This is a genomic window from Bacillus sp. SH7-1 (genome assembly GCF_008042405.1).
GTDB lineage: Bacteria > Bacillota > Bacilli > Bacillales > Bacillaceae_G > Bacillus_A > Bacillus_A thuringiensis_N.
The window spans coordinates 1-57671 of the sequence record NZ_QNUD01000019.1 but is presented as its reverse complement, the minus strand read 5'-3'; the positions used below and the strand labels follow the sequence as shown (position 1 = coordinate 57671).

Here is a 57671-nt window from a genome sequence, read left to right as displayed (position 1 = left end):
TGGGCGAGTATAGTAGCAGCAGCCTTGGTACTTCCATAGATATCCACAGGTGTTAGTAGCATATTTTCATGAATAGGCTCCATTTTATTACCGTATTCAGAACTACTGCCCATATGAATAACTTTTTTACAATTTACTAATTTTGCTGCCTGAATTATGTTACATGTTCCTATAATATTTGTTTCTATAGCATGTATATAGTCTGTATGGGCAGAATTTACACCATAGGCGGCCAGGTGAAAGATATAATCCGGATTCACTTTCTTTATTGCATCTTGTACTTGTTTTTTATCTCGTATATCTATTTCATAGGTTTCAATATTTTTTAGAATATCGTTCAGTCTCCAAGAATTGGATGATGTTCTTATCAAAAGAACAATTTTTGCTTGTAAATTTAAAAGTCTTCGTACCAAGTGAGAACCAATAAAACCGTATCCACCAGTAATAAGAAAAGTTTTATTTTTAAATGAAGTAATCATAGTGATAATCTATCCTTTATTAAGATGTATTTTTAGTTAATGGAATAAATTCACTTATATTAACATAAGGAGAATATCAGTCTTAGCTGTGATGAGGGGAGGAGTATTTAAAATAATTTTTTATTGTAGTTGTATCAATTTGGTCAGCAAATAAAGGGGATGGGGATATTTGTAAAGTGTTTTGAAGGATATGGTATGTCTTGTTCAAGTGTTCAATATAAGGGATGTATATATGATCTAAAATTGCTGGAGGTAAATCTAAAGTTTCATGTTTCCATAAGTCGAACTCATTTGGATTAATAATCTGCATACTTCCAAAATGAAAAGCTATTAATTCATCTTGATCAATAAGAACTTTGTTATCTGTTTTTGATATAGAACTGCTATTTAGAATAACATTCCAAGGTGCTGCATCAATACCTTTGTGAGTCATGATTTTTATATTAGCAAAAATGTTAGGAATGTAATTTAAATATTTTTGGTCACCCCATCTATTCATTTCAACATCATAATGATTTTTGCAATATTCTAGGCATTTATCTTTCCACCATGTTAAAATTTCTTTACTATTTTGATCGTTTTTAAATCCTACTAAACCAGCTTGGTATATACCGTGTATGTTTTCAATTTCAGTCGAACTTCTTTGAGGACAAAGGAATACAGAGTATTTCCACCATTCATCAAGAATGATATTAGGTGTTGTAAAGAAATACATATCAGCATCACAATATATGATGTGATCAACTTCGGGATAAAGACTAAGGACATGTAGACAAAGAGGTGCTTTTAATGTCCAACAATATTCTTGTAAATTCCTCTCATTTTTTATATTGAGTAGTTCATGATTTTCAATATCTTTTACCGGAATGAGTATGGCGTGCTTTAATTTTAATTTTTTCAATATTTGATAAGTCAAATCATCCATACAACAGATCCATACAGTAAATTTAGCGTTGAGATTTTCTAAGGAATAATAAGAGGTCAATCCTTGAATTAATCGTTCTTTACTTATAATCATAGAAAAGTTCATAAAATGATTCGATTGATTCATTTTTCTTCTTAATTGTGAATCTTTATATAAGGTTTGGGCTTCATTTATATCTTTTTTACTTAAAAATTGTTTCGTATTTTTATTGAGTTTTTCTTTTAATTGCTTTAAAACAAATTGAATTCTCTCTAAATAAGGAGTGTAAATATGGTTTAATATATTGTTTGGTATTGAAATTTCTCCCAAAGACCAAAGGTCAAAATCATTTTCAGTAAAGATAGTAATACATGCAAAATGGTAAACAACTAGTTTATCGTTTTCAATAAATATATCGTTTTTAGTCTTGTCAATTTTGTAATCGTTATTATATATACAGTTCCAAGGCGCAGTATTTATACCTAAGTTATTTGAAATTTTTACTTTTGGAAAATAGATAGGGATATAATCTAAATACTTTTGGTCGCCAAACTTTCCCTCCTCAGGCTCGGCACTGCACCAATCTATACATTTATTTTTCCACCATCTTACACTTTTTAGTCCATAGAGATCATTCTTAAATCCAATTAGACCAGCCTGATACTTTCCGTACATTTTTTCTACCCAATCACGATCTCTTTGGGGAGTAAGGAAAATAGAATGTTCACCCCACTCTTCAAAAATAATATTAGGATCAGAGAAAAAGCATAAATCACCATCACAATATAGAATAGATGATAAATCATAATTTACCAATAAATATTCTATCAAGACAGATTTTAAAGTCCAACAATATTCATTTACTTTTCTTTTTCTCTTAATTGCTTTTAGTTCACTATCTTCTAATTCTTCAACTTGTAAAAGGTTTACGTTAATTAGATTCATTTCTTTTAATAATGAATATGCAAAAGGATCTATACAACAAATCCACAATGTGAAGTTTTCCGAGTACTGCATTAATGATTGCTGTAAGGCAATGATTTTCAAGACATATTCACTACCTACAATGACACAGAAATGATTATTTAAATTATGTTGTTGATTATAGAATTGAGGGTTAATTTTTTTTTGAGTATTTTTGGGGGAGAGATTTGAAGTTTTAATTCTTTTGGAAAGCGGGTTAACTATTTTCTCATTAGAGGGGATATACAATCGAGGTAAACTTATTTTTTTATCATTAAAGCTCAATGTTTATTCAGTCCTCTCCACTAAATTTTATTAGGATTCCAACTTTCATCTACAGTCTTTATATCTTTAGGAGTATCGACACTAGCCCAAAAATCATTGTGTTCATAGACTGCGAGCTCATTATCTTTTATTAAATTTCGGAGAGGAGCTTCTTCTAAAACACAATCATCACTGTTACTTAAATAATCGAATATTTCTTTGTTAAATACAAAAAAACCACCGTTAATTACTTCATCAAGTAATGGTTTTTCTTTAAAATCAATAGCAATGCCATTTTCGACTGCTAATAGGCCATATTGACTATTCTTTTTAATTCCAGTTAATGTAGCAATTTTTCCTTTTTCTTTATGGAATGCTATTAGTTTATCAATATCTATATTGGCTAATCCATCGCCATAAGTTAATAAAAAGGTTTCACCCTGTACAAAGGGTTCAAGTTTTTTTAGTCTTGCCCCGGTCATTGTATCAATTCCTGTATCAATAAAGTGTATATTCCAATTTTCTAATTCCTGAAGTAGCGTATATTGACTGGTTTTAAAATTCAAACTAAAGTCATTTTCTTTCCAGCTAAAGTCCATAAAATATTCTTTAATTTTCTCCCCTTTATATCCTAAGGGCAAAATGAAATCAGAATGTCCATATTTTCTATACCAATTCATTATATGCAAGAGGAGAGGCTTTCCTTGAACTCGAACTAATGGTTTGGGAATGTCCTCTAAAATTCCTTGCATCCGAAGCCCTTTTCCGCCACACAAAATTATGACTTTCATAGATCTATTTCCTTCCTCTCTATATATTTTACTAATTTAAGCTATGTAGTTTGTTTGATAAATGTATACACGGTTGTACCATAATGACAATCAACTAAAAAATATATGTTAGATTTATAATTCAAATGCTGATTAAATGTGGAGAATACGCACTGTAGTTTATCATCAATTGTATGTAAATTAGGTTATATTAAAAGTTCATGCTTTAGTTTTATTTAATACTAATGAAAGAAATTGTTTGTTCGTAAGATAAAAGAATGGGAGGGGAATCAGGGGAATTGAAGAAGCTTATAAAGAAAAATCTAAGAAGACAAAATTATACTGAAAATAAGATAAAGCATGGAAGTAGGCAGTCGTGAACATACTACGTAAGCAGAATATACCGATTGTATAAATGCTTTCAAAGAAATTTACAGGGGAATAACGAAGGGAATTAGCTATTTAAAGGAAAAGGGAACAAATATTACATTTTACATTCTAAAAATTTAAAAAAGAGCACCGTATAAAGGTGCTCTAGTGATGGAATTAATTTTGTAAAGAACTATTGATCCTATAAAGAAGGACTTACAAATTATTATATGAACAGTTTATGAATTAAGTGTGTATCAATTAGATGGGAATTTTATTTCGCTACATCTATTTTAATTTACAGACAAAATCATGTTAAAAGTAAAAATAAAATTAATAAGTTAATGTTATTTTATTTAAAATATAATCCCAATCGGAATCATCACCTTCCCATCTATCCTGATAACGTGGGAGTTCAATTGAACAAACCCCCGGTATGCCCCAATTTTGTTCAACAATACTAGATATACCTTCCTTAAAATTAACAATAAGAATATTAAAATCTTTATTTGTAATTTCCGATAATACGTTTTGTAATTCAACTGCTTCATCTCGATTTCCCCAAATTCTAATGAATAAAATTGATTCGCTATTAGTTATTTTCTTAAGGAATCGATTAATTTTAGTGTCTAGTTTAGCTTTAAAAGAAGGATAGGTAACTTTCCAATTCTCATCTGAGTTAATAGGAAAGTCATGCATTGAAAAACAATTATAATAAGTGTCCTTTATACAGTAGGTAATTCGTTCTGCCCATTTAGTTTGATTATCAAATTCTGATTCAATAAGGCCGTAACTTTCTGAACCTTCTATGACCATATTTTCCAAGTTCATAAATTTTTCAAATCGATTTTGAAGTAATCTGTTTACATCTGAAAGTGATGGATAATAAAACCAATCTAAAGGTCCAGAAAATGTTCTTAAATGGTGTCTTTTGATTTGGTTGGTAACTTGACACAATCCTCCTAAACTTACAATTAGACCATAGGATTTTTGTATATCTTCTAGGTTCATCCGCATCATCCTTTTTATAAAAATAATTTAAATTATCTGTTCATTATATGATGCAATAATATACTGATGTGGGCCTATATATCGAAGTACATAAAACTAAGACATTCGTACAAACTTAAAAAATCAAAATTTCTAAGTTAAGGAATTTTATCTTTGATGTTATATCATGAAGTTGCTATTGAAATAAACTCTGATAGGGATATTGCACTAGGTTATATATTTTCCAGTAACCTAAATTAGAAACCTGTCCTTGATTACGGTAGTAAATTGTTGTTCTTTTAAAAGAAACCTTAGATAAAAAAGAAAAATCTATTGATTCTAGCATTTAACCAGTAGATTTTTCTTTGAGTTAGCATCTTTTACAGAATAATTATTGACGAGGGGAAATTCTACTAAGAAATGCCATTAAATGCTGTACTAATTTCTAATGGTCCCAGTATCTTTTATTTTGACGTGTGTCTTTACATTTATTTTAGCCTCTGCTATCGCTTGCGACCAATTTCCTTTTACTTTTTTCCATTCTTTATATTGAAAAGCTCTAGCATATAGGGATAATCCGATTGGATCAATTTTATTCTGCTGTATTTCATTTAATATATTTTGTAAATTATTATTAATTTCTTTTTGAATAGCACTTTTTAAATTATATATATTTTTTTTATTATCATAGTACCCCTTAATTAAATTCGAATTGGTTTTTTCTACTAAAGCTACATTGGCATTAATATCGAGATTAAATACAAACTTTCCATTTTGAAAAGTAACATCTACCTTCCTTGTCGCATTCTGTACGAAAATAGAAGTGTTTGTTTTTTTGTTGGATTTTTTAGAAGGAAGCGCAAGGTGTAGTATCATTCGGCCGTTACTCTTTGGCTTATTTATAAGATTGAAAAATTTAACATCTTTTTTAGGGAGATGAGTTAAATATTTCCCTCGGCGATTTAAAAATGCAATTCCTACTGTGTCGATTTCATTATTTGTTTTTTTGATAATTGGAACAGTTTGCGTCATTCCTTCTTCATTTTGTTCTCTCATTAATTGTTGAATTGTAGAAGAGACGGATTGGTTATTTTGAATGGAGGATTCGATTACACCATTTATATAAGATGATAGTGATGGTTTACTAAGCTTATGAATTTTAAAAATTTCTTCTGCATGTCCATCTACAAGTACTACTTTAGCATTAATGGTAGCGTAAGGATCACGATAAGAAGAATCAAGTTCCTGCAACCAATTTGTTTCTCGCGCTAATTTTTTTCCAATTAAAATGATTTCAGCTTTGGAAGCTGTCAAATAGCCCGTTAACTTCGTATCTATCTTACTGAATCCAGTATATACAGTTGATGCTTGTGTCCAATGTTCTATAGTACTTTTTTGCTGTTTATGATGAAAGAGTGGTATGCTTGTTCCAACTTTTATGTCTCCATTAGGGGTTCTATCCAAGCCAATTAACAGGATTAAAGAAACCTTCTCAAGAGGAATTCTCTGACTACAACCAATTATATATACACAACATAGTACAATCCATATCCATTTTCGAATCAAAGTTGTTTCCTCCTAGTAACCCAAGTAAAAAGAATACTGTAAGCGAAAAATAAGATTGGGAATAGAATAAAGAAAAGGACATTTAAGATATCCATAAGAGAATATATAAACAAATATTGATCCACATCGGGATTTACGAAAATAAATAGGCTAACTATAAATAAAATAAAAGCAAGCAGCGCCCAATTTCGGGCGTTTTTTTGAAGTGATATGGTCATAGATTCAAAACTGAAAAATAAATACGGATATAAAGTAGTGGAGAATACAATTAAATAGTAAGCGATATAAATAATTTCTAATCGTTCCATGAAAGAAAAACGAACCCCTTGTAACAAATGAAATACGGGCCAAATTACATCTTTTATCCCCTCGGGGCTAAAGTATATATAAGAAAGAATAGTCACATATAGATAGAAAATCATGGTTCCAGTATTAGCTATTAGTAGTCCTTTTATGGCCTTTTGTTTTTTTTGTAAGAACGGATATATATAATATGCAATTTCTAAGCCAGCATAAGGAGTAATAGTTTCTTTTGTTGCCTTTAAAATAGGATATAATCCCTCTTTAAAAATAGGTAGTAGGTGTAAAGGGTTGTAGTTACTCTTTAGTGAAAAAAGAAGAAATAGTGGCATCCAAGTAGTGAAGAAGAAAACAAGCATAGAATAACTAGTAAGAGCCCTTAACCCACTCAGAGCTAAAATAATAAAAGGTAATAGTAATAATATGGTGATTTGATAAGCAGGAGTGGAAGGGAATATCCACACTTTTACAATATCAGTTGCCTTTAATAAAGTATTAAAGCCAGCAAAAAATAAATAAAAGGCATATAAAAGAAAAAGAATTGTCCCTATCCATTTACCAAAGTAAGTTTTTAAGATTTGTGAAAAATTTTTGTTAGGATTTTTTTGTAACATTAATATAATAAATACGCCGATTATAGAAGTAGCTATCCATCCAAGAATGATCGAAATCCAGCCATCTGTACCAGCCGTAGTAGCAAGTGGGCTTGGCATAATTAACATACCAGATGCAAGTTGTAGTGAATGAATGAAAATAATAAATTCGAACAAAGTTAAGTTTTGGAACTTAAGATTCCCCATGTGAACCACCTTCTTTTTTCCTTCTTTGTTTCGGCTGACCTGTACTCGAGCGGCTGGTAAGCATAGAAATAGGAAATCTTATAAAAGAATCTTTTAATTCATGAAGCCGAAATGGTGCGATTGGCAATCCGTATGGTGAACCATAGGAAGTTAGTGAAACAAAATGAGCAAATAAGAGCATTAATCCACTAACAATACCTACAATCCCATAAAAGTAAGCCAATAACATCATTGGAAAACGAATAAGGCGTATAGAACTTGATAAATCATAATTAGAAACAATAAATGAAGCAATGGCTGTAATAGAGACGATAATAACCATAACGTTACTCACAAGACCTGCTTGAACAGCCGCCTGTCCAATTACAATCCCTCCAACAATTCCAATAGTTTGTCCAATTGGTTGTGGTAAGCGAATACCAGCTTCACGTAGCATTTCTAGCGTGATTTCCATTATAAAAGCTTCCAATAAGGGAGAGAAAGGGACTTTGACTCTTGATGTTGCAATAGAAGTGTATAAATCTATAGGAATGATTTCAAAGTGAAAAGAGACTATAGCTATATAAAATGCTGGTAAAAAAATAGCTATAATAAATCCTGCAAATCGTAATAAGCGAAAAAATGATGCAACGAGCCAATGAATATTATAATCATCCGGAGTTTGAAAGAATCCAATTAAATTCATTGGAACAATCATTGCGCCAGGGGATCTATCCATTAACACTGCTACTTTCCCATCAAGTATATGATTTGAAATAGCATCTGGGCGTTCGCTTAAATAAGCCTGTGGAAAAGGAGACCAATTTTGATCCTTTGTAAAATTAGATAGTTCACCAATGCTTAATACCGCATCCGTTTTAATTCTACAGATTCTGTTTTCTATTTCTTGAACTACATCTGCATTCGCAACGTCACCTAAATAAATTAAATAAACAAAAGAAGTTGCTCGTTCTCCAATCGTCAGCTTTTTGATTTTTAACTCTGCAGAAGGAAGATATCGACGAATTAAGCCTATATTTTTCGTGGCATTCTCAATAAATCCATCATGCGATCCTTTAATAGTAACTTCTGAAATTGGTTCTTGAATCGCTCTCTCTGCCCAGCCTTTTGTATTTATTAGAAGTGAACGATTTTCTCCTTCCATAAATAGTACACATTGACCTTCAAGTAATCCTTCTTTAATTTCATTCCATGTATATACTATTTTGGTATGAGTAGCGATAATATTAGAATTAAATATTTGACTGTCTTCATTTACTTCTTGTAATAATGGTGTAACAACATTGCCTTTTAAAGCAACACCATCAGTAAGGCCTTCAAAGTAATATAGTAAAATATTCGTATTTGTTTTTAATTGCAAAGGGTGTTCAATTAAATCTGCACTAATATCAAAGATATTATCTAATGTATTTTTAAGTTCTTTTAAGTTACTTGTTTGGATCTTTTCAATATTTTTATCTGTTTTAGTTTCTAAGGTCTCTTCATTTAAGGACAAAATTGACACCTCTTTAATATATAACGATTAGTTGTATTTATTATTTTTATAAGATGGAATTTTATTCACAAATTCAAACAAATTGGGAATAGAAATTAATAATTGAGAGCAAAAAAGTAGAGGTAATTTGTGGGGAAATCTAAGTATCAAGATAGAATTGAAATTTGAATGATTATAATAAAAAAGAACCCTTGATAGGCTCTTTTTCATAGTTGGTAAATATGTTGTCAACAATAGAGGATAATTAAGGTAGTAATTTAGATGTCTTTAAGTTAATCAGCTGAATTTTGTAGGAGAATTGTTTTTTCATACCTTAATGCTCGATTAAAAAGGACACTACGTTTATTTGGGTGTTCTAGTGTATTTGAACTTTGCATGCTAACAATTTTTGTTTAGGGACAAAATTGTTTTCTGAATTGAAAGAAAAATAAAGATGCAAAATTCCTATTAGTTATTTTGGTAGGTATCAAATATTTCTTTGGCCTTATTTACTTGTTGTTACCGTACGTTTATATGTTCCTAAGGGAAAGAAATACTTTCATTTTTATTACCCTCTATTGTTTGATTAAGATGGTAACACGAAAATGAAACGTTTACAACCAGAAAATAAAGAAAAAATAGTAAAATACGACTTTTTCCGACAATTCATCTGTGTTTATATATAATATTTTTATAGGAAAAGGTGAAGGGAAACGTACCTTTTCCTATAAATTTTTTGTAGGAATTAGAAATAATTCAAGTAATAATAGCCGAAAATTAAAATGAAATTCAATGAATTTGAACCTAAAGTCATGAAAAACATTGATAACGTTACCATTGAATTTATGAACTGTAAGAGTTTTAAAAAGTATGGTCAAACTTTAGTCCATTTTGCGTTTCTTCCTTTTGAAACTAGCTTAATATGGCCAAATAATTGCAAGGAATTTAAAGCCTTACTAATTGTACTCTCTGCAATGTCTGGATATCTGTTACGAATACTTTCCTTAGTAAAGGGTTGTTTTTGTTTAAGTATAAAATCCTGAATTCTCTCGACTTTAGTATGTTTACATATAGAATCAAGAACAGTGTTATGTAAATCTTTGTAAGCCTCTAATATAATAGTTAAAAACGTTTTTAACCAAAAGCTACTATTGTGTTCCTCACAGTACCAATTTACCGAAGATTTATAAATCGAATTGTAATATTCAGATTCGTTTTTCTTAATATACTTATCCAAACATACATATTTTACAAATGTATGTCCACTCTTAATTAGCAGCAACTGCATTAACATAAATGCTAGCCTACCATTACCTTGATTGAAAGGGACTATGCAATAAAAATTTAATATAAAACGAGCTATTAATAAAAGTGAATGTAGCCCCTTACTAGTATTTAATGAGTTGTATTGATCACATAATTGCTCCATAAACTGTGGAATGAGTTCATGTGGAAGAATGCGGTAACTATTCAAGTGCATTCCATGCTCGGGAATACCTGGAATAATAAAAGGTTTTTCACGCCATTTGGCACTGTCAGAGGTAAGGTAATGTATTAGTTGAAAATGTAATTCCTGTATAGTTGCTGGATTAATTGATAAAGTACAGGAGTTTTTATGTACAAAAGAAAGTGTTTGATAATAACAAAAAATAGCATCTTCCGAAATGTTTTGAGGTACTATATCATCTAAAATAAGCTCTTTTAATCTTTTATTAGGAACTTTTATATCCTCATGAATAGTAGTGAAATTTTTTATGTAATGTAGTGGTATAGTTTTTTCTAAACTATTAAATATGTCAGGATTTTGTTCCTGGTAAGCAGTTAATTTTCCTTTGAATTCGCTAATTTCACTTATTAAATTGATTAACCTCCTTTTTAATTCAATATTTTTATACTTATCATCAAAAAAATCTCTCATTTTTGTTCCCCCTGTACCCCTTAACACGTTGTTGCATATATCATTCCATTCTAAAGGTATTTCATGACATCATTATAAAATAACGACAATTTTGTTCTAATTTTGATCATGTTTTAGAACCTATATTTTTATTTGATAATAAAAACATAGGAATTATAAAGAAGAATCGTTAGGATTCAATTTTAATAGGCATAATCCTAACATCAAATGTACAAATGTACAAATGTACAATAAAAAAATACAAAATATAAAACTATTGACACTTTTGAAAGATTATTTAAAGGATTATTAAGTAGCTATAGATGTGTTTTAGTTTAAAAGTAAATATTGAAGTGGTAATAAAGTTTTCATGGTTGAAAAAAATAAACTATTAATTTGTGACAGTTAAGTGCCTAATCTATTCATTTGGTATGATGAGAATTCCAAAAATAAACCCTAACGAGCTTAATTTTCTATATTTAGCATAAAGATTAGGGGAGGTATGTTGATGAAATGTACTATTAAATATAGAAATATGTAACGTTTAACACTTGTATTGTAAAATAGTTTGACATAAGTTAATTTAAATACTAGGTACAGGAACATGTAATAAAAATTCAGTAAAGTACCCTTTAAACGTTTCACCCTAAAAACGTTTATATTTATAATGAATTTCAAGCAAACTGAAGTTTTTTGTTTGTTCTTGTATCTTATTCGGTAAAAACAATACAATAAATTGATAGAATGTTACGGGAGAATTGGATTTTCAATTCTCTTTTTCTTACCTTACATTATCAATCTCTAGATGATTTGTTTACAGTAAGAATTCACAGGTTAGAAGATGACTATTCAAAAGTACATAAAGTTCAGTTGGATATCATAATGTATTTTATTGTGTTTTTAGGGTTTAGAAAACATGTGTGAATTTAGCCTTGGAAATGACTTGTTTGTATGTTGTATAGCAGAAATGTGAAGTCTGGAAGAGACTGATTTAATCAGCTTCTTCCAGACTTTTTACTTTTAAATTGTATTTTTTTAGCATGAGGGTAAATATAATTATTTAAATTAATATTTGAATTTTTTGTGAAATAATGTAAGGATTTTATTCCTCTATTAATACATAATGTTACAAAATAGAGTTATTGTATTTATTTTATTAACATATGAGATTAAAAATAATAATAAATGTATCAATGTATGAGAGATATTAGTATATTTAATAGAAATTTGTTCGTTTATCTCTATATTGCTATTATATTAGCGATAACAATAATATATTGGGGGGACAAGAATGAATTTGAAATTAACATCTAAATTCGAAGGATTAAGAAAAAGTAAAAAAGGAATTGGTGCCTGTATTTTAGCTGTAGGGGTGACGGCTATTACAATGATTCCTCAAAGTGCGTATGCACATGGATTTGTTGAAAAGCCAAGCAGTCGTGCTGCTTTATGTAGTCAGAATTATGGAGCATTAAATTTAAATTGTGGAAATATAATGTACGAAGCTCAAAGCTTAGAAGCACCTAAAGGATTCCCAGATGGTGGACCGATTGATGGGAAAATCGCTTCGGCAGGAGGATTGTTTGGAGGAACTCTTGACCAACAAACAGCAAATCGCTGGTTCAAAAATACGATTAAGGGTGGAGCAAATACCTTTACATGGAAATATACAGCTGCACATCTTACAAGTAAATGGCATTACTACATTACAAAAAAGGGATGGGATCCTAATAAACCATTAACACGTGCTGAATTAGAACCAATTGGAACTGTGAAACATGACGGTTCGGCCGCATCAAATAATTTAACACATACAATTAATGTACCAACTGATCGAAATGGTTATCATGTTATTTTAGCTGTATGGGATGTAGCAGATACGTCAAATGCGTTTTATAATGTAATTGATGTAAATCTAGTAAATAATGAAACTCCTGATACAGTAGCTCCAAGTCAACCAACTGAATTAAACGCGTCTAAAGTTACTGCCAATAGTGTTGCACTAACATGGAAAGCTTCTATGGATAATATAGGTGTAAAGGAATATCAAGTGTTACGCAATGGGGAAGTAATTGATACGGTACCAGGTACAACATTTATTGATAAAAAACTAAAAGCAAATACGGAATATACTTATACAATAAAGGCGTTAGACTCTGCTGGAAACATATCAAAAGAAAGTGAAGAATTAAAGGTTAAGACAACAAATGAAATCCCAGATATAGAAGCTCCGACTCAACCGAAAGGATTACATAGTATGAGTACAACAGCGACCACTGTTGATTTGATGAGGAGTCCGTCTGAAGATAATGTAGGTGTAGACCATTATATTGTATATAGAGAAAGCTTTGGAGTTATGAATAAAATTGGGACAACGGCTAATACATCCTTTATGGATAAAGGGTTAAAGGCTAATACATCGTATAAATATGTAGTGACGGCGGTTGATTTAGCTGGAAATGAATCTAGTAGAATTGATGTATTAAATGTAATAACAAAGTCAGAGGATTCCACATATGAAAAATGGGATGCAAGAAAAGCATATACAAAAGGTGATAGAGTAGTACATGAGGGAAAAGTGTATGAAGCAGTTCAAGATTATCAAGGCAATGGTGACACAAATTGGATTTTTGCCCTATCGCTTTGGAAGCCAGTTTTGAATAAATGATAAGTGGGAAAATGTAGTTAACATTTTTGGGTTTTTCTTTGAAAGTAAAGGGTCGTTCCAAATATAAATCCCTTAATGGTTTAAATGATATACTAATAAATTTAATCACCATCCTAATGTTTACGAAATGAAAGCAGAAAAGAATCCCAATGGTATTCCATCAAAAAGGAACTCCAGTGGGATTCTTTTATTTTCTAATTTGTAATAGCGTATATTTTCACAGTGAATTTGCTAGTGGCACCAATCGGACTTGCGATATAATATTTAGTATTTGTGTAAGCCTCAGTCCTAGATCCATGTGAAATATTTTTCCAACGAATAGAATCGGTACCCAAGGAAACATCAATCATTACATTGAAAGAGATAGTAGAAGGATGATCTTTCTCTGAAGGCTCAATAACCCATTTTAATTCTTTAGTCCCTACAGTTAAAAATATTATCTATTTGACTTCGTGAAGAGCATTTTTGTAAATTACTTTAATTTTATATAAATTTAAGCAGAAACTTTTATTTTAATTATGTAGATTCACGAATAATTAAGTTAGTAGGATATTCAATAATTTTACGTTTAATAGATTCATCTGTATTTATATATAATAGTATCTCGTTAACGGTTCGTTTACTCAGTTTAACAATTGGAATATCAATAGTACTAATTGTTGGGTTTGTAACTGTACAAATTAATTGATTATCATAACCACAAACAGCTAAGTCAGTTGGAATAGAATACCCTTTAATAGTAGCTCCTTTAATGACTCCAGCAGCAACTTGATCATTTCCTGTAAATAATGCAGTAGGTTTATCTTTTAATTTATCTAGCTTCTCAAAAATTCTAAACCCATCATTAATAGTAATTGCATCTCCAAATAGCCATTTTTTATTGAATGGTAATTGTTTTTCTTTTAAGGCATGCAGATAACCTTGTTGGCGTTTTAATTGTGCTTGACTATTAAGAGAATCAAAACAAAAGCCAATTTTTTTATGCCCTTTGCTTATTAAATGTTTAACAGCTTTGTATCCAGCTTCAAATTCATCGTAACAAATTATCGGAATAGGCGCATTTTCCTCATACTCATTACAAAGTATTATGGGCCCATATGCTAAATAATGCTCTATATTTTCCCAACTATTTTCTAGGGATGCGAGAATTACACCATCTACAGCCTTATTCTTTAGTAATGAAAGTAATTCAAGTTCAATTTTTTTCTCATAAAAAGTCTGATAAATTAGCAATTTGTAATTATGCTTTAATAATTCTTTAGAAATTTCTCTAGCCAATTTTCCGAAAAAGGGATGATCTATATTTGGAATTGATAGTGCAATGGTTTGTGTCTTATTTACCCTAAGATTCCTTGCAATAGAACTAGGAGTATAGTTGAATTCTTTCATTACTTTTATTATTTTCTCACGTTTTTCTAAATTTACATAAGGATGATTATTTAGAACTCTTGAAACCGTAGCATTTGATACATTACATAATTTAGCTATTTCATTAATTGTTACCATAGAGAAACCCTCCGTAAAAAATATGTTGACATGTAATCGATAACATAAAATATAGTCTACTCATGATTTTCAAAATAATTTCTTAGAGGTGATTTAACGTGAAAACTCTTACTACAATTTCTGGACATAGTAAAGACAATTTAGCTTTATTAAAGTGCCTACAGGGGGAAACAAAAGAAAAAGAATTTGAAATTAGTAATATATTACCGAATCACAAGATGAAAGAGAAATTATTTAGGGAAAACAAATTGAAAATAGATATTGATATAGAAAAAGATATTTTCAATTATAGCAGAAAAAATATACAGAAAATAGAATTTATGCCAGTTAATCGGTTGATTTCTCAAGATGAGGTTGAAAAAATTATAGGGGTTTTAAAAGATGTTTTACCGACAGGTCAATTCACAAGTGGACCATTTCAAAAAAACTAGAAGAAGTAATCGGAAGTTATTTAAATAAAAGGTTTGTAATTGCAACAAGTAGTGGCACAGATGCTCTTATGGTGTCATTGTTATCTATTGGTATCCAGCCGGGGGATGAAGTAATTATGCCAGTTAATAGTTTTGCTGCTACTGAAAATGCTGTGTTAGCAGTCGGAGCAAAACCTATATTTGTAGATATAGATCAGAAGAGTTATTGTATTGATCCGTCTAAAATCGAAGAAGCTATAACCCAAAAAACTAAATGTATTTTGCCTGTACATTTGTATGGTAAACAATGTGAAATGAAAAAAATTCGTGAAATCGCGGATGTATATCAATTAAGAGTTATTGAAGATGCATGTCAAGCTATTGGTTCTTCAAATCTTGGAGAATATGGAGATATTATTGTTCTTAGTTTTAACCCATATAAGAATTTTGGTGTATGTGGTAAGGCAGGTGCAATAGTTACTAATAATGAAAATCTTGCAATTTGTTGCAATCAATATAGTTATCATGGATTTGAAATTGATAAAAAAAATAAAAAGGTATTAGACTTTGGATTCAATTCTAAAATTGATAATTTGCAAGCAGCTATTGGTTTGGAAAGGATTAAGTATTTATCATACAACAATTTAAAAAGAGCGTATTTAGCTCAACGATATATTCGTGAGTTAAAGGATTTAGAGGATAGAGAATTAATAAAGCTACCTATGATGACAGAAGATAATGTCTGGCACCTTTTTCCAATTAGAATTGAAAATGGAAGAAGAGACGAGTTGAAAAATAAATTGTACCAATTGTATAACATTGAATCAGATATTTATTATCCAGTATTATCTCATAAACAAAATACCAAATGGGTTAAGGAAAATGATTTGCAAAACAATATGTTCAATACAGAGCAAGTTCATAAAGAAATATTACATCTACCTTTACATCCAAATATGATGTTAGAAGAGCAAAATTTCGTTTTGGAGGGATTATTCAATGTCAATAAGTAATGAAGTTTTAAAGTCTTTAAATTTTGAAAGACTACCACAGGTTAAAAACCCGAAATATGTAGTGTTCTGTGATTTTGATGAAACTTATTATCCTCATAACATGGATGATTCTAAAAGAAGCAATATGAAATTGTTAGAAAAGTATTTGTATGAACAAGGAAGTAAAGGGAATCTAGTAATTGGTTGGGTAACGGGAAGTAGTTTAGAATCAATTGTTGAAAAAATGAAAAAGGGTGGTATTCAGTATTTCCCTCATTTTGTGGCGAGTGGATTAGGTACAGAAATAACGTACTTTGATAGTAATGGGACTACTATAGATGATCAAATTTGGGAAGGGAGAATTATAGAGGGTGGTTTTGATTCTTCAAAGATTGAAAGAATTCTTAAATTGCTAGAAATAAAATATGAAATTTTTTTAAGACCTCAGACACAATTAGGCAGTTCTAAGTACAAATTTAATTTTTATTATGAAGAGCAAAATGAATTTATTGATGCAAAGAATTTAGAAAAGATAGAAGAAATCGGGGAAATATTCCAAGTTGGAGTTAATATTAACAAATGTAATCCATTAGCTGGTGATCCAGAAAATTGCTATGATGTAGATTTTATTCCACTTGGAACAGGTAAAGATGAGATAGTGAAATTTATTTTAGACAAGTACGAACTAGATAGAACAAATGCAATAGCTTTTGGAGATAGTGGGAATGATTTAAGAATGCTACAAGCTGTAAGACATGGTTATTTAGTAGAAAATGCAACAGAAGAGGCTAAAAAAATACACTCAATGTTAGCTCAAGGTGAATACTCGATTGGAATTTTAAATACTCTAAAGCACATTATTAATTAAAAGGGGATGTTCATATAATGAATATTGGAATTATAGGTGCAGGCAGTATTGCAAGAGCTCATTCTAGAGCATTATCAACTGTTGATAATTGTAAATTAGTTGGAGTGTATGATGTTAATTGTGAGAATGCCGATAAATTGGTAAGGGATTTTGGTGGGGAAGTTTTTAATAGCTATGAAGAGTTACTAGAAGTAGTTGATGGGGTAATAATATCTTCCCCGAATTTTTGTCATAGATCTCAAGCTGTTCAAGCGTTATTAAAAAACAAACATGTGTTATGTGAAAAGCCAATGGCAATCTCTTGTGAAGAAGCAAAATATATGATGGCAATAGCAAAAAATACTAATTTAGTCGCTTCAATGGGGTTTAACTATCGCTACTTATCTTATGTTAAGGCTTTAAAACAATTAATTCAAAATGAAGAATTAGGGGAAATAGTAGTGATAAGATTGCATTTTAAAAAGAATAGCGCTTTTAGAAGAACTTCGTTTACTTGGCGAGATGATTTTCAAAGTAATAAAACTAGTGGGGCCTTGGGAGATTTGGGGATCCATCTAATAGACTTACTATGGTTTTTGTTCGAGAGTGATTTTAGAGAGGATACCGTTCGTACTAAAATTAAAACAAATGTTAAGGAAAAAGAAAGCAAACCAGTATTTGTTGATGACTATGCTGAGGTGTATGGCCAATTGAAAAATAAGGTTTTTGTTAATATTACAACATCTAAAAGTTCGTTTCTTGACGATTGTGGTTTTAGTATAGAGGTAATAGGTACGAAGAAAGAATATAAGTATTCTTCTAAAGAGCCAAATAAATATGTACTCTTTGATGGATTGGAAAAACATGAAATCACATTACCATTACCTTTACTAGTCGATCCAGAAAATGAGATTTTCGAATGGTCTGATTCTTTTAGAAGTGAAATTATAGAATGGGCAAAGGCTGCGGAAGGTGGCCCTAAAAAGTCTGTAGCAACATTTGAAGATGGATTTCGTTCACAGGTTATTTTGGATATGTTTTTTGATAAAAGCAGTAGTAATAAAGAGCGATCTGTAGCAACTATTTAGTTTTATGGTAAAAACAGGGGTTTAGAACTTTTACTTAAATCCCTGTTTTTATTTTGGATTGGAGTTGAGAAAAGATGCGGTTAATGTTTTATTATGGTTGCTTATTTTATTTTATTGTAGGAATCATACATGTATGTATAGGTAGTTTAATTCCTTCATTAATACAATATTATGGAAGAACCCCTGATCAATTAGGTGTTTTGATATTTTTTCAATTTACAGGTTTTTTATTTGGTGTTCTAAGTTCACCTATACTAGTAAGAAAGTATCATTATTTTAAAACAATAACATTAGGTGTTTTAGTAATGTCCATCGTTCTAGGAGGTTTTATATATATAAAAGAGTGGGCATATTTAGCTTTTATTTGCTTTGTATTAGGCTATGGAGCAGGTTTGTTAGAAACTACGGTGGGTTCCTTTATTATTTCATCAGAAAGGAATAGTGCTGCTAAATTTAGCATTCTCGAAGTATGGTTTGGGGTTGGGGCGCTAGGGTTTCCGTTACTAGTTAATTATATTATAAAATTTTATGAATGGTATTTTATTCTTTATGGGATATTACTATTCTTTATTTTTACAATATTTGTTTGGTACATGTTTGGACGTACAAAATTTCTAAATTTTTCTCCTCAAAATAATGAAAAGGGGGGAGCATCCCTTTCCTCATTCACTCTGAAATTTAAAAGTGAAAAGATTACAGTTATATTATTTATTTCACTTTTTGCATTCTTATATGCAGGCATAGAAACTAATCTTGCAAATTTTTTATCTACAATAATGATTCTTACCAATAATGAATTAATCAATTCAGTAAGTATATCTTGTTTTTGGCTAGCAATAGTTATAGGAAGAATACTTGTAGGTAAGCTAGCCCATAAAATTAATTATTGGACATACATTACATCTAGTTGCTTTACATTAGTGATTCTTTTATCTCTATTTCCCTTTGTTCGAGGTACAGGTATGTATTTGTTTATCATCTTTATTATTGGTTTAGTCATAGCGGGTGTTTTTCCAATAACATTAATTCTAGCTTCCCGTATTATGGAAAATAATATTGATCAAGTGACTAGTCTATTTATTGCATCGGCCAGTTTAGGGGGGGCACTAGTATCTTTCCTAATTAGCTGGAGTCTATCATTAAATTCTATCACTGTTACTTTTGCGATATTTTCTCTTTTTGCATTGAGTCTAGGTTGTATTATTTTAAAAATGAGGAAAATTGCAACTTACGGTAACGAAAGTACCAAAAAGGTAGAAAGTATGAAAAAGTTAATTTTATTTGGAATTCCTAAAAAGTTGATAAAGTTAAAAATTCTGTATTTGGGCTTTGATTTATATATTGTGCTGTGTAATATATAAAACAGAGATACTTTAAATATAAAAATGATATGCAACAGTGACCAGTTCGCAGGTAATAAAAATTGATTTTAATTAGCTTTTCAGATTAATCTAAGAGAGGTTTGTTATCGAATGGAGATAAAGATTAGTAAAAAGGATAAGATTGTTATCTCTATAAAATTAAAGTCTTTTTTAGCTGAACAATATTCACTGGAATTGCGTGACTACATAAGCTATGAGTTACTTGAATTCATAATAAAGGAATTAAATCCACATTTTAATCAAGTTACTAGGGACAGGTTGGAAATGTTGTTAAAGAATATAGAGAAAGATATATACAGTCAATAGACTTTATATGAGAATTGAAAAACTATAATATCATTTTAGATATCTTAATACCCAGTAAGAATAGAATAAGTAATGCGTTATAAAACACCCATCCAATTTTATTGATTATAAAGGATGGGTGTTTTCTTCATATAGGATGTTATGAAAAAACTGTCGATGAAAGTCTACATTAAAGACTATCCCGCATTTTTGTATGCTATATCATTTTCTATAACTAAAACCTAATGATATATAGACTAATTCCATATGGGAATAGTTGATAAATGACAGAATTGAAACAAAATTAGAAAAAATAACTGTATAATGGTAGAATATGGTTGGTTAACCTATAGATGAATAATCAATAAATCTATTATTAAAGGGGGAATTAATTTGGGGAATAGGAACAAAAGAATGAAAAATTATTTTCAAAGGTTAATAGCTGTAAGTGTTTGTATTTTGTTAGTTTTTCTGGGGAGCAATTATTCAAAAGCAGAAACTGTTGCACCAATAACATTAAATCCTAAAGATGTAGAAGTGTTCACCAATAAAGTAATCCCAGAGAAAATGAAAAAAGAAAACGCAGCTGGTGTAGCTCTTGTCGTTGTAAAGGATAATCAAATTCTATTTCAAAAGGGATTCGGATTTTCCGATAAAGAAAAGAATATCCACATCGATCCTAAAAAAACAGTTTTTCGATTAGCGTCAATATCAAAAGTTTTTACTGCTAGTGCTGTCATGCAGTTAGTTGAACAAGGAAAAATTGATTTAAATAAAGATATAGTAAATTATATGGGGGGATTAAAGTACCAAAATAACATGGGTGAAACAGTTACAATGGAGCATTTACTTACCCATACAACAGGGTTTGATTACGTAGATCCTAGACCAGAGGACATCCATTATCAAGATAATGATTATACAATGCTTAAAGATTATGTAGAAGATAATATGCCCACAGTGGTGAGAAAGCCAGGAGATACATATACATATGATAATTTTGCTTCTATGCTTCAAGGGTATATTGTTCAAAATCTGACAAACACACCTTTTTACAAATATATGGCCAAAAATGTTTTTTACCCTTTAGAAATGCATAATAGCAGTTTTGTTATGACTAATTTTATTAAAGAAAAGCTTGCAACAGGATATGATGCTAAAGGTAATGCTATTCCATTTTATCAAACTAGACCAACAGATATGCCACAAGGGAGTATGTTTTCTACAGGGAGTGATGTAGCTAATTTCATGATTGCTCAATTGAATGATGGTAAATTTAAAAATAACCAAATACTACAAAAAGAAACTGTAGAAGATATGCAAAAAACAAAATTTGCTTTACATCCTAAATACCCTAATATGACATACGGATTTGAGTTCTTTTCACCGCAAAGTCATAACGGGCAATATGTGTTTGGGAAAGGTGGAAATATACCCGGTTTTTCATCTTTAATGTGGTTAATTCCCGAGCATAAAATTGGAGTTTTTGTTGTTACAAATAAAGATAGTTCAGCACTACCTGTTGAAGTATTTGATGATTTTATGAATCAATATTTCCCAGATAAAACAAAGCCGGAATATTTAAACCCCAGTGAAGAAGAATTAAAGAAATTTGAAGGTGTTTACCGTGATTTGAGATTAAAAAACCTAATGTCACATGTAAACATAAGTGAAGGAAAGTTATATGTAAGTGATAAAGTATATGGTAAACAGGAGCTAAAACAAATAGACCCTTTACTATTTGAGGATGAAAAAGGGAATTATATGGCATTTAAACTTCACAAAGATGGTACCGTGAAAGAAATGATACATTGGAACTCTGGCAGTTCAGCGGTGAAGCTAAGTGAGCCTGAGAGATTTAAAGACGTAGATGAAAATCATCCATATGCTAAGTTTATAAATCCTTTACATCAATACGAGGTATTACAAGCAAATAACGAGGGGAATTTCACTCCAGAATCTTCTCTTACACGAGCAGAATTTGCATATGGGTTATCTCAAATCGCTTACTTTACGCCACCTTCAAAAAAAGAACCAGTGTTTTCTGATGTGAAAAATCATCCATATGCGTCACATATTCAAAAGTTATATGAGATTGGTATTTTATATGAAAAAGAAGGGGAACAATTCCATCCAGACCGTGAAATTACTAGACAAGAAGCAGCATGGATTACCTGGCAGTATTTAAAAATGTTAGGAGCGCCATCTGCAGATGCAACTTTAAAGGGAGAAACTGATGATTGGGCAATAGAATCCGTGAAAAACATTGTAGGTCATCGCTTAGTAGGGCCTGAGGTTATATATAATGAAGATGGATCAGCAGATTATCTATCAAAACAAAGTATGAAAAGACAAGAGGCAGCTGCATTGTTATTTTACGTTTTGTTATCTAGTTAATTTGTATTGAGGTAAATTTCACAAAAAGAAAAAATCTAAAGGGCTTGAAATAATACACAGAAAAAGATTAGTCTTCGACCAATGATTTATCGTAACAAACAGGGAGGGATGAGTTATAACCATACTCCAAATCTTAAGTAGAGCTGTTATTAGAAGAATTTCTTAAGTGTTTTGTAATGTAAGGAGCTCCTTTCAGGGGAGCTTTTTTTATTTTATTATTAATAATAAAATAAAAATCTACAACAAGGGGATTCAATTCAAGTTAGGTAAAACTAGGTCACAGTAATACATTAGTTACTGCCTTTCTTTTTTTGAAGGAGATTTTTGTATTTTGGCTAGTGCGACATTGCTATCAAGTTAAGATTATACAAAGTCAATTTAAGGCGGAATTGTTTCCTTTTTCTAAAGGGAGAGTATATTGCTTTATCCATTGTAAATAATTTTGAGTCAGATAAATCTTTTATTCTTGGCATAAAATTAAATCTTAATAAATGGGTAAATTTAAAAATTTATTTGGTGTTACCGACTCTGTCTGTATACAACAATGGACTTTACTTGGAGTAATAGGTATGATAGGCTCGTTATTCGGAAAAGATTCCAATTGAAAAAAGTACATCCATAGAGGAGGATTGGTAATCATGAGTGATAAAGTACTTATTGTGGAAGATGAACACGAAATTGCTGATTTGGTTGAGCTATACTTGAAAAACGAGAATTATACGGTTTTCAAGTACTATACTGCCAAAGAAGCATTGGAATGTATAGACAAGAATGCGCTTGACCTTGCAATATTGGATATTATGCTTCCCGACGTAAGTGGTCTCACTATCTGTCAAAAAATAAGGGAAAAGCACACCTATCCAATTATCATGTTGACGGCGAAAGATACGGAAGTAGATAAAATTACAGGGCTAACAATTGGCGCGGATGATTATATTACAAAACCCTTTCGCCCACTAGAGTTAATTGCGCGAGTCAAGGCGCAGTTACGCCGATATAAAAAATACAATGGAGTAACGGCAAAGAACGAGAATGTTATCGTCCACTCTGGTCTTGTCATTAATATAAGCACGCATGAGTGTTCTCTGAACGAGAAGCCGTTATCTCTCACTCCTACCGAGTTTTCAATCTTGCGTATCCTCTGTGAAAACAAGGGAAATGTGGTTAGCTCTGAGCAGCTGTTTCATGAGATATGGGGTGATGAATATTTCAGCAAGAGTAATAACACTATCACTGTGCATATCCGCCATCTGCGAGAAAAGATGAACGACACGGTTGATAATCCGAAGTATATAAAAACGGTATGGGGGATTGGCTATAAAATTGAAAAATAAGAATAAAAAAATCGATTATTCAAAATTAAAACGAAAACTCTACCAATATATCCTTACAATTGTCATGGCAGCAGTTGTATTTGTGCTGTTTTTGCGTCTATTTATCCAAGGGACACTTGGGGAGTGGATTGTACGTTTTTTGGAAAACAGTTATCATTTAGAGCGTTGGGACGCAATGATAATATATCAGTATACTATACGGAACAATATAGAAATTTTTATTTATGTGGCGGTTGCCATTAGTATTCTTATTCTATGCCGAGTTATGCTTTTAAAATTTGTAAAATACTTTGAAGAGATAAATACCAGTATTGATATACTTATTCAGAATGAAGATAAACAAATTGAGCTTTCTGCGGAATTGGAGTTCATGGAACAGAAGCTCAACACATTAAAGCGAACCCTTGAAAAGCGAGAGCATGATGCAAAGCTGGCCGAACAAAGAAAAAATGAAGTTGTTATGTACTTGGCACACGATATTAAAACGCCTCTTACATCAGTTATCGGTTATCTGATCCTGCTTGACGAGGCACCAGACATGCCAAGAGAGCAAAAGGCAAAGTATGTGCATATCACGTTAGACAAAGCGTATCGTCTGGAACAGCTAATCGACGAGTTTTTTGAGATTACGCGATATAACCTTCAAACGATTACGCTCACGAAAAAGCACATAGACCTATACTATATGCTGGTGCAAATGACTGATGAATTTTATCCCCAGCTTGCTGCAAAGGGAAAACAGGTGGTACTCCATGCTTCTGAAGATTTGACCGTATTTGGTGACGCTGATAAGCTAGCGAGGGTCTTTAACAATATTTTGAAAAACGCCACTGCATACAGCAAGGACGACAGCGTTATTGACATTACGGCGAACCTATCCGAAGATGTGGTATCCATCGTTTTCGAGAACGACGGAAACATCCCGAAAGATAAACTTGCTACCATATTTGAAAAGTTTTACAGATTGGATGATGCCCGTTCTTCTGATACGGGCGGCGCGGGACTTGGATTGGCGATTGCGAAAGAAATCATTGTTCAACACGGCGGTCAGATTTACGCGGAAAGTAATGATAACTCTACGACTTTCACGGTAGAACTTCCAGTCTTCCAAGACTCGGCTAATAAAGGGGATTCTTAGAAAATAATCATTGTTTCTTAAGAAATTCTTAAGGTTATCTCTACTTTTTCTTAGGAAATTAACAATTTAATATTAATAAATGGCTCGTTCTTATGCGGTAGATTTAAACCATAAGAACGAGCTTTTTTTATTTCGTCAAAGAAAGATATGATAACTTATGCGTGGATTAAAATGGCTTACATGAATAAAGCGCTGTTTTTTCAGAGTAAAGTAGAGGTTCAAAAATATAATCAAAATCACAAAGATAACATAGATAATACAGGGACTACCTCAATTATTCAAAAGAAAGAGATTGTAAAAGAACACATCTATCAAGGGAATCTGCTCTTAATTAACAGTACATACCCTATTCGCCGAGAGAGTGTGAAATCAGATATCGCAAATTTATTTAAACATAATGAATTGATAAATGGATACAGGTTGCTTAATACAAATGTTTATTTATCAAAAGAAATAGCAAAAAAATTTTTAGAAATGATTAATAATGCTGTAAAGGAAGGTGTTAATCAATTTTTCATTAAGATGGGGAAAAATATTTGATTTCATATTATCCTTTTTTTAAAAATAAAACAATTGAAGTTGAAATACCAGTGAATGAATTTTATGGAATATATGGAGAAAATATAGATGGGGTGATTGTGACCACCCGTTCTTGAATTATATTCTAAAATGACAAAGTTATAGATTACAATGTAAAGTTAGGAGATTTTAAATGCATTCAGGAGTTTTGATTAATTATTTATATACTTATTTTTTTACTATTATTTTTTGTATAGTGTTTCAAATTGGATTTTATTTTAAAACGAAAAAAAATATATCTATTCAGCATTTTCTATGGGTGTATGTTTTTCTATTTTACCTTTCACTAGTGTATAAGGTGACGCAGATAGGGACTATATGGGATATAGGTAGATACGAAACATTAATTCGTGTAAATCAAATTAACTTGATTCCATTTGCTTCTGAAGGTATGACTACTTACGTCTTAAACATTTTACTGTTTATGCCATTAGGTTTTTTATTGCCGACTATTTGGCCGCAGTTTAGAACAATGAAAAGTACTGCCTATGCTGGATTCGGTTTTTCATTGGCTATTGAGTTAGGTCAATTGCTAGATAATAGAATTACAGATATTGATGATTTATCTATGAACACCCTGGGGGCAATTATTGGGTATTTATTATATAGAGTATTATTCAAAATGATATATAAAAGAGATGAAAAAAAGGTTGATAATAATATTTCTCTAGTAATAAAATACGAGGCTATTTTTTATTTAGTTTGCTCATTTGTAGGTATGATGTTAATTTATTATCCAGTTTTATTTAGACGGCCTCTAATCCTTCAATAAGGTGATTAAGATGCTGTCAGATAATATACATATAGTAAATTGATTCTAAAATAATAGGATATTACATATACCCATTTATATTAAATTCTCATAGAAATCTTTAAAAACTATTCTTACTGAAGGTTGATTTATTATTGAATTGATTTCTATTGCTCCCGTTTTATATGAAAGTACCAGCCTTTAATTAACAATTATATCCATTGCGAAAAAATAAGATAGGCTTTAACATTTACCAGTATTTAAATGCCGAAAATTTTTTAAGGCATTTTTCAACCAAATTTAAGAGGAGCATACAATGAACAAACTAAAAAGGTTATTGAAACGTAAAGCGACTTGGATAATTCTTATCCTATTCGTATTTGTTTATGTAAATAACAGTTCTTTTTTTGCTAAGAGGGAAGATGGAACTCCTCTTCTTCTTGCTCACCGAGGACTTTCGCAAACATTTAGCATGGAAGAAATAGAGAGTGATACATGTACAGCAGAACGTATAAATAAACCTGAACATTCTTATTTAGAAAATACAATTCCATCTATGGAAGCGGCATTTAAAGCTGGAGCTGATCTAGTAGAGTTTGATGTTCAACCAACTAAAGATAATAATTTTGTTATTTTTCATGACTGGACTCTTGATTGCCGTACTAATGGTAAAGGTGTTACAAGAGATTTTACAACAAAAGAACTACAAGCACTTGATATTGGTTACGGTTATACAGCTGATGAGGGTAAAACATTCCCGTTTCGTGGCAAAGGGATTAATCTTATGCCAACACTTGATGAAGTACTTACCCATTTTCCAGACCGTTCTTTTCTTATTCATATTAAAAGTGATGATGAAAATGAAGGAATCCAATTGGCTACTCACCTCAAGAAATTACCAGCGAAGCGCCTTGATCAATTAACTGTATATGGTGGCGATAAACCAATTGCTGCGATAAAAGAGCGAATCCCTAGTTTACGAACAATGTCAAAAGCGACCATGAAAAAAGATCTTATTACTTATATGGCATTAGGGTGGACTGGCTACATACCTTCAAGCCTGAAGCATGGAGAATTACATATACCAGACAAAGTAGCTCCTTGGCTTTGGGGATGGCCAAATCGTTTTCTTAATCGAATGGATAAAGCAGATACTCGAGTTATCATTGTAGGAGGAAATGGGTTGGGGTTTTCAAGTGGATTTGACTCATCTGAAGATATAAAACGCCTTCCTGACGATTATACAGGTGGAATTTGGACAAATCGCATTGATAAAATAGCACCTGTATTTAAGAAATAAGGTATGATATAACAATCGAAGCTTTTTTATCTGTTTAACCATTTATATTTTAAAAGAAGACTTATTAATAATTTAAAAGGTTTATATACTGATAAACACCCCTGATTTCCTATGAATAATAGAAATCAGGGGTGTTTTTTGGATGAATGGAACTTATTTTATTTACATTCAAACAGAAGTACGACAGCGATTAAATAATTACTCGCAAGATGTAAAAAATGGGCTTAATCCTCATAAATAAATAACTGTAGAAAAGTAAATTTTTCATTTTGGGGTACTTTCAAAATATTAGGTTGATGGGCATGTGAAGGCACCTCTAGAAGGAATTTATATATTAATAATTTTATAAACGAATAATATGTATTCATTCATATTTATACAAAAAATCCGAAAATAATTGTATATTAAATTTTGCAATTATATCTCTTATATTACTCATATTGAAGGGGGAAAACGAATGAAAAAAACAGTTATTACATTGCTTGCTGCAGGAACAATGTTAGGTGCACCATTTTCAACTGTGTTTGCAGAAGAGCAAGTTTCTCAACAAGAAGCAATGGATAAAATGGAGGTACTACAAAAAATTGGAATGAGGAACAGGGAAGCCCATCATTTCTTTCAGGTGACTTATCTGATAAAAAGGTAGAGACTCAAAAAGCGGCAAAAGAGTTTCTTGAAGAAAATAAAGAATTATTTTAAATAAATCCACAAAAAGATTTAACACTTAAAGAAGTGAAATCAGATGATTTAGGTATGAAACATTATGTTTATACACGATCTATAAATAAAATACCCGTTGATGGTGCACAATTTATTGTACATACAGATAAAGAGGGTAGAGTAACAACGGTCAATGGAGACGTCCATCCAGCTGCAGAGGAAAGTTTAAAGGGTAATACAAAAGCAAAGATTACAAAGGAAACAGCACTTTCAAATGCTTGGAAACATATTAAACTTACAAAAGGTGATACGCTAGTAAAAATGGATGGAAATGCATTAGATCAGATAAAAGAAAACTTAGAGTCTACTAATGAAAAAGCAGATTTAGTTATATATGAAAAAGATGGAACTTACCATTTAACATTTAAAGTGAAACTACAATTTATTAAACCTTATGGTGCTAACTGGCACATCTATGTTAATGCGGAAGATGGGACAATTGTAGATTCATATAATGCAGTTACAGATGCAGATAGTGCTCATAAAGGTTATGGATATGGGGTACTAAGTGATAACAAAGAATTAAATACAACTTTTAGTAGTGTAAAGGGAAAATACTACTTAAAAGACACAACAAAGCCTATGAATGGTGGCTATATTGAAACATTTACAGTAAATCATAGCGATGAAGATTATCCAATAAATTATCGTCTATTTGATGATGATAATGCTTGGACAAATAAAGATCAAGGGCCAGCAGTTGATGCCCATTATCATGCAGGAAAAGTCTATGATTATTATAAAAATGTCCCTAATCGTAATAGTATTGATGGGAAAGGTAAAACGATTCGCTCCGCTGTGAATTATGGAGTTAACGTAAATAATGCATTTTGGAATGGCCAGCAAATGATATATGGGGATGGAGATGGTCGCAGATTTATTCCACTTGCTGGTTCTCTTGATGTTGTGGCACATGAATTAACTCATGCTGTTACAGAGTATTCTGCTGATCTTCGTTACGTAAATCAATCAGGTACATTAAATGAATCTTTCTCTGATGTCTTTGGCTATTTTGTTGATCCTACCAATTGGGATGTAGGAGATGCTGTATTTACACCTGGTGTTTCTGGGGACGCACTACGAAGCTTATCAAATCCTGAGAAATATGGACAACCTGCCCATATGAAAAACTATAAATATCTTCCAGAAACTGAAGAAGGAGATAATGGTGGAGTGCATATTAATAGTGGTATTCCGAATAAGGCTGCATATTTTACAATTAATTCCATCTGTAAAGAAAAGGCAGAAAAAATCTATTATCGTGCGTTAACAACATATTTGACTCCAACTAGCGATTTTAAACAAGCTCGTACTGCTTTATTACAATCTGCGGCTGATTATGATGGCTATGATAGTGTAACTTATAAAGCCATAGAAAATGCTTGGAATCAGGTCGGTGTAAAATAATTTAATTTGCCTACTATAGGCTAAGAATTTTATTTATTAAAACTGAAAAAAGAAAAGAACACACTTGTTTAATAAAATGAAATATTCTAAAGCTGAAAAATTGGCGATTCTAGCTCTTTATAAAGATGGTTGTCATTCAATAGCTGACATTACGGAAAAATTTTCTGTTAATTCTGGAACAATTAGAGCTTGGAAAATAAGCTATGAAGTGAATGGTGAAGAAGGCCTAGAAGAAGGGCTTTCTTGGAAAAAAGAGATAAAGAAAGATTTGAGCGTAGAGAGAAATTGTAATTAAAGTAAGATAGGAAGAAGACTAGCATTGAGAAATATAAAAAATGGAAGTAACATAGGGGATTTACACATAAAGTAATATTGACAGTTAAATTAACAAAATTTTCATTTTAATCAAATAAATACATGGTGTTTTTAAATTATAATAATGTTATTACGATGAAAATAAGGCTACTAAATAGTTATTTTAAAAATCAATTTTAGATAGGAAGAGGATAATGAAGACCAGAGATAGTTATAAAATTGTTGTAATTGGTGCTGGGACTGCTGGAATATCTTCTACTGCACATTTGTTACGAAATGTACCCCTATTGAAAGAAAGTATTGCAATTATTGATCCGTCAAAAAAACATTACTTTCAACCACTATGGAGTTTAGTGGGGGGAGGAATTGTTTCAAAGGAAATTACGATGCGTGATCAAGAATTGCTTATTCCAAAAGGGGCAACATGGATCCCTAAAAGTGTTATTAAGTTGTTTCCGGATGAAAATAAGCTACTTTTAGATGATGGACTGCTGCTTGAGTATGAAATTCTTATTGTAGCAGCCGGTATACAAATAAATTGGGACGGTATTAAAGGTTTAAAAGAGTCTATTGGGACTAATGGGGTTTGTAGCAATTACTCTTATAAATATGTTGATTCTACTTGGAAAGAAATTAAAAAATTTAAAGGAGGAAATGCGGTTTTTACCCATCCCAATACTCCTATTAAATGCGGTGGTGCCCCACAAAAGATTATGTATTTAGCAGAAGAGTATTTTTCTAATAACGGTGTAAGAAACAAAAGTGAAGTAATGTTTTATACCGCGAACGCTAACATATTTCAGGTTCCACGATATGCTAATACATTAGAACAAGTACTAGAAAGAAAGCAAATTATAACAAATTATAATAAAAACTTAGTAGAAATTATTGCCGAAAAGAGAGAAGCAATTTTTGAAGATACACAAACACTGAAAAGAGAAACTGTACCATACAGTATGATCCATGTTGTTCCACCAATGGAGCCACCTAATTTTATTAAAGAGAGTGAAATAAGTGATTCTCAGGGGTGGGTAGATATAAACCCTTATACTTTACAACATGTGCAGTATAAGAATATTTTCGGACTTGGAGATTGTACCAATTTACCCACCTCTAAAACTGGAGCGGCAATTCGAAAACAAATACCTATCTTAAAACAAAATATTATGGACGTACTTAACGGAAGAGACTTGCAGGCTAAATATGATGGGTATACATCTTGTCCGATTATTACTGGTTATAAAAGTCTGATACTCGCTGAATTTAACTATAAACATGAGCCTCAAGAAACGTTTCCATTTAATCAAGCGAAAGAACGGTATAGTATGTTTTTACTTAAAAGATATATGTTGCCCTATATGTATTGGAATTTTATGTTGAAAGGGATCCTATAAGAGAAAAGAGAAAGTGGTTATAAAAATTAAAATTGAAAAGCAATTTGAAATAACTAATTGGAGGGAATAGCTATGCTTTTAAAATATTTTTATGATGAAAAATTAGCACATGCTTCCTATTTAGTCGGTTGTCAGAAGGAAGGTGTAGCAATTGTAATTGATCCAGGTCGCTATATAGAACAATATATAGAATTTGCTAAGAAAGAGGGGATGGAAGTAATAGCTGCGGCTGAAACTCACATTCATGCAGATTTTCTTTCTGGGTCTAGAGAACTTTCTACTCTTTATCATGCCAATTTATATGTATCTGATGAAGGGGATTGTGATTGGAAATATCAATATCTTAACGAAGGTCGATACAAATTAGTTAGAGAGGGCTCAGAGTTTAAAGTAGGTCATATAAAATTTAATGTAATGCACACACCAGGGCATACGCCTGAAAGTATTTCTTTTTTAGTAACTGATACAAGTCAAAATAATTATACGAATGATAAGCCGATAGGAATATTCACAGGTGATTTTATTTTTGTAGGAGATATAGGAAGGCCGGACTTATTAGAAACCGCTATAGGTATGAAAGATACTGCAAAAATAGGAGCGAAACAATTATTTAATTCTATACAAAAAATAAAAATACTCCCTGATTATTTGCAGATATGGCCATCACATGGTGCAGGAAGCGCATGTGGAAAAGCATTAGGAGCAATTCCAACTTCTACCTTAGGCTATGAAAAGATGTTCAATTGGGCATTTCAGTGTAATGAAGAAAGTGATTTTGTATCGACTTTATTGACGGGACAGCCAGAGCCGCCAAAATATTTTTCATTAATGAAGGATTTAAATAAGTACGGTCCACCAATTCGTAAGAAGAGAGAAGTTTTTGCTATTAAAACAGTAAAAGAACTTCAAGAAGTTATGAGGGGTGTTCAGCAAATAGTTGATATAAGGGATGTAGAGAGTTTTGCTTCTGGTCACATCGAGAAATCAATTAACATACCGTATAACAATTCCTTTACAACCTGGTGTGGATGGTTACTAGATTATAAAACAGAAACTATAATCATTCTAGATGAGGAAAAGGTTAGAGTGGAGGAGGTTATTAGAGACTTTGAATCTATTGGGCTAGATAATATTATTGCTTTTGCACCCTTACAAGTTATACAAAGACTTGATAGATTTGAAAGTTACAAAGAAAAAACATCAATTGAATTATATCCGCATATAAAAGATGGAAGTGTTAAGGTAATCGACGTACGTAGTAAAAAAGAGTGGGAGGAAGGACATCTTTATAATGCAATACATATCCCTTTAGGAAATCTATTTAAGCAGCTAGATTGTATACCAAAGGATTGCCCAATCGTTTTACAATGTCGAACCGGATTGCGTTCCGCTATAGCAGCTAGTATTTTACAGAGAGCTGGTATAAAGGAAGTGGTTAATCTAAAGGGAGGATTTCTTGCATGGAAAAAAGAAGAGCTTCCTTATACAACTTGTAATCTCAATGTGTAGGGAAATAATTTTTATTAATTTATCCGATAAGGAAAATTACGGATTACATAGGAGTATATCTATAAATAGGAGCACCACATTAAAATAGGAGAAATAGATAATTTATTCTATAGACCTAAATTTATTCAGAATTATGCTGATGAGCAAATGGATATAGTTTTATCAGGACACGCTCAGGGTGGACAATTTAGGTTACTATTTATCAGCAAATTAGTGGCTCCAAATCAAGGTGTTTTACCTAAATATACAGCCGGTTTATATGAAAAACAAAATACGTCTATGGTAGTGAGTAGAGGATTAGGTAATAGTATCATTCCGCAAAGAATTTTTAATAGGCCAGAACTTGTAGTCGTACAGTTAAATTGAACTGTACGACTTTTCTATACAGAAAAAAATAGGACATATGCATTTTATACAAGTTAACATTACAATTTTGTTAAAAATTTTCTACGTTACATAAAGTAACAAAATTTGACCCGAAGAGTTTGTTATAGTGTAAATAATCAAAAAACTTAAAAATTAGTCGAGTGAAATGTGTGATAAGTAATTCATGTAAAAAACTTAAAGGGGTGTACACATGCATAAAGAATATGAAATTGAAGAGTATACGGCGATTGAGGAACAAATACATTATTATTGCAAATGTTTATTAGTAAGTCATCCTGATCAAATTATAAAGTATTTAGAAAAAAGGTTAGAAAAATATGCGGAAACATTACAATATGCACATTTATATCCTGACACAGTTATTTTACCGTTACAGCAATTAGTTATCGAATATTCTTTAGATGTTGCTAGAATTAGGAAATATATGAATTTAAAAACGTAAAGCAAATTATATAATTTAAATGAAACAGAGTCGACTTTAAGAAAGGATATTCTAATGTCGACTCTGTTTCATTGTTTAATATTATTGACGGAAAACCATACTAATCAATGAAGTTTGACATATAATTACGCAAGAGTAAAATAAAAGTGAGTACTCACTCATTTTGGGAAAGGGGGAAGAATACGTGCAGCAACCTGCCATTATTTTACGGACTGTATCGAAAAGTTTTGGAAAAAAAGAAGTTTTACACAATCTTTCATTACAAGTTGAAAAAGCAGAGATATTTGGTTTAGTTGGGCCTTCAGGTTCAGGGAAAACGACTCTTATTAAATTGATTGCGGGTATTAATGAGGCAACGGAAGGTGAAGTGCTTGTTTACAACACGAACATGCCTAATTTAAATGAAATGAAAAGAATTGGTTATATGGCTCAAGCTGATGCATTATACGAAGAACTATCAGCATATGAAAATGCAGATTTTATTGCAACGATGTACGGATTAAAGGGAAAGCATAAAAAAGAAAGAATTGAAGAGGTTTTTGACCTTGTACAATTATCACAACATATGAAAAAGCAAGTGCAGCATTTTTCAGGCGGAATGAAGAAGCGTTTATCATTAGCAATAGCGCTCCTTCATGAACCAGAAATATTAATTTTAGATGAGCCAACAGTGGGGATAGATCCGCTTCTTAGAAAAACAATCTGGGCAAAATTTTATGATTTGAAAAAGAAAGGCACAACGATAATTGTAACGACACACATTATGGATGAAGCTGAGTTTTGTGAGCGCCTAGGGCTGATTAGAGAAGGAAAGCTGGTTGCGACTGGAACACCTGAAGAATTGAAAAAGCGGGTATCATCAGGAAGGATTGAAGATGTCTTTTTGTTGGAAGAGGTGGCTGAATCATGAGAGTTATCGGTGTAATCATTCGTATTATTCGCCAATTTTTTCGAGATAAACGTTCGTTAGCGATGATGTTTGGGGCACCTATGTTATTACTTTGGTTATTGTCGCTAGTGTTTACACAAAAGGACTATGTACCGCATATTGCTGTTGTTGATATGCCCGCTCAGTTAGTAAAAGTGATGAAAAATCAGGAAGCGTCAATTTATGAATATAGTAAAGAAAAGGCAATGTCTGAGTTGGAAAAACAAAAGGTAGATGCGGTAATTCGTTTAGAAAATGGAAAAATGAATATTGTATTAGAAGGTAGTGATTCGTCAAAAAATCGTGCTGTGCTACAAATATTACAAAAAGGCACAGAGAAGAACGATGTATCGATTATGAAACCTGAAGTGAATTATTTACATGGTTCTAAAGACTTTACAATGTTTGATGGGCTTGGTCCCGTATTAATCGGTTTCTTTACATTTTTCTTTGTATTCATTTTATCAGGGGTGTCTTTCGTAAGAGAACGTTTAAGTGGTACTTTAGAAAGGTTATTATCGACGCCGGTAAGGAGATGGGAAATAGTTGTAGGATATATTATTGGCTTTGGAATCTTTGCATTCATACAATCCATTATTATCGTAAGTTTTTCAGTTTACATTTTAGACCTATATGTAGCTGGCTCCATATGGCTAACGCTACTTATTACATGTATGCTTTCTTTAACTGCTTTAACTTTAGGGACGTTTTTATCTGCATACGCAAATAATGAATTTCAAATGATCCAGTTTATACCGCTTGTCATTGTGCCACAAATTTTCTTTTCTGGTTTGTTTCCAATTGAATCTATGAATAAGTGGCTCCAAATGTTAGGGAAATTATTTCCGCTCACATATGGCGCTGACGCAATGAGACAAGTGATGATTCGAAATCAAGGAATTACAGAGATTGCATTAGATCTTACTGTTTTACTTCTTTTTTCACTATTATTTGCAGTAGGAAATGTATTTGCATTAAAGAAACATCGCAAAATATAATGATGAAAAAAGGAGTTATATAAATGGAGAAAGATTGGCTTGAAGAATTAGTTGCTGCAACAAATACAGATAAACGAAATGAACGTCAAATGCGTATTTTAGAAGCAGCCGTTGATATGTTTGGAGAAAAAGGCTATGCTTCAACTTCAACAAGTGAAATTGCAAAGCGCGCTGGTGTAGCGGAAGGAACGATCTTCCGCTACTATAAAACGAAAAAAGATTTATTGTTAGCAGTCGTCATGCCGACATTAACAAAGTTTGCTGCACCATTTTTTGTACAAGCCTTTGCGAAAGAAATATTTAAATCGGAGTATGAATCGTATGAAGGACTTTTAAGAGTTGTCATTCATAATAGATTTGAATTTGCAAAAAAGCATTTTCCAATGATAAAAATATTAATTCAAGAAGTGCCGTTTCAGCCGGAACTGAAAAATGAAATACAACAGTTAGTTGAAACAGAATTACTTTCACATTTTAAAAAGTTGATTGCAAAGTTTCAAGAAGAAGGAGAAATTATTGAAATGCCCCCATCTTCTGTTTTACGACTTACTTTATCAGCTGTATTAGGTTTATTATTAACACGATTTTTATTATTGCCTGAAGAAAAATGGGATGATGAAACAGAAATTGAAAGTACGATTCAATTTATATTGTACGGATTAACGCCACGATTTTAATCATAAGTAAAAATATGTTGAAGTGTGAAGTACTTATATCATTTTTTAGCAAAAAATTAATCGCCTTTAAACAGGCGATTAATTTTCATTATATATTTTTGATAAATAAGTACTTGTTTACTAAAAATGTTCCAAATTAACGTGTTTCTTTGTCTTTTCTTCTAAGACCTAATAATCCTGCTAGTCCTAATAAACCGAGCCAAGCCCAATTATTATTTTTATCACGATTATCATTTAAATCATTTGTCGTATTTACATTTCGAGTTCTCACATCATTATTAACTCTGTCTAAGTTATTGTCATTAACTCGAGTTGAAATGTCAGTGTTATTAACTCTATTCATATTATTTCCATCGTATTCAGCTTGTGCAGATGTACCTAAAAACATAATAGATAGTGCTAAAACACTTAAAATAGATGATAATTTCTTCTTCATAACGCTCCCTCCTTTCTTATGTATTAATTTCTCCAGAGCATGTGTGTATTATTCGTTTCACAATGTCTAAACCATCATTATAGAGCGCACATTAATAAAACTAAATGAATCAAACTTTGCTTAAAATGTAAAACTGAGTACAATTTATATTATATGGACTAGCACTAAGGAGGTAATGAAATGCGACAATTTGCTAAACCTAAAATTGTTGTAAGTAAATGTTTAGAATTTGATGCTTGTCGTTATAATGGAGAGATGATTCCGGATGCAACAATACGAAATTTGCAGCCATTTGTTACATTTATACCTGTTTGTCCAGAAGTTGAGATTGGATTGGGGACTCCTCGTGAAACGATACGCATTGTAGAAGAAAATGGTATGAATAAACTTGTGCAACCGTCTACAAGAGAAGACGTCACTGAAAAAATGGAGCAATTTTCAAATGACTTTTTACATACGATATCCGATGTGGATGGTTTTATTTTAAAGAACCGTTCGCCAAGTTGTGGTACGCGTGATGTGAAAATTTATTCTGGTTTTGAAAAAGCACCAGCAAAAGGAAAAGGACCAGGCTTATTTGGTGGCGCAGTATTAAAAAATTTTTCGCATCTTCCAATTGAAGAAGAAGGTAGATTGTCGAATTTTATTATTAGAGAACATTTCTTTACAAGGTTATTTACAATCGCATATTACAAGATGATTAAACGTAATAAAAATATGAAAGACCTCATATCGTTTCAGTCGGATAATAAATATTTATTTATGGCATATAATCAGGTAAAACAAAAGGAATTAGGGCGTATTATTGCAAATCAAAAAAATGAAAAGATTGAAGTTGTATTTGAAAACTATGAGAAGACTTTATATGAATTATTTATGCGCACACCCCGCTATACATCGAATGTAAATGTATGTGAGCATATTTTTGGATATTTTAAAACAAAGTTGAAAAAACAGGAAAAAGATCACTTTTTAGGAATGATACATAAATATGCAGAAAAGAAAATACCACTTAGTAGCTTACTTGCAATTTTAAAATCATGGACCCTTCGATTTGATGAAAAGTATTTATTAAGACAAACATATTTCGAACCATACCCTGAAGCTTTAGTAGAAATTTCAGATTCGGGAAAAGGTAGAGATTATTAAACATTAAATTACATAATTCGACAAGAAAACTCCTATGTTGTTGTAGAACAATGTAGGAATTTTTTTGTGCATTAGTACAGAATCTGTTTTAAAATTAAGTTATGACAGAATTGTAGCAATTATCTAACTAATATTCTTGTCTTTTAATCTGTAATGTTTGTAGTAGAAACTCGCACGCTGTCGAAACTCAATATTCGATAAGGGGTGTGTAGCGGAATGGAATTTACTCTAACTCGCGAAAAACAAATGATTAAAGAAATGGTACGTGACTTTGCTGAAAAGGAAATCGCACCGAAAGCTGTATATTATGACAAAACTGCGGAATTTCCATATGAAACATTTCAAAAAATGGGCGAACTAGGATTATTAGGCATCCCATTCCCTGAAGAGTATGGGGGTTCAGGTGGCGATACTGTATCGTACGCGTTAGCAGTTGAAGAAATTGGTCGTGCTTGTGGTGGAACAGGATTAAGTTACGCTGCAACTATTTCATTAGGTGCTTCTCCAATTTATTATTTTGGTACAGAAGAACAAAAACAGAAATATTTAGTTCCAATGGCATCAGGTAAAACTTTAGGTGCTTTTGGATTAACTGAGCCAAATGCTGGATCTGATGCAGGTGGCACACAAACGAAAGCTGTATTAGATGGAGACGAGTATGTTATTAGTGGTGAAAAGTGTTGGATTACAAATGCAGAGTATGCAAATACAATTATTGTAACCGCTGTCAACGGTGTTGAAGACAATGGTAGAAAACGCATTTCGGCATTTATCGTACCAACTACAAGTGAAGGATTAACAATCTCAAGCCCTTACGATAAGATGGGTGTTCGTGCTTCTAATACATGTGAAATCGTACTTGATAGTGTACGTGTACCGAAAGAAAATATACTTGGTGATGTAAATAAAGGATTTAAACAATTCTTATATACACTTGATGGAGGACGTATTTCAATCGCAGCATTAGCAGTAGGTATTGCACAATCTGCATTTGAACGTGCACTGCAATATGCGAAAGAACGTCAACAATTTGGAAAGTCAATTTCTAATTTCCAAGCGATTCAATTTAAATTAGCTGATATGGCGACTGAAGTAGAGTTAGCGCGCAATTTAGTACATAAAGCAGCTTGGTTAAAAGATAACGATAAACCTTTCGGTAAAGAAGCGGCTATGGCAAAACTTTTTGCATCTGAGGCTGCTAGTCGTATTGCAAATCAAGCGGTACAAATTCACGGTGGATATGGCTATATGCGTGAATATGAAGTAGAACGACATATTCGTGATGCAAAACTATTAGAAATTGGTGAAGGAACTTCTGAAATTCAACGTCTCGTAATTGCCAGACATTTAGGATGTAGATAAAAAGGAGGAATCACTATGTTTCAAAAAATATTAATTGCAAATCGCGGAGAAATCGCAGTTCGTATAATGAAAACTTGTCAAAAACTTGGTATTCGCACTGTTGCTATTTATTCTGAGGCAGATGAAAATGCACTGCATGTAAAAATGGCAAATGAAGCTTACTTAGTAGGTGGGCCGCGTGTTCAAGAAAGCTATTTAAACCTTGAAAAAATTATTGAAATAGCTAAGAAGACAAATGCTGAAGCAATCCATCCGGGATATGGATTATTATCTGAGAATCCATCTTTTCCGGTTCGTTGTAAAGAAGAAGGAATCGTATTTATCGGTCCATCAGAAGAAATCATTACGAAGATGGGAAGTAAAATCGAATCACGTATTGCAATGCAAGCTGCAGATGTCCCAGTAGTTGCAGGTATTACTACAAATATTGAAACTGCTGAAGAAGCAATTGAAATTGCTAAACAGATTGGTTATCCATTAATGTTGAAGGCATCCGCAGGCGGCGGAGGCATTGGAATGCAGTTGATGGAAACTGAGCAAACGCTCACCAAAGCATTTGAAAGTAACAAAACAAGAGCACAAAACTTCTTCGGTAACGGAGAAATGTATTTAGAGCGCTATATTGCAGATGCACATCATATTGAAATTCAGCTTTTAGCAGATACACATGGTAACACAGTGTATTTATGGGAGCGTGAATGTTCAGTACAACGCCGAAATCAGAAAGTAATTGAAGAAGCTCCTTCACCATTTTTAGATGAAGGTACGCGAAAAGCAATGGGTGAAGTTGCTGTACAAGCTGCCAAAGCACTAGGATATACAAATGCAGGTACAGTTGAGTTTCTAGTAGATGATCAGAAGAACTTCTATTTCTTAGAGATGAATACGAGATTACAAGTAGAGCATCCCGTTACAGAAGAAATTACTGGATTAGACCTTGTAGAACAACAACTCCTTATCGCAAGTGGCGAGAAACTATCGTTTACACAGGATGATATAAAGCGTAGTGGTCATGCCATTGAAGCTCGTATTTATGCAGAAGATCCGAAAACTTTCTTCCCATCACCTGGGAAAATTACAGGTTTAACGCTTCCAACAAATGTACGTATTGATCACTTTTTGGAGAATCAAGTAACAATTACACCTTTCTATGATCCAATGATTGCAAAAGTCATTGCTCATGGTGAAACGCGTGAAGAAGCAATTTCGAAATTATATGATGCTTTAGAAGAATTAAAAGTAGAAGGTATTAAAACGAACACGCCAATGCTGCTTCAAGTATTGGAAGATGATGTGTTCAAAAGTGGTATTTATACAACGGGTTTTGTAACGAAACAACTTGTTAAAAAATAAGATTTAACAATACTAAGGGGGAAAAAATGATGACGAAAGTATATGCATCGATGGCAGGAAATGTATGGAAGATTGTTGTAGGAGTAGGAGATACAGTAGAGGAAGAGCAGGATGTCGTCATTTTGGAATCTATGAAAATGGAAATTCCAATCGTTTCAGAAGAAGCTGGCACAGTTATGAAAATTAATGTGCAAGAAGGCGATTTTGTAAATGAAGGAGATGTATTACTAGAAATTGAATAGGGAGATATAGGGGGAAGCGAATTGAAACTACCTAATTTTGCTGTCATTAAAGAAGTCGGGCCACGTGATGGCTTACAAAATGAAAAAAAGATTGTTGGCACAAAAGATAAAGTAAAATGGATTCAACTACTTACAGAGGCTGGATTATCGTACGTTGAAGTTTCCTCATTCGTTCACCCTAAATGGGTCCCTGCATTAGCAGATGCAAATGATGTGTTTTCTGAGTTGAAAAGGGATCCAAATGTTACATATGCAGCGCTTGTTCCAAATCAAAATGGTTTGGAACGAGCTTTTTTGCAAAATGTAGATGAGGTGAATGTTTTTTTATCAGCAAGTGAATCTCATAATAAAAGTAATATTAATAAATCAATTAAAGAAGCATTAGTTGTAATTGAAGATATAACAAAACAGGCATTATTCGAAGGGAAAAAGGTAAGAGGCTATGTTTCTACTGTATTTGGATGTCCTTATGAAGGGGATATAAGTGTCGCAGCAGTTGACGAATTATGTAATCAACTATTTTCATACGGCATTTATGAAGTCTCGCTTGGTGACACAATCGGTGTAGCAAATCCACTACAAGTAGAGCAAGTATTAGAGCATTTATTAAAGAAATATGATGCTTCGCAGTTTGCAATGCACTTCCATAATACGTACGGAATGGCTCTTGCGAATGTAGTGAAGTCTTTAGAATATGGTATTACAACATTTGATAGTTCTTGTGGTGGTCTTGGCGGCTGTCCATATGCACCAGGAGCATCAGGCAATGTTGCAACTGATGACTTAGTTCATATGCTCCATAAGTTAGGGGTCCAAACGAATATTGATGAAGAGAAGTTATTGAGAGCGAGTCAATTTATTCAAAGTAAATTAAATATCCAATTACCGAGTCATGTGTATAGAGCGCTTCAACATAAAACGATAAGTAGGTGAGAAGATGCTACAATTACAAAACATTTCAGTTGATTATGTAACACCTCACGTTGTAAAGATTTCATTATATCGTGAAAGACAAGCAAACTCATTATCTTTAGCGTTATTAGAAGAGTTACAAAACATATTAACTCAAATAAATGAAGAGTCAAATACTCGTGTGGTTATTCTAACAGGTGCTGGTGAAAAAGCGTTTTGTGCTGGTGCTGATTTAAAAGAACGTGCTGGCATGAATGAAGAACAAGTGCGCCATGCTGTTAGTATGATTCGCACTACTATGGAAATGGTTGAACAATTACCACAGCCAGTTATTGCTGCTATAAATGGAATCGCACTTGGTGGTGGTACGGAATTAAGCTTAGCTTGTGATTTTAGAATTGCTTCTGACACTGCAAGTCTTGGTCTTACTGAAACTACACTTGCGATTATACCAGGAGCAGGTGGTACGCAGCGTTTGCCAAGATTAATTGGTGTTGGGAGAGCGAAAGAATTAATATATACAGGAAGACGTATTTCGGCACAAGAAGCGAAAGAATATGGTCTAGTAGAATTTGTTGTACCAGCTCATTTACTTGAAGAGAAAGCGATTGAAATAGCAGAGAAAATTGCTAGTAATGGTCCTATTGCTGTTCGATTAGCGAAAGAAGCAATTTCAAACGGGATTCAAGTTGATTTACATACCGGATTACAAATGGAAAAACAAGCGTATGAAGGTGTAATCCAAACGAAAGATAGATTAGAAGGATTACAGGCATTCAAGGAAAAACGCACACCAATGTATAAGGGGGAGTAAATATGTTAGATCAAAAGCAACAATCAAATACATTTGAAGAACGAGTTGAAACGATTAAACAAGGCGGCGCACCAAAATATCATGAACAAAACAAAGCGAAAGGTAAACTATTCGTTCGAGATCGCTTAGCTCTTTTATTTGATAATGGTGAATATGTAGAAGATGCATTATTTGCAAATTGTGAACAAACAGGACTACCCGCTGATGGTGTTATAACGGCAACGGGTAAAATACATGGTCGTACGGCATGCGTGATGGCAAATGATTCAACTGTAAAAGCAGGATCATGGGGCGCACGTACAGTTGAAAAGATTTTGCGTATTCAAGAAACGGCAGAAAAATTACGTGTTCCGTTATTTTATTTAGTTGACTCTGCTGGAGCGCGTATTACTGATCAAGTTGAAATGTTCCCAGGGCGTCGTGGTGCAGGAAGAATCTTCTATAATCAAGTGAAATTGTCAGGTAAAGTTCCTCAAGTATGCTTGTTATTTGGACCTTCTGCAGCTGGTGGTGCTTATATTCCAGCCTTTTGTGACGTTGTAATGATGGTTGAGGGAAATGCATCTATGTATTTAGGATCTCCTCGTATGGCTGAGATGGTTATCGGTGAGAAGGTAACTTTAGAAGAGATGGGTGGAGCTCGTATGCATTGCTCTGTATCAGGATGCGGAGATGTTTTATGTAAGACCGAAGAAGATGCGATTACACAAGCAAGACAATACATTTCATATTTTCCAAACAACTACTTAGAAAAGACTCCATTGGTTACACCTCAAGAACCGAAACAATTTGATAAAACGTTAGAACAAATCATTCCAGAAAATCAAAATGCTCCTTTCAATATGAAAGATCTCATTAATAGAGTTATTGATGAAGGCTCTTTCTATGAAGTGAAAAAATTATTTGCTCAAGAACTAATTACAGGTTTAGCACGTATTGATGGTAAGCCAGTTGGTATTATTGCAAATCAACCGCGAATGAAAGGCGGCGTATTATTCCACGATTCAGCTGATAAAGCAGCGAAGTTTATTAATTTATGCGATGCATATCATATTCCATTATTATTCCTTGCAGATGTACCTGGATTTATGATTGGTACAAAAGTAGAGCGTGCTGGTATTATTCGCCACGGTGCAAAAATGATTTCTGCGATGAGTGAAGCAACTGTACCGAAAATTTCTATCGTTGTTCGTAAAGCATATGGTGCTGGTTTATATGCGATGGCAGGTCCAGCCTTTGAACCAGATTGCTGCCTAGCATTACCGACAGCTTCTATTGCGGTAATGGGTCCAGAAGCCGCGGTCAATGCTGTATATGCAAATAAGATTGCAGCTTTACCAGAAGAAGAGCGTGATAGCTTCATTGCTGAAAAACGCGAAGAGTATAAGAAAGATATTGATATTTACCATTTAGCATCAGAGATGGTCATTGATGGTATTGTTCATCCAAACAATTTAAGAGAAGAGTTAAAAGGACGATTCGAAATGTATATGAGTAAATATCAAGTATTTACGGATCGTAAACATCCTGTTTATCCAGTTTAGAAGCCCTATTTAGGGCTTTCTTGCTCAAAAAATCAAGGAGGGGAAAACATTGAAACAAGCAGTTTGGTTTCCAACAGAAGAGTATAAAGAAAAAACGCGTTTATATGGTTGGATGAAATCATTGGGCTATGAAGATTATGAAACGTTTTATAATAAGTCAATCGAAGAAACAGCTTGGTTTTGGGGAGAAGCTGAGAAAGCGGTTGGCTATCAATGGATGAAACCTTATACAGAAGTGCTAGATTTAGAAAATGGTACGCCGTTTGCACAGTGGTATAATGGCGGAACATGTAACGTTGTAGAATCAGTTTTATCACGCTGGCTTGCAGATGATGAAACAAGAACACAACCAGCGCTTCAATATGAGGGGGAAAATGGAACTTCAAAATCATTTACATATGAAGAACTGGATAGCTGGGTAAGTTGCGTTGCAAACGGATTAAAACATGCGGGTATTGAAAAAGGTGACCGTGTAACAATTTATATGCCGATGATTCCAGAAACAGTTGTTGCGATGCTAGCTGTTATGAAAATCGGAGCAATTATTTCACCAATATTCTCAGGATTTGCGTCTGATGCAGTCATGACACGTGTGCAAGCAGCAGGATCAAAGATGATCATTACTGCAGATGGTTTTTCACGCCGAGGGAAGATTGTTTCATTAAAAGATGAAGTAGATAAAGCTTGTGAGCATTGTCCAACTGTTGAAAAAGTCGTTATCGTGCGCCACGCAGGAAATGATTTTACACCGCATGATTATGATTTCTCATGGAGTACGTTAGAAAAAGAAAAGCCATTTGTACATGCTGAAGAAATGCATAGTGATGATCCATTAATGCTCATTTATACATCAGGTACAACTGGAAAACCGAAAGGGACCGTACACACTCATGCTGGATTTCCCTTAAAAGCAGCTTTTGATGCGGGGTTCGGAATGAATATCAAACAAGGTGACCGCGTATTATGGGTAACTGATATGGGATGGATGATGGGACCATTTTTACTATTCGGTTCTCTTATTAATGGGGCAACGATGGTTATGTATGAAGGTGTTCCGGACTTTCCAGAAGCAGATCGTTTATGGGAGACGGTTGATAAATATGAAATTACACATCTTGGTATATCACCAACATTAATTCGTGCGTTAATGGCAAAAGGTGATGAGTATGTTAATAAACATGCACTAAAGAGTTTAGAAGTATTCGCATCAACAGGTGAACCTTGGAATCCAGACCCTTGGATGTGGCTATTTGAAACAGTTGGAAAAAGTAATGTACCAATTTGTAACTATTCAGGCGGTACTGAAATTTCTGGTGGGATTTTCGGAAACGTCCTTATTAAACCAATTGCACCGATTAGCTTTAACGCTTCTTTACCAGGAATGGCAGCAGTTGTGCTCGATGATCAAGGGAATCCAATTCGTGATGAAGTTGGAGAATTATGTTTAGAGAAACCTTGGGTTGGTATGACGAAAAGCTTCTGGGAAGACGATGAGCGTTATGTGAACACATATTGGTCACGTTTTGAAAATAAATGGGTTCATGGCGACTGGGTGATTTATGATGGTGAGCAATATATTATTACAGGACGCTCAGATGATACGCTAAACATTGCCGGAAAACGTATTGGCCCCGCTGAATATGAATCTATTCTTGTGAAGCATAATGATGTCATAGAAGCTGCTGCGATTGGTGTACCAGATGATGTAAAAGGTGAAGTTTGTCATTGTTTTGTAGTATTAAGAGACAATGTAACATTCTCAGGAGAATTAAAGAAAGAATTAATGAGTTTAGTAAACTCTCATATTGGAAAAGCATTATGTCCAAAAGATATTCACGTTGTAGAAGATTTACCGAAAACACGTAATTCTAAAGTAATGCGACGCGTCATTAAAGCCGCTTATTTAGGAAAAGAATTAGGCGATTTATCGTCACTTGTGAATCCTGAGGTAGTTCCGTTTATTCAAGGGTTGCAGTCTAGTAAATTATAAAATTGGAAATGAGCTCTATTTAATTAGAGCTCATTTTTAATGTTTATAAATAAAGAAGAGAGAAGAAGTAAATTTGAAGTAGAAAAATTCTACGATTAGTGTTTAGTATGTTTGTTTTATAGTTTTTATCAAAATACGCTACTGTGACATGCCTCTTCAATGGAGAGAAACTAATTTACAATAACAAGGTAATGACATAGTGTGACCGCTTATATGTCTGTTTAAATTTTTACATGTTAATATACAAAAAGCTGACTATGTTCAGTCAGCTTTTTGTATATTACATTCTAGTATTTATCGGTTCTAAAAGACATTTTCTTTCCTTTAAGTTGACATTTAATATATTACCAATGTTTTCTTTTACAATGACAACAAATAAAGAAACATTTACTGCGACACTTATTTCGTTTAGAACGCCAATCATCATCACAATGGTGCTGTTCTTTAGATTTCCACCAATCATCATTACAATGCTTTTCTTTAGAACGCCAATCATCATCACAATGATGATTTTCTTTAGAACTCCACCAATCATCACAACAATGCTTTTTCTTAGAACTCCAGCAATCATTTTTCCAGGACATTCTTTTATACCTCCCTCCAATAGGATTCATATTATTCTATGTTTTAATAAAAAAATGGCTTGTTTATTAACCTATTATTTTCCTTTTATCTAGTAGAGTGCTTTCTACTAGATATAGAATTCATACAAACTATGCTAATTTTTACAAGATAGTGGAGGGAATTACTGGTTATGATATTGATCAATAAACACTTGGTGTAGAAAACGTTCTAATTATAAATAATATCTTATTTTGGAGTACGTTTTTCTGAATGTATACTTCACAACAGCAAAGGAAAAACATACTATATCACTACAAACAAAGTCTATGTATATGTGAAGTAATAGGAAAAGCTGGAGATTCTTTAATGAGTCAGCTTATTAAAAGAAAAAAAGATTTTTTTGAGAAAGGGTCTGTCTAAAAATTAAATCCAGTTCTTGATTAAGCAAGCCTATAATTGTTAGAAGTTTATTTTTAAAATTAATAAAGAAAAGAATGTTTAGTACAATTGTTTGTTTTTTCCTTTCTATGTTTTTGCCTCGTACACTTTAAAGGTAGGGGACATACTATATTAATAGAAATGGCTAGGGGGTGAGATTTTGGGATCTCGTTATAGTAATTCTAGAAAAAAGTGTTCATGTAAACAGGATGATTGTTGGGATGTTTTTGAAGAGTGTAAAAAAGAACATGAAGAGCAAAATAAGGCATGTGACTGTTGCTGTGTACAAGGAATTAGAGATGAGCTGAAAAAGTTAGTAAACAGAGCAGTGCGCATTAGTACAGGAAGTAATGAGTATGCAGGAACTGTAACTTCAGTAACTTGTGATGTTGTAAAGCTTGCTAATAGTGCTGGCGTAGTTACAGTAATCATTTCAGTTTGTAAAATTGAAGCGATTGTACCATTGTTAACATAGTAAACATAGCATAATTAGGCTATGTTTTTTGTAAAGCCATTCATTAGAATGGCTTTATTTTAATTTCATATAAAAGGAGAATATATTCTTTATATAGAAATAAGTTCGAGGCTATAAAGTATGATGTACGAAAGGGGCATGAAAATGATTAAACTAGAAACCTTTAAAAAATCTGATTTCAAACAATTAATTAATTGGATTGATTCCGAAGAATTTTTAATTCAATGGTCAGGAAATGCATTTACATATCCTTTAAATGATCAGCAATTAGAACAATATATAGAAAGTACAAATACACTTGCATTCAAAGTAATAGATGAAGAGACTAAAGAAGTAATTGGTCATATTTCACTTGGACAAATTGATAATATAAATAAATCTGCAAGGATTGGAAAAGTGCTAGTTGGTAATACGAAAATGAGAGGACGTTCTATAGGAAAACATATGATGAAAGCAGTACTTCATATTGCATTTGATGAATTAAAACTACATAGAGTAACGCTTGGTGTTTATGATTTTAATACATTGGCTATTTCATGTTATGAAAAAATAGGATTTGTAAAAGAAGGTTTATTAAGAGAGTCAAAAAAAGTGGGCGAAACGTATTGGAATTTATGGGAAATGAGTATGTTAGAATATGAATGGAGTGATAAAAAATATTAGTTTTTTATAATTATGTTATGTTAATTAAAAGGGGTATGGTGGGAAGTTATGAATAAAAATACTAAAGTAATTTCAATTGCAGCTGTTTCAGGAGGAGGTAAAACTACTGTTACAGAAGGGTTAACTCATAAGTTAATGAATTCAAAAGCACTATATTTTGATAGCTACAACTTCGATAACTGTCCTGCAGATATTTGTAAATGGATTGATGATGGAGCAAATTATAATGAATGGGTACTCACACCATTAATTAAGGATATTCAGCATCTTATACGAGATAGTAATGTAGATTATATTATTTTAGATTATCCTTTTGCATACTTAAATAGTGAAATGCGACAATTCATTGACGTAACTATATTTATCGATACGCCTTTAGATATTGCGATGGCTAGAAGAATTTTACGAGATTTTAAGGAAGATACAATGAGTGAAATACATAATGATTTAAAGCATTATATAACATATGCTAGAAAAGCCTATTTGGAGGCGCTTCATACTGTAAAGCCAAATTCAGATATTGTTTTGGATGGATCTTTATCTGTAGATGAAATAATTAATCAAATTGAAGAGGAACTTAATCGAAGAGAAGTGATCGTCAATGGTTAAAAGTATAGAAAAATATGTACAAGTTGATGATTTTAAAATGTATTCAAGAGTATTTCAAGGAAAGAAGTTGCAGCCAGTTATTATAATGGAGGCAGGTTATGGCGATTATTCAAATGCATGGGATCATATTGCTGAAGAGCTGACCGAATTTGGGACTGTACTTACATATGATCGAGCTGGATTGGGGAAAAGTGGGGTTAGTTCCAAACGACGTATTAGTTCTGAAATGATAAAAGACTTAAGAAGTTGCTTAGAGCAATTGCAACTGAAACCACCTTATATTTTTGTAGGACATTCTTTTGGTGGTATAAATGCACGATTATTTGCGACTTTTTATTCCGAAGATATGTTGGGAATCATTTTGGTTGATTCGACACCAGAAAATTATAAAAAAGATTTTTTGCCAATCATGTCTCCAGAGTTTCAAGAAGCTTACTATAAACAATTTGTACATGAAAGTTCTTATGAAGAGTTTATGTTTAGTTTAGGTGAAGCAGATAAACATTGTCAGTCAATGAGAAATATTCCACTTGTCGTATTAGCTGCTGGTAAAAAAGCCTATTATTCGCAAGAAGCACAAATGAAGTGGTTACAATTGCAAGACGAATTATTACGATTATCAAGCAATCATACATTTGTAATTGCAGAACAAAGCGGTCACTATATTCAAAAAGATGAGCCGCAATATATAATAGATGCTGTTAAGTGGATTATTGAGGTAGGGGAGAGATAAATATGTACACTTTGTTTCAATACAATTGGCAAGTAAGAGACGATTGGTTTAAGTGGTGTGAGCAAGTTTCTGAGGAAGAATTACTCCGCAAGCGTGTTGGTGGTGTTGGAAGTATTTTAGAAACATTATTTCATATTGTGGATGTTGAGTATAGCTGGATTAGTGCCCTTCAAAAAAAAGAAGATACTGCACCGCAGTTTAAAGAGTATCAATCAATCCAAAAAGTGAAAGCGCTATCTGATTTATATAAAAGAGAATTCGAAGAGTTTTTACAAGTATGGTCTGCTAACTTAGAAGGTAAAATATTAAAAGCTTCGTGGGTAGATAAAACATATACATATGGTGAGGTTTTAAGGCACGTAATTGTACATGAAATTCACCATATCGGTCAGCTATCTATATGGGCGAGGGAGTTAAATTTTCAGCCTGTTTCAGCGAATTTAATTGGGAGAGGACTATAGATTTAGAAAACGGCTTGCACTGTAAATGCAAGCCGTTTTTTATATATAAGAAGATTTCCTAGTTGAAATCCTCGGATTTTTTCTGACGTATATGTAAGAACATTAAAATTGTTATAATGAAGAAAATTAACAATGTTTGTATAATCAAATTTTTAAACTGAAGCAAAACTGCCCAAGATGTAACAGCGTCTTTAAACGCTTGGAGTGCAGAGTACGAGGAAGGGTCAAAACCGTACTCTAGTAATTTTTTTGTTTCAATAAAAGTACTGTTTTCTTCACCGGCATCTAATATCACTGAAATAAGTCTAATATCTCCTCGTTTTGCTGTACTGACAAAACTATAATTACCATTTGTTGAGAAACTAGTTTGTAAGCCGTCAACACCTTGGAGTTTAATGTTTTTATTAAGGGAATATATCATCTTATTGGTGTTGAAAACTTTTGAATCTTTGAAGGTAAATTGGTAAGAGGTTAGTTTTGTAATGTTCAGTATATCTGGAAAGTCTGTTACTAATTGAGTTGCTAGTTTAGCAACGTCGATTGCTGTTGTAGTTGATAGTTTATTTGTATCGTTATTCATTCCAGTAGCGTTTAGAAACGGAGAGGGCTGTGATAACTTTAGTTGTTTTGCTTTTTCATTCATTAAATGTGTAAAGTTATCTTCGTTTCCAGCAATGTGCTCTGCAAGGGCAAGTGTGGAACGATTATTCCCTGTTAAAAAGATTGCATGAAGTAAATCACGAACCGTCGTTTTATCTTTCGACGTTACTTGTATAGGACTTGTTTCTGTTCGGAAAACTTCATTACTTATTTTTACTAATTCATCTAATTGTATTTTTCCTTCATTCAGTTGTTCCAGTGCAATATACTCTGTCATTAATTTAGATAAAGTTGCTGATTGTATAGGAGTTTCTTCATTTTTTTTATAAACAACTTCACCTGAATTAGCATCTATTAAAATAGCTGATTTAGCTTGAATAATTGGACCATTTACATAAAGGTAAAAATATAAAACGATAAGTGCTGTAATAACAAAAGATAACAATAAAATTGCGAACTTTTTCAAGAATTGCATGAGTGATCCTCCTACTATGACATCGATAATAATATTGTAAAAAGGAATGCTTAATTAGGGAGAAAGAAAAGGTAAAGAATTTCTAAAGAATTATAAAGTATTATTAAATTTTGGATGTTAATGGAAAATGAAAGGTCCAATTTCTTATTTGGTAAGAAATTGGACCTGAAATTAAGCTGTATTAACACTTATATGGTTGTAGTTTTACAGTGAAAGTTGTTTTTTTATCATCACTATATACTTCGATTGTTCCTTTATGCAATTCGACAATACTTTTTGCAATTGCTAATCCAAGCCCAGATCCACCGGTGTTTGTAGAGCGAGATTTTTCAACGCGATAAAAACGTTCAAAAATATGAGGTAAATCGGTACTAGGAATAGGTTGTCCGTAATTTGTTATATCTATAGTAATCATATTATTGTTTTCATAGGCAGCAAGGTCGATAAATCCACCGTCGTTTCCATAAGTGATAGCGTTTATAATAAGGTTTTCAAACACACGCACTAATTTGTCACCATCAGCTAATACCATGAGTTTTTGAGATGGGAAAGAAGGGCGACATTCTATATTTGCTTCTTGAACTTGTATGCGGAATTGAACAGTTAATTGTCCAAGTAGTTCTACAATATCAATGGGGACAGAATATAAACTTAACTCTTTATTTTGAACACGTGTATATTCAAACAAGTCATTCATTAATGCATTAAGACGGGTTACTTTATCGTAAATGACTTGTATATAATGACGTAATTCCACTTCATCTCTATAATTATCATGGTGGATTAAATTCACGTATCCAACTATAGAGGTAAGAGGAGTACGTAAATCATGTGATACATTTGTAATAAGTTCACTTTTTGCTTGTTCCGCCTGTCTTTCTTCATCAATTGAAACTTTCAATTGTTCAATAATTTGATTAACCCCAGTCGCTAGCTCTTCCAGATAATTATGGTTTACGATAGAAACCTTATGATTGAAGTTTCCATTTGCAATATAACGAATCTCTTCAATCATTTTTTTAATACAAGTTTCATAGTACATTTTTCTTTCATGACGATAAAAAATGTATAGGTAGGATGAGAAAATAGAAAATAAAAATAAATAAGAGACAATCATCATCCATAGAGATTCCTTTATTCCTCTATATTTTTCATAACCAAAAATTCTAATGAATTCTTTTCCGAGTTCGCTTAACGTAAGTGAACTTTCAATTACACTTGTAACAAGACGATATATAATCAATTCAGTTATAGGGGTAAGTATGATAGCCAGCGAGAACCAAAAAATTAACTTCCATTTAGGGATATCTTTTAATATATCAAATGCTTCATTTCTCAATTTTATAGCCCACTCCCCAAACAGTATGAATAAACTTCTCTCCATTCATTACTGTTTCAAGTTTATCCCGTAAATTACTAATGTGAACCATTACAGTTTTATTTGAACCATAACCATCTTCATTCCAAACACGTTCAAAAATTTCTTCGGAGCTAAATACTCTTCCAGTATTACTCGCAAGTAAATATAAAATATCAAATTCAATAGATGTAAGTTTAATATATTCTCCATTTACTTTAACAGTATGATTATGTTTGTGTATTTCAGCAGAACGAATATGAAGAATACCATCTTCATTCTTTTGAGAAGTAGTATTTTGGAAAGATGATCTTCGTAGCAAAGCTTTCACTCTAGCTACTAATTCTAATGGATTGAATGGTTTAATCATATAATCATCTGCACCTGTCATAAGACCTAATATTTTATCCATATCTTCTGCTTTTGCACTCAGCATAAGAATAGGTACAGTGTTATTCTCACGAACTTCCTGGCAAACTTCTAATCCATTTCGTTTTGGCATCATAATATCCAAAATCAAAAGGTCAACTTCATATGTAGAAATCATTTGCAATGCCTCGTCGCCATCGTATGCTTTATAAATGTTATAGCCTTCATTTCGCAAATAAACAGCAAGTAATTCAACAATTTCTTTATCATCATCAATAATTAATATGTTTTTATTCATTATGTAGTTCCTTTCCTTACAAATCATTAACATTACTATAATATCAAACATTTATGTATTTTGTAGCAATGATTCCACATAAAATTTCATGTAACGTATTAAAAAGGAATTAAAACATTTATAACGAATACAAAACATAAGGATATTAAAATTACATACTATACTGAAAGTTAGTTTTAAGGGGGATTTGCTATGTTATATAAAGATATATATTCATTTTCTCCAACTGGAAAAATAGAAAATGATATTAAAGATTTTTTATTAAAATACAATCAGGAGTTTACATATAAACATTCAATTCGTGTAGCAAATGAGGCGAGAAAAATTGCAGAAATGTTTTATGAAGAGGAAGAAAAGGCAGCAATCGCGGGATATTTACATAATATTAGTGCAATTTTTCCAAATGAAGTGCGGATTGCAGTTGCTGAAGAATTTGGAATAGAGCTATTAGAAGAAGAACGAAAATTCCCAATGATTATTCATCAAAAACTTTCGAGAGTAATCGCAAAAGAGATATTTAAAGTGAACGATGAAGAGACTTTAAATGCAATTAGTTGCCATACCACACTGCGTAAACATGCAACGAAGATGGATTTAGTGTTATTTGTTGCTGATAAAATAGAATGGGATCAAAATGGGACACCACCATTTTTAGTAGAAGTAAAAAACGGATTGGAAAAATCGTTGGAACATGCTGCATTTGCATATATTTCACATTTATAGGAAAGAAAAGATACATTGAAAGTTATACATCCGTGGCTAGAAGAAGCATATTGGCATTTAAAAGAAATTTAGAGTAGAAAGGATATGAAAATGTAATTAAAAGGATATATGAATCAAACATTTCCAGGTGTTACATTAAGACCATACATATACTCTCAGTGGAAAAATCATTTGCATTTTGATTTCGGGAAAGGGAAATATCAAAATGTAGAAGGAACCGGCGATTTAAATATGGAATACTTCTCTCAACTATATACATATAATAAATACTTATTTGAAGAAATATTTTCAGAGGAAGATGAAGTGTTTTGAGTAACAAATGCTTATCGATTTAAAAGGAAAATGTGAAAAGTCTACAGAAAATAATTATACAGACAATTTATTTAGAAAAAAGATTTAAAGTATCATATAAGGCAAGAAACAATGCCATTTTTATTTAAAGATGAAGAAGCTGATTCGTATTGTACATATCAATTTTCATTAAAATGTTTCGCTGGTGATATAAAGCATAAACGACTTATTCAAGCAGCGAATCATGAAGATTTTCCAGGTCTTTATCCTCGTTTTGGACGCAAAAAAGAAATTTCTTATCCAGATGTATTTCTCATAAATGCAACAAAAGATATTATCATGTTTATGTATGATGATAGAGGATGTGAAGTAATTGCGAAGAATAAAGAAACAATACGAAATTTATATAAAAAATATAAAGAGTGGATTCCAAATTATGAACAAGAAAGTATAGATAACTTATTTAAATGACAGTGGGGGAAGTGAAGTGTGTAATGAAACGTATTGCCATCGTAGCCGCTTGGGAACCTGAACTTACGTATTTACATCAATATTATCCAAGTGAAAGCATTGAAAAAAGAGCAGCTTGGGAATTTCATTTTCATACTATAAATGATTTGGAAATTATTTCAGTTATAACTGGTGTTGGCAAGGTAAGTTGTGCTAGTTGTGTACAATTATTAATTAGTGAGTTTCAGCCTGATGAATTGTTTATGACAGGGATATGCGGAAGCCTATCAAACAAGGTGAAAAATGGTCATATTGTAGTGGCACTAAACGCAATACAACACGATGTTACTGCTGCTGGTTCGGGCGAAGATGTTTTTAACTTATATAATGGTAGAACAGCACCTATTGAAACAACAAAGTCACTTGTAAGAAGAATAAAAAAAATACGATCTTATGATCCGATCCACTTCGGTACATTCTTATCTGGAGATCAACGTATTCGTAGTTCGGAAATGAGATATTTACTCCATACTGTATATGGAGCATTGGCAGTTGATCAAGAAGTGGCAGCTTTTGCTTATGTGTGTCATATAAACCAGAAACCATTTCTAAGTTTAAAATCCGCTTCAGATCAAGCGAATGATAAAACGAAAGAGGAACAAAAAATATTTAAAATGTTAGCATGTGAAAGAGCATGTGAGCATTTAATTGCTTTTTTACGTGTGTATGAGATTAATGTAGTAAATCATAGATAGTAAGAGGGGTTTAATATTGGAAAGTACAAATAAAATAGCTATTCTGGGCGCGAACGGAAAAGCCGGGAAATACCTTGTAAAAGAAGCTTTAAAAAAGGGATATGAAGTAAAAATATTAACGAGAGATTCTAATAATATGACAATAACTAATGAAAATATAGAGACTATTATTGGGGATGCGCGTGATTTTTCTTCAATACGTGAATTACTTAAAGGGTGTCAAGTTGTAGTTAATGCGGTAGGTCAACCGAAAAATGAATCTTACATTTTTAGTACAGTAACGAAGCATGTTTTAAAAGCAATGAAGGAGTTTAAAATAAAAAGATATATTGTAATTTCCGGAGGTTCTTTAAATGTTACGGGAGATCAGAAGGGAATGGTAAATAAAATAGGAGCTACCTTATTTAAATTGTTTTTACCAAAGATGATGCAAGATAAATATAAAGAATTGCAAACTATTCAAGGTAGTGATGTAGATTGGACAATTGTTAGATTACCATTTGTTATGGAAGGGAGGGGCATTGGAAAGATAAAAGAGAGTTTAGTAGATATGCCAGGAATGAAAATTCAAAATAGTGATATTGCACCTTTTGTTATAAAAGAAATAAATAGTAAGAGATATGTAGGGAAGTGTCCGTTCATTTCAAATTAAGGGGTAGAATTAAAAGTTAAAGAATGATGGGTAAAGTGGAAGTAGTACATTTTATGTATTTGAATGTTAAGTTTAACACGAGTAAGTGGGGGATAATTTTATATGATTCAATACAAAAGATGCAGTGAAGTAAATATAGATTTAGTGTATGAGGCTTTTAAGGATGGATTTTCAGATTATATCATTAAGATGGAAGTTTCAAAAGAAGATTTTATAAAAAGGTTTTTTGGAGCAGAAGGGAATTCGTTAGAACACTCGTTTCTTGCTTTAGATGGTGACAAGCCAGTTGGTGTAATACTTGGTGGTATTAAGGTTTATGAAAGTATAAAAACAATGCGCTGCGGAACATTAGCGGTTCATCCAAATTACCGCGGTATTGGTGTGAGTCAAAAGTTATTTGAACTACATAAAGAAGAGTCGATTCAACATGAGTGTAAGCAACTTTTCCTTGAAGTCATAGTAGGCAATGACCGAGCGATTCGTTTTTATAATAAATTAGGCTATGAAAAAGTATATGATTTATCTTATTATAATTTAAAAGATATAACTAAAATAATACCTAAAGAATGTAAGGGAATTAAAGTAAAACAATTAGATTTTGCAGCTTTTAAAGTTGAAATTCAAAAATGGTTACACTTCCATATAAATTGGCAAAATGATATGGATTATATTGAAAAAACAAATAATACATTTTACGGCGCATATGCCGAAAGTGATTTAAAAGGTTCTATATGTATAAATGAACAAGGTAAAACTAGTTTTATTTTTGTAGACAAAGACTATAGAAATCGTAGTATTGGATCAAAATTATTACAAGTAGCAAGAGATGAGTTGAATTTAGAAAGTTTATCAATTGGGTTTTCAAACAACAATTTACTGGAAGGTTTTTTAAAAAAAGTTGGGTTTGAAAAAAATTCTTTAGCGCAATATGAAATGTATTTATTGTTATAAAAAGTGGAAGGAGTTATTCTTTCGCTTTTTATTTTTGTACTATATTGATATTTTACTTTGTATAATATTCTTTTTTTATGTAAAATAGATAGGATGGGAGGGGATGAAATGAATAATGTATTAAAGTTTAAGATTTTTGAATTGCATTGTTTTGTTCAAAAGACTTATTCTGATATGAAAATAGCATGTGATATTGCTATTTATCAAGAAAACACTTCTAAATATTTAATTTCATTAGGGTTTTTAAATAAATCATACATGACTTATATAGAAGCAAAAAGATTTTATCGTGAAAATGAAGAACTTGTAAGTGTAGAATTTGATAATTTCTTTGATACATATGATAAATTAGAACAGGAATTAAAAAAAGTTATTTCAACTGAAGATAAAAATCCTTCATTGTTACATAGCAGGTTTGATCAGTTCCAGCAGAAAGTTGAAAATATAAATGACCTAATAAAAGTTTTACAAAATGCTCGTTAATGAATGTTTTTTTAGTTATATAGAAATTATGCATTGAAAATATATTAGGGATATTACATATTTAAGAGATGACTTTTGTTGATTACAAAAGTCATCTTTTTATGATAGGAATAAATTGTATGAATTTTAGCAGTTTCATATTTTAGAAAATTATACGAGGAAAATAACATGAAAAATAAAAAAGAAATAGCTATAGTTGCATTAACAACAGGATTAGCTTTAGCAAGTGTAACACCATATGGGGTAGTTTATGCAGAGGAAACGGTTCAAATGCAAGTTGATGTTCAAGAGG

General features: G+C 32.2%; 47 protein-coding genes and 10 pseudogenes (1 of these 57 running past the window's edge). 41 read left to right on the top strand and 16 right to left on the bottom strand.

Going from position 1 to position 57671, the window contains the following annotated elements:
- The 8 genes from DN390_RS17305 to DN390_RS17270 form a co-directional block, all read right to left on the bottom strand.
- Positions 1 to 479: the 5' portion of an NAD-dependent epimerase/dehydratase family protein gene (locus DN390_RS17305; protein WP_097845000.1), read on the bottom strand. It extends 481 nt beyond the left edge of the window; only the first 479 of its 960 coding nucleotides appear in the window; it begins with the start codon at positions 477 to 479; the stop codon falls past the left edge of the window.
- A gap of 82 nt (positions 480 to 561) precedes the next feature.
- Entirely contained in the window at positions 562 to 2631 is a 2070-nt protein-coding gene (locus DN390_RS17300) for a glycosyl transferase (RefSeq protein ID WP_147807924.1), read from the bottom strand.
- Positions 2632 to 2651: 20 nt separating this feature from the next.
- Positions 2652 to 3401, bottom strand: coding sequence for a sugar phosphate nucleotidyltransferase (locus DN390_RS17295; RefSeq protein ID WP_147807923.1), 750 nt, complete (start codon positions 3399 to 3401; stop codon positions 2652 to 2654).
- A 681-nt stretch (positions 3402 to 4082) separates the two neighbouring features.
- Positions 4083 to 4760 carry a papain-like cysteine peptidase gene (locus DN390_RS17290; RefSeq protein ID WP_097844997.1) on the bottom strand — a complete coding sequence of 226 codons (678 nt, stop codon included), beginning with the start codon at positions 4758 to 4760 and terminating at the stop codon, positions 4083 to 4085.
- A 417-nt stretch (positions 4761 to 5177) separates the two neighbouring features.
- Positions 5178 to 6305: a Ger(x)C family spore germination protein gene (locus tag DN390_RS17285; protein WP_097844996.1), complete on the bottom strand. Its 1128-nt coding sequence runs from the start codon at positions 6303 to 6305 to the stop codon at positions 5178 to 5180.
- On the bottom strand, positions 6302 to 7405 hold the full coding sequence (locus DN390_RS17280) for a GerAB/ArcD/ProY family transporter (protein WP_097844995.1): 1104 nt from the start codon (positions 7403 to 7405) through the stop codon (positions 6302 to 6304). The genes DN390_RS17285 and DN390_RS17280 overlap by 4 nt, the downstream gene beginning before the upstream one ends.
- Positions 7392 to 8900, bottom strand: a complete 1509-nt coding sequence (locus DN390_RS17275; protein WP_097844994.1) for a spore germination protein — start codon at positions 8898 to 8900, stop codon at positions 7392 to 7394. The genes DN390_RS17280 and DN390_RS17275 overlap by 14 nt, the downstream gene beginning before the upstream one ends.
- Before the next feature lie 853 nt (positions 8901 to 9753).
- The gene (locus DN390_RS17270) at positions 9754 to 10797 is read right to left on the bottom strand and encodes a Fic family protein (protein ID WP_147807922.1); all 1044 of its coding nucleotides are present in this window, start codon (positions 10795 to 10797) and stop codon (positions 9754 to 9756) included.
- 1270 nt (positions 10798 to 12067) lie between these two features.
- Here DN390_RS17270 and DN390_RS17265 point away from each other — a divergent pair.
- Positions 12068 to 13444, top strand: coding sequence for a lytic polysaccharide monooxygenase (locus DN390_RS17265; protein ID WP_147807921.1), 1377 nt, complete (start codon positions 12068 to 12070; stop codon positions 13442 to 13444).
- 194 nt (positions 13445 to 13638) lie between these two features.
- On the opposite strand, the pseudogene DN390_RS17260 reads toward DN390_RS17265, so the two are convergent.
- A pseudogene (locus tag DN390_RS17260) lies at positions 13639 to 13875 on the bottom strand (phosphatidylinositol-specific phospholipase C); the annotation flags it as partial.
- An 85-nt stretch (positions 13876 to 13960) separates the two neighbouring features.
- Complete coding sequence (locus DN390_RS17255; RefSeq protein ID WP_147807920.1) at positions 13961 to 14950, bottom strand: LacI family DNA-binding transcriptional regulator; 990 nt, start codon at positions 14948 to 14950, stop codon at positions 13961 to 13963.
- A gap of 98 nt (positions 14951 to 15048) precedes the next feature.
- On the opposite strand from DN390_RS17255, the pseudogene DN390_RS17250 reads away from it, so the two are divergent.
- The 6 genes and pseudogenes from DN390_RS17250 to DN390_RS17225 all read left to right on the top strand — a co-directional run bounded on the left by DN390_RS17250 (position 15049) and on the right by DN390_RS17225 (position 22351).
- Positions 15049 to 16373 (top strand): annotated as a pseudogene (locus DN390_RS17250) (DegT/DnrJ/EryC1/StrS family aminotransferase).
- Complete coding sequence (locus tag DN390_RS17245; protein ID WP_147807919.1) at positions 16360 to 17220, top strand: HAD-IIB family hydrolase; 861 nt, start codon at positions 16360 to 16362, stop codon at positions 17218 to 17220. The pseudogene DN390_RS17250 and the gene DN390_RS17245 overlap by 14 nt, the downstream one beginning before the upstream one ends.
- 17 nt (positions 17221 to 17237) lie before the next feature.
- Complete coding sequence (locus DN390_RS17240; RefSeq protein ID WP_147807918.1) at positions 17238 to 18287, top strand: Gfo/Idh/MocA family protein; 1050 nt, start codon at positions 17238 to 17240, stop codon at positions 18285 to 18287.
- Positions 18288 to 18361: 74 nt separating this feature from the next.
- A pseudogene (locus tag DN390_RS17235) lies at positions 18362 to 19561 on the top strand (MFS transporter); the annotation flags it as partial.
- A 198-nt stretch (positions 19562 to 19759) separates the two neighbouring features.
- Positions 19760 to 19975 carry a DUF2164 family protein gene (locus DN390_RS17230; RefSeq protein ID WP_147807917.1) on the top strand — a complete coding sequence of 72 codons (216 nt, stop codon included), beginning with the start codon at positions 19760 to 19762 and terminating at the stop codon, positions 19973 to 19975.
- Positions 19976 to 20368: 393 nt separating this feature from the next.
- The gene (locus tag DN390_RS17225; protein ID WP_147807948.1) at positions 20369 to 22351 is read left to right on the top strand and encodes a serine hydrolase domain-containing protein; all 1983 of its coding nucleotides are present in this window, start codon (positions 20369 to 20371) and stop codon (positions 22349 to 22351) included.
- Positions 22352 to 22758: 407 nt separating this feature from the next.
- Here DN390_RS17225 and DN390_RS31655 read toward each other — a convergent pair.
- Positions 22759 to 22890, bottom strand: a pseudogene (locus tag DN390_RS31655) (Tn3 family transposase); the annotation flags it as partial.
- A 99-nt stretch (positions 22891 to 22989) separates the two neighbouring features.
- Here DN390_RS31655 and vanR-A point away from each other — a divergent pair.
- From vanR-A to DN390_RS17145, 14 genes and pseudogenes are all read left to right on the top strand, one after another.
- On the top strand, positions 22990 to 23685 hold the full coding sequence (vanR-A, locus tag DN390_RS17215) for a vancomycin resistance response regulator transcription factor VanR-A (protein WP_147807916.1): 696 nt from the start codon (positions 22990 to 22992) through the stop codon (positions 23683 to 23685).
- A complete protein-coding gene (vanS, locus tag DN390_RS17210; protein ID WP_147807947.1) occupies positions 23669 to 24823 on the top strand; it encodes a vancomycin resistance histidine kinase VanS in 1155 nt (384 codons plus the stop codon). The genes vanR-A and vanS overlap by 17 nt, the downstream gene beginning before the upstream one ends.
- Positions 24824 to 24970: 147 nt before the next feature.
- Positions 24971 to 25351, top strand: a pseudogene (locus DN390_RS17205) (D-Ala-D-Ala carboxypeptidase VanY); the annotation flags it as partial.
- A gap of 184 nt (positions 25352 to 25535) precedes the next feature.
- Positions 25536 to 26174 carry a VanZ family protein gene (locus DN390_RS17195; RefSeq protein WP_097844991.1) on the top strand — a complete coding sequence of 213 codons (639 nt, stop codon included), beginning with the start codon at positions 25536 to 25538 and terminating at the stop codon, positions 26172 to 26174.
- Positions 26175 to 26469: 295 nt separating this feature from the next.
- Positions 26470 to 27453, top strand: coding sequence for a glycerophosphodiester phosphodiesterase family protein (locus DN390_RS17190; protein WP_147807915.1), 984 nt, complete (start codon positions 26470 to 26472; stop codon positions 27451 to 27453).
- Positions 27454 to 27910: 457 nt separating this feature from the next.
- Positions 27911 to 29580, top strand: a pseudogene (locus tag DN390_RS17185) (M4 family metallopeptidase).
- Positions 29581 to 29644: 64 nt separating this feature from the next.
- Positions 29645 to 29875, top strand: coding sequence for a helix-turn-helix domain-containing protein (locus DN390_RS17180; RefSeq protein ID WP_255444010.1), 231 nt, complete (start codon positions 29645 to 29647; stop codon positions 29873 to 29875).
- A gap of 214 nt (positions 29876 to 30089) precedes the next feature.
- Positions 30090 to 31289, top strand: coding sequence for an FAD/NAD(P)-binding oxidoreductase (locus DN390_RS17175; RefSeq protein ID WP_147807914.1), 1200 nt, complete (start codon positions 30090 to 30092; stop codon positions 31287 to 31289).
- 72 nt (positions 31290 to 31361) lie between these two features.
- Entirely contained in the window at positions 31362 to 32798 is a 1437-nt protein-coding gene (locus DN390_RS17170; protein ID WP_147807913.1) for an MBL fold metallo-hydrolase, read from the top strand.
- 102 nt (positions 32799 to 32900) lie between these two features.
- A pseudogene (locus tag DN390_RS17165) lies at positions 32901 to 33164 on the top strand (metallophosphoesterase); the annotation flags it as partial.
- Positions 33165 to 33375: 211 nt separating this feature from the next.
- Complete coding sequence (locus DN390_RS17160) at positions 33376 to 33627, top strand: hypothetical protein (RefSeq protein ID WP_000548621.1); 252 nt, start codon at positions 33376 to 33378, stop codon at positions 33625 to 33627.
- Positions 33628 to 33811: 184 nt separating this feature from the next.
- Positions 33812 to 34537 carry an ABC transporter ATP-binding protein gene (locus DN390_RS17155; RefSeq protein ID WP_147807912.1) on the top strand — a complete coding sequence of 242 codons (726 nt, stop codon included), beginning with the start codon at positions 33812 to 33814 and terminating at the stop codon, positions 34535 to 34537.
- Complete coding sequence (locus DN390_RS17150) at positions 34534 to 35553, top strand: ABC transporter permease (protein WP_097844985.1); 1020 nt, start codon at positions 34534 to 34536, stop codon at positions 35551 to 35553. The genes DN390_RS17155 and DN390_RS17150 overlap by 4 nt, the downstream gene beginning before the upstream one ends.
- Before the next feature lie 23 nt (positions 35554 to 35576).
- The gene (locus DN390_RS17145; protein WP_147807911.1) at positions 35577 to 36230 is read left to right on the top strand and encodes a TetR/AcrR family transcriptional regulator; all 654 of its coding nucleotides are present in this window, start codon (positions 35577 to 35579) and stop codon (positions 36228 to 36230) included.
- A 136-nt stretch (positions 36231 to 36366) separates the two neighbouring features.
- Here the strand turns inward: DN390_RS17145 and DN390_RS17140 are convergent, their stop codons facing one another.
- Complete coding sequence (locus DN390_RS17140; protein WP_097844983.1) at positions 36367 to 36666, bottom strand: WGxxGxxG family protein; 300 nt, start codon at positions 36664 to 36666, stop codon at positions 36367 to 36369.
- 180 nt (positions 36667 to 36846) lie between these two features.
- On the opposite strand from DN390_RS17140, the gene DN390_RS17135 reads away from it, so the two are divergent.
- From DN390_RS17135 to DN390_RS17100, 8 genes are all read left to right on the top strand, one after another.
- Entirely contained in the window at positions 36847 to 37815 is a 969-nt protein-coding gene (locus DN390_RS17135; RefSeq protein ID WP_098952732.1) for a YbgA family protein, read from the top strand.
- A gap of 216 nt (positions 37816 to 38031) precedes the next feature.
- Positions 38032 to 39177, top strand: coding sequence for an acyl-CoA dehydrogenase (locus tag DN390_RS17130; RefSeq protein ID WP_016087807.1), 1146 nt, complete (start codon positions 38032 to 38034; stop codon positions 39175 to 39177).
- 15 nt (positions 39178 to 39192) lie between these two features.
- Positions 39193 to 40530 carry an acetyl-CoA carboxylase biotin carboxylase subunit gene (locus tag DN390_RS17125; RefSeq protein ID WP_147807910.1) on the top strand — a complete coding sequence of 446 codons (1338 nt, stop codon included), beginning with the start codon at positions 39193 to 39195 and terminating at the stop codon, positions 40528 to 40530.
- Positions 40531 to 40556: 26 nt separating this feature from the next.
- Positions 40557 to 40772: an acetyl-CoA carboxylase biotin carboxyl carrier protein subunit gene (locus tag DN390_RS17120; RefSeq protein WP_001985297.1), complete on the top strand. Its 216-nt coding sequence runs from the start codon at positions 40557 to 40559 to the stop codon at positions 40770 to 40772.
- 21 nt (positions 40773 to 40793) lie between these two features.
- A complete protein-coding gene (gene mvaB / locus DN390_RS17115) occupies positions 40794 to 41705 on the top strand; it encodes a hydroxymethylglutaryl-CoA lyase (protein WP_000775433.1) in 912 nt (303 codons plus the stop codon).
- A gap of 4 nt (positions 41706 to 41709) precedes the next feature.
- Positions 41710 to 42498, top strand: coding sequence for an enoyl-CoA hydratase (locus tag DN390_RS17110; RefSeq protein ID WP_097951135.1), 789 nt, complete (start codon positions 41710 to 41712; stop codon positions 42496 to 42498).
- Positions 42499 to 42500: 2 nt separating this feature from the next.
- Positions 42501 to 44042, top strand: coding sequence for an acyl-CoA carboxylase subunit beta (locus tag DN390_RS17105; protein WP_000886753.1), 1542 nt, complete (start codon positions 42501 to 42503; stop codon positions 44040 to 44042).
- 49 nt (positions 44043 to 44091) lie between these two features.
- Positions 44092 to 46032, top strand: coding sequence for an AMP-binding protein (locus DN390_RS17100; RefSeq protein WP_060630920.1), 1941 nt, complete (start codon positions 44092 to 44094; stop codon positions 46030 to 46032).
- Positions 46033 to 46312: 280 nt separating this feature from the next.
- On the opposite strand, the gene DN390_RS17090 is transcribed toward DN390_RS17100, so the two are convergent.
- Positions 46313 to 46603 (bottom strand): hypothetical protein, encoded by a 291-nt coding sequence (locus DN390_RS17090; protein ID WP_179955760.1) that lies wholly within the window; start codon positions 46601 to 46603, stop codon positions 46313 to 46315.
- Between the two features lie 591 nt (positions 46604 to 47194).
- Here DN390_RS17090 and exsK point away from each other — a divergent pair.
- The 5 genes from exsK to DN390_RS17065 all read left to right on the top strand — a co-directional run bounded on the left by exsK (position 47195) and on the right by DN390_RS17065 (position 49975).
- Entirely contained in the window at positions 47195 to 47509 is a 315-nt protein-coding gene (gene exsK, locus DN390_RS17085) for an exosporium protein ExsK (RefSeq protein WP_147807908.1), read from the top strand.
- A 120-nt stretch (positions 47510 to 47629) separates the two neighbouring features.
- Positions 47630 to 48172 (top strand): GNAT family N-acetyltransferase, encoded by a 543-nt coding sequence (locus DN390_RS17080; RefSeq protein WP_147807907.1) that lies wholly within the window; start codon positions 47630 to 47632, stop codon positions 48170 to 48172.
- A 48-nt stretch (positions 48173 to 48220) separates the two neighbouring features.
- Positions 48221 to 48781 carry a nucleoside/nucleotide kinase family protein gene (locus DN390_RS17075; RefSeq protein ID WP_060630923.1) on the top strand — a complete coding sequence of 187 codons (561 nt, stop codon included), beginning with the start codon at positions 48221 to 48223 and terminating at the stop codon, positions 48779 to 48781.
- Complete coding sequence (locus DN390_RS17070) at positions 48774 to 49514, top strand: alpha/beta fold hydrolase (protein WP_060630924.1); 741 nt, start codon at positions 48774 to 48776, stop codon at positions 49512 to 49514. The genes DN390_RS17075 and DN390_RS17070 overlap by 8 nt, the downstream gene beginning before the upstream one ends.
- A 2-nt stretch (positions 49515 to 49516) precedes the next feature.
- The gene (locus DN390_RS17065; RefSeq protein WP_147807906.1) at positions 49517 to 49975 is read left to right on the top strand and encodes a DinB family protein; all 459 of its coding nucleotides are present in this window, start codon (positions 49517 to 49519) and stop codon (positions 49973 to 49975) included.
- Positions 49976 to 50033: 58 nt separating this feature from the next.
- Here the strand turns inward: DN390_RS17065 and DN390_RS17060 are convergent, their stop codons facing one another.
- The 3 genes from DN390_RS17060 to DN390_RS17050 all read right to left on the bottom strand — a co-directional run bounded on the left by DN390_RS17060 (position 50034) and on the right by DN390_RS17050 (position 53074).
- Complete coding sequence (locus DN390_RS17060; RefSeq protein ID WP_060630926.1) at positions 50034 to 51050, bottom strand: D-alanyl-D-alanine carboxypeptidase family protein; 1017 nt, start codon at positions 51048 to 51050, stop codon at positions 50034 to 50036.
- A gap of 181 nt (positions 51051 to 51231) precedes the next feature.
- Positions 51232 to 52389: a sensor histidine kinase gene (locus DN390_RS17055; RefSeq protein ID WP_147807905.1), complete on the bottom strand. Its 1158-nt coding sequence runs from the start codon at positions 52387 to 52389 to the stop codon at positions 51232 to 51234.
- A complete protein-coding gene (locus tag DN390_RS17050) occupies positions 52379 to 53074 on the bottom strand; it encodes a response regulator transcription factor (RefSeq protein WP_063224878.1) in 696 nt (231 codons plus the stop codon). Before DN390_RS17050 ends, DN390_RS17055 begins: the two co-directional genes overlap by 11 nt.
- A gap of 192 nt (positions 53075 to 53266) precedes the next feature.
- Here DN390_RS17050 and yqeK point away from each other — a divergent pair.
- The 7 genes and pseudogenes from yqeK to DN390_RS31650 form a co-directional block, all read left to right on the top strand.
- A pseudogene (gene yqeK, locus DN390_RS17045) lies at positions 53267 to 53869 on the top strand (bis(5'-nucleosyl)-tetraphosphatase (symmetrical) YqeK).
- 36 nt (positions 53870 to 53905) lie between these two features.
- A pseudogene (locus DN390_RS17040) lies at positions 53906 to 54559 on the top strand (DUF3885 domain-containing protein).
- Positions 54556 to 55293, top strand: a complete 738-nt coding sequence (locus DN390_RS17035) for a phosphorylase family protein (protein ID WP_147807904.1) — start codon at positions 54556 to 54558, stop codon at positions 55291 to 55293. The pseudogene DN390_RS17040 and the gene DN390_RS17035 overlap by 4 nt, the downstream one beginning before the upstream one ends.
- A gap of 16 nt (positions 55294 to 55309) precedes the next feature.
- Positions 55310 to 55945 carry an SDR family oxidoreductase gene (locus tag DN390_RS17030; protein WP_147807903.1) on the top strand — a complete coding sequence of 212 codons (636 nt, stop codon included), beginning with the start codon at positions 55310 to 55312 and terminating at the stop codon, positions 55943 to 55945.
- A 102-nt stretch (positions 55946 to 56047) separates the two neighbouring features.
- Complete coding sequence (locus DN390_RS17025) at positions 56048 to 56896, top strand: GNAT family N-acetyltransferase (RefSeq protein ID WP_147807902.1); 849 nt, start codon at positions 56048 to 56050, stop codon at positions 56894 to 56896.
- 108 nt (positions 56897 to 57004) lie between these two features.
- Positions 57005 to 57379: a hypothetical protein gene (locus DN390_RS17020; RefSeq protein ID WP_060630933.1), complete on the top strand. Its 375-nt coding sequence runs from the start codon at positions 57005 to 57007 to the stop codon at positions 57377 to 57379.
- 168 nt (positions 57380 to 57547) lie between these two features.
- Positions 57548 to 57671: pseudogene (locus DN390_RS31650) on the top strand (peptidase); the annotation flags it as partial.

What these genes read in the sequence shown, in the direction of transcription:
- DN390_RS17050 (WP_063224878.1), bottom strand. Translation starts at nt 53,074, where the DNA reads ATGAATAAAAACATATTAATTATTGATGATGATAAAGAAATTGTTGAA.
- DN390_RS17090 (WP_179955760.1), bottom strand. Translation starts at nt 46,603, where the DNA reads ATGATTGCTGGAGTTCTAAGAAAAAGCATTGTTGTGATGATTGGTGGA.
- DN390_RS17295 (WP_147807923.1), bottom strand. Translation starts at nt 3,401, where the DNA reads ATGAAAGTCATAATTTTGTGTGGCGGAAAAGGGCTTCGGATGCAAGGA.
- DN390_RS17020 (WP_060630933.1), top strand. Translation starts at nt 57,005, where the DNA reads ATGAATAATGTATTAAAGTTTAAGATTTTTGAATTGCATTGTTTTGTT.
- DN390_RS17105 (WP_000886753.1), top strand. Translation starts at nt 42,501, where the DNA reads ATGTTAGATCAAAAGCAACAATCAAATACATTTGAAGAACGAGTTGAA.
- DN390_RS17140 (WP_097844983.1), bottom strand. Translation starts at nt 36,666, where the DNA reads ATGAAGAAGAAATTATCATCTATTTTAAGTGTTTTAGCACTATCTATT.
- DN390_RS17255 (WP_147807920.1), bottom strand. Translation starts at nt 14,950, where the DNA reads ATGGTAACAATTAATGAAATAGCTAAATTATGTAATGTATCAAATGCT.
- DN390_RS17230 (WP_147807917.1), top strand. Translation starts at nt 19,760, where the DNA reads ATGGAGATAAAGATTAGTAAAAAGGATAAGATTGTTATCTCTATAAAA.
- DN390_RS17120 (WP_001985297.1), top strand. Translation starts at nt 40,557, where the DNA reads ATGATGACGAAAGTATATGCATCGATGGCAGGAAATGTATGGAAGATT.
- DN390_RS17280 (WP_097844995.1), bottom strand. Translation starts at nt 7,405, where the DNA reads ATGGGGAATCTTAAGTTCCAAAACTTAACTTTGTTCGAATTTATTATT.
- DN390_RS17125 (WP_147807910.1), top strand. Translation starts at nt 39,193, where the DNA reads ATGTTTCAAAAAATATTAATTGCAAATCGCGGAGAAATCGCAGTTCGT.
- DN390_RS17080 (WP_147807907.1), top strand. Translation starts at nt 47,630, where the DNA reads ATGATGTACGAAAGGGGCATGAAAATGATTAAACTAGAAACCTTTAAA.
- DN390_RS17065 (WP_147807906.1), top strand. Translation starts at nt 49,517, where the DNA reads ATGTACACTTTGTTTCAATACAATTGGCAAGTAAGAGACGATTGGTTT.
- DN390_RS17160 (WP_000548621.1), top strand. Translation starts at nt 33,376, where the DNA reads ATGCATAAAGAATATGAAATTGAAGAGTATACGGCGATTGAGGAACAA.
- DN390_RS17225 (WP_147807948.1), top strand. Translation starts at nt 20,369, where the DNA reads ATGAAAAATTATTTTCAAAGGTTAATAGCTGTAAGTGTTTGTATTTTG.
- DN390_RS17060 (WP_060630926.1), bottom strand. Translation starts at nt 51,050, where the DNA reads ATGCAATTCTTGAAAAAGTTCGCAATTTTATTGTTATCTTTTGTTATT.
- DN390_RS17195 (WP_097844991.1), top strand. Translation starts at nt 25,536, where the DNA reads ATGCATTCAGGAGTTTTGATTAATTATTTATATACTTATTTTTTTACT.
- DN390_RS17240 (WP_147807918.1), top strand. Translation starts at nt 17,238, where the DNA reads ATGAATATTGGAATTATAGGTGCAGGCAGTATTGCAAGAGCTCATTCT.
- DN390_RS17035 (WP_147807904.1), top strand. Translation starts at nt 54,556, where the DNA reads ATGACAGTGGGGGAAGTGAAGTGTGTAATGAAACGTATTGCCATCGTA.
- DN390_RS17190 (WP_147807915.1), top strand. Translation starts at nt 26,470, where the DNA reads ATGAACAAACTAAAAAGGTTATTGAAACGTAAAGCGACTTGGATAATT.
- DN390_RS17025 (WP_147807902.1), top strand. Translation starts at nt 56,048, where the DNA reads ATGATTCAATACAAAAGATGCAGTGAAGTAAATATAGATTTAGTGTAT.
- DN390_RS17170 (WP_147807913.1), top strand. Translation starts at nt 31,362, where the DNA reads ATGCTTTTAAAATATTTTTATGATGAAAAATTAGCACATGCTTCCTAT.
- DN390_RS17290 (WP_097844997.1), bottom strand. Translation starts at nt 4,760, where the DNA reads ATGAACCTAGAAGATATACAAAAATCCTATGGTCTAATTGTAAGTTTA.
- DN390_RS17070 (WP_060630924.1), top strand. Translation starts at nt 48,774, where the DNA reads ATGGTTAAAAGTATAGAAAAATATGTACAAGTTGATGATTTTAAAATG.
- DN390_RS17130 (WP_016087807.1), top strand. Translation starts at nt 38,032, where the DNA reads ATGGAATTTACTCTAACTCGCGAAAAACAAATGATTAAAGAAATGGTA.
- DN390_RS17175 (WP_147807914.1), top strand. Translation starts at nt 30,090, where the DNA reads ATGAAGACCAGAGATAGTTATAAAATTGTTGTAATTGGTGCTGGGACT.
- DN390_RS17075 (WP_060630923.1), top strand. Translation starts at nt 48,221, where the DNA reads ATGAATAAAAATACTAAAGTAATTTCAATTGCAGCTGTTTCAGGAGGA.
- DN390_RS17145 (WP_147807911.1), top strand. Translation starts at nt 35,577, where the DNA reads ATGGAGAAAGATTGGCTTGAAGAATTAGTTGCTGCAACAAATACAGAT.
- DN390_RS17135 (WP_098952732.1), top strand. Translation starts at nt 36,847, where the DNA reads ATGCGACAATTTGCTAAACCTAAAATTGTTGTAAGTAAATGTTTAGAA.
- DN390_RS17270 (WP_147807922.1), bottom strand. Translation starts at nt 10,797, where the DNA reads ATGAGAGATTTTTTTGATGATAAGTATAAAAATATTGAATTAAAAAGG.
- vanR-A (WP_147807916.1), top strand. Translation starts at nt 22,990, where the DNA reads ATGAGTGATAAAGTACTTATTGTGGAAGATGAACACGAAATTGCTGAT.
- DN390_RS17110 (WP_097951135.1), top strand. Translation starts at nt 41,710, where the DNA reads ATGCTACAATTACAAAACATTTCAGTTGATTATGTAACACCTCACGTT.
- DN390_RS17150 (WP_097844985.1), top strand. Translation starts at nt 34,534, where the DNA reads ATGAGAGTTATCGGTGTAATCATTCGTATTATTCGCCAATTTTTTCGA.
- DN390_RS17265 (WP_147807921.1), top strand. Translation starts at nt 12,068, where the DNA reads ATGAATTTGAAATTAACATCTAAATTCGAAGGATTAAGAAAAAGTAAA.
- DN390_RS17245 (WP_147807919.1), top strand. Translation starts at nt 16,360, where the DNA reads ATGTCAATAAGTAATGAAGTTTTAAAGTCTTTAAATTTTGAAAGACTA.